Origin of the sequence: Rhodanobacter sp. B2A1Ga4, from assembly GCF_018101315.1 — a bacterium.
In the GTDB taxonomy this organism is placed as follows: domain Bacteria; phylum Pseudomonadota; class Gammaproteobacteria; order Xanthomonadales; family Rhodanobacteraceae; genus Rhodanobacter; species Rhodanobacter thiooxydans_A.
This window is the reverse complement of the sequence record NZ_JADBJR010000001.1, coordinates 341,270-397,663: the sequence shown is the minus strand read 5'-3', so window position 1 is coordinate 397,663 and position 56,394 is coordinate 341,270. Positions and strand designations below refer to the sequence as shown.

53 protein-coding genes, 2 tRNA genes and 1 other RNA gene (2 of these 56 only partly in view) are annotated in these 56,394 nt (G+C 66.8%); 7 read left to right on the top strand and 49 right to left on the bottom strand.

Features of this window, described 5'->3' with window-relative positions:
• From gyrA to IMW82_RS01650, 41 genes are all read right to left on the bottom strand, one after another.
• On the bottom strand, positions 1-1,744 hold the 5' portion of the coding sequence (gyrA, locus tag IMW82_RS01850; protein WP_211003728.1) for a DNA gyrase subunit A. 878 nt of this gene lie to the left of the window's left edge; only the first 1,744 of its 2,622 coding nucleotides appear in the window; it begins with the start codon at positions 1,742-1,744; its stop codon lies off the left edge, out of view.
• 265 nt (positions 1,745-2,009) lie between these two features.
• Positions 2,010-3,029 carry an S-methyl-5-thioribose-1-phosphate isomerase gene (gene mtnA, locus IMW82_RS01845; RefSeq protein WP_211003727.1) on the bottom strand — a complete coding sequence of 340 codons (1,020 nt, stop codon included), beginning with the start codon at positions 3,027-3,029 and terminating at the stop codon, positions 2,010-2,012.
• 52 nt (positions 3,030-3,081) lie between these two features.
• Entirely contained in the window at positions 3,082-4,149 is a 1,068-nt protein-coding gene (locus IMW82_RS01840; RefSeq protein ID WP_211003726.1) for a class III poly(R)-hydroxyalkanoic acid synthase subunit PhaC, read from the bottom strand.
• An 11-nt stretch (positions 4,150-4,160) separates the two neighbouring features.
• Positions 4,161-5,198 carry a poly(R)-hydroxyalkanoic acid synthase subunit PhaE gene (locus IMW82_RS01835; protein WP_211003725.1) on the bottom strand — a complete coding sequence of 346 codons (1,038 nt, stop codon included), beginning with the start codon at positions 5,196-5,198 and terminating at the stop codon, positions 4,161-4,163.
• A gap of 123 nt (positions 5,199-5,321) precedes the next feature.
• Positions 5,322-7,427: a polyribonucleotide nucleotidyltransferase gene (gene pnp / locus IMW82_RS01830; RefSeq protein WP_211003724.1), complete on the bottom strand. Its 2,106-nt coding sequence runs from the start codon at positions 7,425-7,427 to the stop codon at positions 5,322-5,324.
• Between the two features lie 26 nt (positions 7,428-7,453).
• Positions 7,454-7,723 (bottom strand): 30S ribosomal protein S15, encoded by a 270-nt coding sequence (gene rpsO / locus IMW82_RS01825; protein ID WP_007513234.1) that lies wholly within the window; start codon positions 7,721-7,723, stop codon positions 7,454-7,456.
• A 168-nt stretch (positions 7,724-7,891) separates the two neighbouring features.
• Positions 7,892-8,818: a tRNA pseudouridine(55) synthase TruB gene (gene truB, locus IMW82_RS01820; protein WP_211003723.1), complete on the bottom strand. Its 927-nt coding sequence runs from the start codon at positions 8,816-8,818 to the stop codon at positions 7,892-7,894.
• 27 nt (positions 8,819-8,845) lie between these two features.
• A complete protein-coding gene (gene rbfA / locus IMW82_RS01815; RefSeq protein WP_108471339.1) occupies positions 8,846-9,229 on the bottom strand; it encodes a 30S ribosome-binding factor RbfA in 384 nt (127 codons plus the stop codon).
• Positions 9,230-9,386: 157 nt separating this feature from the next.
• A complete protein-coding gene (infB, locus tag IMW82_RS01810) occupies positions 9,387-12,191 on the bottom strand; it encodes a translation initiation factor IF-2 (protein WP_211003722.1) in 2,805 nt (934 codons plus the stop codon).
• A gap of 133 nt (positions 12,192-12,324) precedes the next feature.
• Positions 12,325-13,830 carry a transcription termination factor NusA gene (nusA, locus tag IMW82_RS01805; RefSeq protein WP_108471341.1) on the bottom strand — a complete coding sequence of 502 codons (1,506 nt, stop codon included), beginning with the start codon at positions 13,828-13,830 and terminating at the stop codon, positions 12,325-12,327.
• 175 nt (positions 13,831-14,005) lie between these two features.
• Complete coding sequence (gene rimP / locus IMW82_RS01800; RefSeq protein WP_108471342.1) at positions 14,006-14,548, bottom strand: ribosome maturation factor RimP; 543 nt, start codon at positions 14,546-14,548, stop codon at positions 14,006-14,008.
• A gap of 202 nt (positions 14,549-14,750) precedes the next feature.
• Positions 14,751-14,827 (bottom strand) — tRNA-Met (locus IMW82_RS01795).
• A gap of 78 nt (positions 14,828-14,905) precedes the next feature.
• Complete coding sequence (gene nuoN, locus IMW82_RS01790) at positions 14,906-16,360, bottom strand: NADH-quinone oxidoreductase subunit NuoN (RefSeq protein ID WP_211003721.1); 1,455 nt, start codon at positions 16,358-16,360, stop codon at positions 14,906-14,908.
• Between the two features lie 12 nt (positions 16,361-16,372).
• A complete protein-coding gene (locus IMW82_RS01785; protein ID WP_108471344.1) occupies positions 16,373-17,881 on the bottom strand; it encodes an NADH-quinone oxidoreductase subunit M in 1,509 nt (502 codons plus the stop codon).
• Positions 17,882-17,895: 14 nt separating this feature from the next.
• A complete protein-coding gene (nuoL, locus tag IMW82_RS01780) occupies positions 17,896-19,932 on the bottom strand; it encodes an NADH-quinone oxidoreductase subunit L (protein WP_211003720.1) in 2,037 nt (678 codons plus the stop codon).
• Positions 19,933-19,936: 4 nt separating this feature from the next.
• A complete protein-coding gene (gene nuoK, locus IMW82_RS01775) occupies positions 19,937-20,242 on the bottom strand; it encodes an NADH-quinone oxidoreductase subunit NuoK (RefSeq protein WP_108471346.1) in 306 nt (101 codons plus the stop codon).
• Positions 20,239-20,883 (bottom strand): NADH-quinone oxidoreductase subunit J, encoded by a 645-nt coding sequence (locus tag IMW82_RS01770; protein ID WP_108471347.1) that lies wholly within the window; start codon positions 20,881-20,883, stop codon positions 20,239-20,241. Before IMW82_RS01770 ends, nuoK begins: the two co-directional genes overlap by 4 nt.
• An 8-nt stretch (positions 20,884-20,891) precedes the next feature.
• Positions 20,892-21,383, bottom strand: a complete 492-nt coding sequence (nuoI, locus tag IMW82_RS01765) for an NADH-quinone oxidoreductase subunit NuoI (RefSeq protein WP_108471348.1) — start codon at positions 21,381-21,383, stop codon at positions 20,892-20,894.
• A gap of 3 nt (positions 21,384-21,386) precedes the next feature.
• Positions 21,387-22,415 carry an NADH-quinone oxidoreductase subunit NuoH gene (nuoH, locus tag IMW82_RS01760; protein WP_108471349.1) on the bottom strand — a complete coding sequence of 343 codons (1,029 nt, stop codon included), beginning with the start codon at positions 22,413-22,415 and terminating at the stop codon, positions 21,387-21,389.
• Between the two features lie 5 nt (positions 22,416-22,420).
• Positions 22,421-24,748 (bottom strand): NADH-quinone oxidoreductase subunit NuoG, encoded by a 2,328-nt coding sequence (gene nuoG / locus IMW82_RS01755; protein ID WP_211003719.1) that lies wholly within the window; start codon positions 24,746-24,748, stop codon positions 22,421-22,423.
• Positions 24,745-26,055: an NADH-quinone oxidoreductase subunit NuoF gene (nuoF, locus tag IMW82_RS01750; RefSeq protein ID WP_211003718.1), complete on the bottom strand. Its 1,311-nt coding sequence runs from the start codon at positions 26,053-26,055 to the stop codon at positions 24,745-24,747. Before nuoF ends, nuoG begins: the two co-directional genes overlap by 4 nt.
• Positions 26,055-26,624 carry an NADH-quinone oxidoreductase subunit NuoE gene (nuoE, locus tag IMW82_RS01745; protein WP_211003717.1) on the bottom strand — a complete coding sequence of 190 codons (570 nt, stop codon included), beginning with the start codon at positions 26,622-26,624 and terminating at the stop codon, positions 26,055-26,057. Before nuoE ends, nuoF begins: the two co-directional genes overlap by 1 nt.
• A gap of 21 nt (positions 26,625-26,645) precedes the next feature.
• Positions 26,646-27,899, bottom strand: coding sequence for an NADH-quinone oxidoreductase subunit D (locus tag IMW82_RS01740; protein ID WP_108471353.1), 1,254 nt, complete (start codon positions 27,897-27,899; stop codon positions 26,646-26,648).
• Between the two features lie 2 nt (positions 27,900-27,901).
• Positions 27,902-28,636, bottom strand: coding sequence for an NADH-quinone oxidoreductase subunit C (locus IMW82_RS01735; RefSeq protein WP_211003716.1), 735 nt, complete (start codon positions 28,634-28,636; stop codon positions 27,902-27,904).
• Between the two features lie 24 nt (positions 28,637-28,660).
• Positions 28,661-29,218, bottom strand: a complete 558-nt coding sequence (locus IMW82_RS01730) for an NADH-quinone oxidoreductase subunit B (protein ID WP_108471354.1) — start codon at positions 29,216-29,218, stop codon at positions 28,661-28,663.
• Positions 29,209-29,565 (bottom strand): NADH-quinone oxidoreductase subunit A, encoded by a 357-nt coding sequence (locus tag IMW82_RS01725; RefSeq protein ID WP_108471355.1) that lies wholly within the window; start codon positions 29,563-29,565, stop codon positions 29,209-29,211. The genes IMW82_RS01730 and IMW82_RS01725 overlap by 10 nt, the downstream gene beginning before the upstream one ends.
• A 270-nt stretch (positions 29,566-29,835) precedes the next feature.
• A complete protein-coding gene (locus IMW82_RS01720; protein WP_108471356.1) occupies positions 29,836-30,189 on the bottom strand; it encodes a PilZ domain-containing protein in 354 nt (117 codons plus the stop codon).
• Between the two features lie 101 nt (positions 30,190-30,290).
• Positions 30,291-33,116, bottom strand: coding sequence for an EAL domain-containing protein (locus tag IMW82_RS01715; RefSeq protein ID WP_211003715.1), 2,826 nt, complete (start codon positions 33,114-33,116; stop codon positions 30,291-30,293).
• A gap of 171 nt (positions 33,117-33,287) precedes the next feature.
• Entirely contained in the window at positions 33,288-34,289 is a 1,002-nt protein-coding gene (locus tag IMW82_RS01710) for a PIG-L family deacetylase (protein ID WP_211003714.1), read from the bottom strand.
• On the bottom strand, positions 34,286-35,221 hold the full coding sequence (gene holB, locus IMW82_RS01705; protein ID WP_211003713.1) for a DNA polymerase III subunit delta': 936 nt from the start codon (positions 35,219-35,221) through the stop codon (positions 34,286-34,288). The genes IMW82_RS01710 and holB overlap by 4 nt, the downstream gene beginning before the upstream one ends.
• Positions 35,218-35,859 (bottom strand): dTMP kinase, encoded by a 642-nt coding sequence (tmk, locus tag IMW82_RS01700; protein WP_211003712.1) that lies wholly within the window; start codon positions 35,857-35,859, stop codon positions 35,218-35,220. Before tmk ends, holB begins: the two co-directional genes overlap by 4 nt.
• Positions 35,856-36,893, bottom strand: coding sequence for an endolytic transglycosylase MltG (gene mltG / locus IMW82_RS01695; protein ID WP_211003711.1), 1,038 nt, complete (start codon positions 36,891-36,893; stop codon positions 35,856-35,858). The genes tmk and mltG overlap by 4 nt, the downstream gene beginning before the upstream one ends.
• Positions 36,890-37,717 (bottom strand): aminodeoxychorismate lyase, encoded by an 828-nt coding sequence (gene pabC / locus IMW82_RS01690; RefSeq protein WP_211003710.1) that lies wholly within the window; start codon positions 37,715-37,717, stop codon positions 36,890-36,892. The genes mltG and pabC overlap by 4 nt, the downstream gene beginning before the upstream one ends.
• On the bottom strand, positions 37,717-39,042 hold the full coding sequence (locus IMW82_RS01685) for an aminodeoxychorismate synthase component I (RefSeq protein ID WP_211200119.1): 1,326 nt from the start codon (positions 39,040-39,042) through the stop codon (positions 37,717-37,719). Before IMW82_RS01685 ends, pabC begins: the two co-directional genes overlap by 1 nt.
• A 35-nt stretch (positions 39,043-39,077) precedes the next feature.
• Positions 39,078-40,316, bottom strand: a complete 1,239-nt coding sequence (gene fabF, locus IMW82_RS01680) for a beta-ketoacyl-ACP synthase II (RefSeq protein WP_108471364.1) — start codon at positions 40,314-40,316, stop codon at positions 39,078-39,080.
• A gap of 241 nt (positions 40,317-40,557) precedes the next feature.
• On the bottom strand, positions 40,558-40,797 hold the full coding sequence (acpP, locus tag IMW82_RS01675) for an acyl carrier protein (RefSeq protein ID WP_007513179.1): 240 nt from the start codon (positions 40,795-40,797) through the stop codon (positions 40,558-40,560).
• 197 nt (positions 40,798-40,994) lie between these two features.
• Complete coding sequence (gene fabG / locus IMW82_RS01670) at positions 40,995-41,738, bottom strand: 3-oxoacyl-ACP reductase FabG (protein ID WP_211003708.1); 744 nt, start codon at positions 41,736-41,738, stop codon at positions 40,995-40,997.
• Between the two features lie 43 nt (positions 41,739-41,781).
• The gene (gene fabD, locus IMW82_RS01665; protein ID WP_211003707.1) at positions 41,782-42,729 is read right to left on the bottom strand and encodes an ACP S-malonyltransferase; all 948 of its coding nucleotides are present in this window, start codon (positions 42,727-42,729) and stop codon (positions 41,782-41,784) included.
• 144 nt (positions 42,730-42,873) lie between these two features.
• Positions 42,874-43,848, bottom strand: a complete 975-nt coding sequence (locus IMW82_RS01660; RefSeq protein ID WP_108471366.1) for a beta-ketoacyl-ACP synthase III — start codon at positions 43,846-43,848, stop codon at positions 42,874-42,876.
• Between the two features lie 161 nt (positions 43,849-44,009).
• Positions 44,010-44,204: a 50S ribosomal protein L32 gene (gene rpmF, locus IMW82_RS01655; protein ID WP_007513171.1), complete on the bottom strand. Its 195-nt coding sequence runs from the start codon at positions 44,202-44,204 to the stop codon at positions 44,010-44,012.
• Between the two features lie 82 nt (positions 44,205-44,286).
• A complete protein-coding gene (locus tag IMW82_RS01650) occupies positions 44,287-44,760 on the bottom strand; it encodes a YceD family protein (RefSeq protein WP_211004290.1) in 474 nt (157 codons plus the stop codon).
• 173 nt (positions 44,761-44,933) lie between these two features.
• Here IMW82_RS01650 and IMW82_RS01645 point away from each other — a divergent pair, with 173 nt between their 5' ends.
• The 6 genes from IMW82_RS01645 to IMW82_RS01620 are packed head-to-tail and all read left to right on the top strand — an operon-like array spanning position 44,934 to position 50,540.
• Positions 44,934-45,389, top strand: a complete 456-nt coding sequence (locus IMW82_RS01645) for a hypothetical protein (RefSeq protein WP_211003706.1) — start codon at positions 44,934-44,936, stop codon at positions 45,387-45,389.
• The gene (locus IMW82_RS01640) at positions 45,386-45,982 is read left to right on the top strand and encodes a Maf family nucleotide pyrophosphatase (RefSeq protein WP_211003705.1); all 597 of its coding nucleotides are present in this window, start codon (positions 45,386-45,388) and stop codon (positions 45,980-45,982) included. Before IMW82_RS01645 ends, IMW82_RS01640 begins: the two co-directional genes overlap by 4 nt.
• Positions 45,983-46,033: 51 nt before the next feature.
• Positions 46,034-46,975 (top strand): AAA family ATPase, encoded by a 942-nt coding sequence (locus tag IMW82_RS01635; protein WP_108471370.1) that lies wholly within the window; start codon positions 46,034-46,036, stop codon positions 46,973-46,975.
• Positions 46,975-47,928 (top strand): DUF58 domain-containing protein, encoded by a 954-nt coding sequence (locus IMW82_RS01630; protein WP_211003704.1) that lies wholly within the window; start codon positions 46,975-46,977, stop codon positions 47,926-47,928. The genes IMW82_RS01635 and IMW82_RS01630 overlap by 1 nt, the downstream gene beginning before the upstream one ends.
• Positions 47,925-49,907: a DUF3488 and transglutaminase-like domain-containing protein gene (locus IMW82_RS01625; protein ID WP_211003703.1), complete on the top strand. Its 1,983-nt coding sequence runs from the start codon at positions 47,925-47,927 to the stop codon at positions 49,905-49,907. Before IMW82_RS01630 ends, IMW82_RS01625 begins: the two co-directional genes overlap by 4 nt.
• Before the next feature lie 48 nt (positions 49,908-49,955).
• Complete coding sequence (locus tag IMW82_RS01620; RefSeq protein WP_108471373.1) at positions 49,956-50,540, top strand: Slp family lipoprotein; 585 nt, start codon at positions 49,956-49,958, stop codon at positions 50,538-50,540.
• A gap of 63 nt (positions 50,541-50,603) precedes the next feature.
• On the opposite strand, the gene IMW82_RS01615 is transcribed toward IMW82_RS01620, so the two are convergent.
• From IMW82_RS01615 to IMW82_RS01580, 8 genes are all read right to left on the bottom strand, one after another.
• The gene (locus IMW82_RS01615; protein ID WP_108471374.1) at positions 50,604-50,948 is read right to left on the bottom strand and encodes a histidine triad nucleotide-binding protein; all 345 of its coding nucleotides are present in this window, start codon (positions 50,946-50,948) and stop codon (positions 50,604-50,606) included.
• A 19-nt stretch (positions 50,949-50,967) separates the two neighbouring features.
• Positions 50,968-51,567, bottom strand: a complete 600-nt coding sequence (recR, locus tag IMW82_RS01610; protein ID WP_211003702.1) for a recombination mediator RecR — start codon at positions 51,565-51,567, stop codon at positions 50,968-50,970.
• Positions 51,568-51,580: 13 nt separating this feature from the next.
• On the bottom strand, positions 51,581-51,904 hold the full coding sequence (locus IMW82_RS01605; protein WP_027485554.1) for a YbaB/EbfC family nucleoid-associated protein: 324 nt from the start codon (positions 51,902-51,904) through the stop codon (positions 51,581-51,583).
• Entirely contained in the window at positions 51,904-53,586 is a 1,683-nt protein-coding gene (gene dnaX, locus IMW82_RS01600) for a DNA polymerase III subunit gamma/tau (RefSeq protein ID WP_211003701.1), read from the bottom strand. The genes IMW82_RS01605 and dnaX overlap by 1 nt, the downstream gene beginning before the upstream one ends.
• A gap of 83 nt (positions 53,587-53,669) precedes the next feature.
• Positions 53,670-53,766, bottom strand: an RNA gene (gene ffs / locus IMW82_RS01595) — signal recognition particle sRNA small type.
• Between the two features lie 80 nt (positions 53,767-53,846).
• Positions 53,847-53,936 (bottom strand) — tRNA-Ser (locus tag IMW82_RS01590).
• A 93-nt stretch (positions 53,937-54,029) separates the two neighbouring features.
• Positions 54,030-54,788: an MBL fold metallo-hydrolase gene (locus tag IMW82_RS01585; protein ID WP_211003700.1), complete on the bottom strand. Its 759-nt coding sequence runs from the start codon at positions 54,786-54,788 to the stop codon at positions 54,030-54,032.
• Positions 54,785-55,516, bottom strand: coding sequence for a 3-deoxy-D-manno-octulosonic acid kinase (locus tag IMW82_RS01580; RefSeq protein ID WP_211003699.1), 732 nt, complete (start codon positions 55,514-55,516; stop codon positions 54,785-54,787). The genes IMW82_RS01585 and IMW82_RS01580 overlap by 4 nt, the downstream gene beginning before the upstream one ends.
• 49 nt (positions 55,517-55,565) lie before the next feature.
• Here IMW82_RS01580 and IMW82_RS01575 point away from each other — a divergent pair, with 49 nt between their 5' ends.
• On the top strand, positions 55,566-56,394 hold the 5' portion of the coding sequence (locus IMW82_RS01575; RefSeq protein WP_211004289.1) for a glycosyltransferase family 9 protein. 215 nt of this gene lie beyond the right edge of the window; only the first 829 of its 1,044 coding nucleotides appear in the window; the start codon lies at positions 55,566-55,568; its stop codon lies beyond the right edge, outside the window.

The window sequence follows — 56,394 nt, the reverse complement described above, 5'->3', positions numbered from 1 at the left end:
CCCACAGCTGCTCGACGACATCCTCGTCCTTCAGCGCCGACGCCGAACGCCCCTTGCCGCCGCGCTTCTGCGCGCGGTACGTGCTGGCCGGCTGGCGCTTGATGTAGCCCGTATGCGACAGCGTGACCACGACGTCTTCCGGCGCGATCAGGTCGAGTACGTTGAGGTCTTCCTGCGAATGCTGGATCTCGGTGCGGCGGGCATCGCCGAACTCGGCCTTGATCGCCTCCAGTTCCTCGCGGATCACCTGCAGCAGGCGTTCGGGATTCTCCAGGATCTCGATCAGGCCACGGATGGTCTCCAGGATCTGCCGGTATTCGTCGGAAAGCTTTTCCTGCTCCAGCCCGGTCAGGCGATGCAGGCGCATCGCCAGGATTTCCAGCGCCTGCGCCTCGGACAGCTGGTAGCCGTCGGCCTTCAGCCCGTCGCGCGGGTCCATGTCCTCCGGCCGCGATGCGTCGGCACCGGTGGCGGACAGCAAGGCCCGCACCAGGCCAGCCTCCCAGCGCCGCGAAACCATGCGCTCGCGCGCCTCGGCCGGCGATGCCGAGGTCTTGATCAGCTCGATCATCTCGTCGATGTTGGCCAGCGCGACAGTCAGGCCTTCGAGGATGTGCGCACGGGCGCGAGCCTTGCGCAGTTCGAAAATGGTGCGACGGGTGACCACCTCGCGGCGGTGGCGGATGAACGCCTCGAGGATGTCCTTGAGATTGAGCAGCTTCGGCTGGCCGTCCAGCAGGGCCACCATGTTGATGCCGAAGGTGACCTGCAGCTGGGTCTGCTGGAACAGGTTGTTCAGCACCACGTCGCCCATCGCGTCCTTGCGGATCTCGATGACGACGCGCATGCCGTCCTTGTCGGATTCGTCGCGCAGCTCGCTGATGCCCTCGAGCTTCTTTTCCTTGACCAGCTCGGCGATCTTCTCGATCAGCCGCGCCTTGTTCACCTGGTACGGCAGCTCGTGGACGATGATCGTCTCGCGGCCGTTCGGCTCGGTCTCGATCTCGGCCTTGGCGCGCACCAGGATGCGGCCGCGACCGGTGCGGTACGCCTCGATGATGCCGGACGAGCCGTTGATGATGCCGTAGGTCGGAAAATCCGGGCCCGGGATGTAGTGCATCAGCTCGTCGATCGACAGCGCGGGCTCGTCGATCAGCGCGATCGTCGCCGCGATCACCTCGTTGAGGTTGTGCGGCGGGATGTTGGTGGCCATGCCCACGGCGATGCCGGCCGAACCGTTCACCAGCAGGTTCGGCACGCGCGTGGGCAGCACCAGCGGCTCGTGCTCGCTCTCGTCGTAGTTCGGGCCGAAGTCGACGGTTTCCTTGTCGATGTCGGCCAGCAGCTCGTGGCTGAGCCGCGACATGCGCACCTCGGTGTAACGCATCGCGGCGGCGCTGTCGCCGTCGACCGAGCCGAAGTTGCCCTGGCCGTCGACCAGCATGTAGCGCAGCGAGAACGGCTGCGCCAGGCGCACGATCGCGTCATACACCGACTGGTCGCCGTGCGGATGGTACTTACCGATCACGTCACCGACCACGCGGGCCGACTTCTTGTATGGCTTGTTGTATACGTTGCCCAGTTCGTTCATCGCGAACAGCACTCGGCGATGCACGGGTTTCAGACCGTCGCGGACATCCGGAAGTGCGCGGCCCACGATCACGCTCATGGCGTAGTCGAGGTAGCTCTGGCGCATCTCGTCTTCGATGTTGACGCGAATCACTTCTTTGGCGAGCTCTGCCATCAATCGGCTTCCCTGATAACGAAAAAAGGACGCTGGCGCCGCGCCTCAAGCGCATGCGCAAGCGACCCGAAATCAACCCCGAAAGTGTATCACGAATGGCACCAAAAAGACAGGATTTAATCTTTATCAATCAATGACTTGCGGCGGCATATCAAAGCGCCCGGAAAGCTTCGCGTAGACTGTCGCGAAACTGACCGATATGGCGAGCGCCGATTGGCCGGGCGAGACGCCACCAGGCGCAAACCGCAGGCCCGATGCGATGGCTTCAGCGCCCGAACATAGCCTGCATCGCCAAGCTGTTCGGCCGCTCGATCACGCCATGCTCGGTGACGATCGCATCGATCAATTCCGCCGGCGCCACGTCGAACACCGGGTTCCACGCCTGCGCCCCTTCGACCACGGTGCGGTGGCCGGCGGTGCTGAGCAACTCGGCCGGATCGCGCAGCTCGATCTCGATTTCCTCGCCACTGCCGGTGGCCATGTCGACGGTGGAGGACGGCGCCACCACCATGAACTTCACGCCGTGGTACTTCGCCGCGATCGCCAGCTGATAGGTGCCGATCTTGTTCGCGGTGTCGCCGTTTGCGGCGATGCGGTCGGCGCCGACGATCACCCACTGCACGGCACCGGACTTCATCAGATGCGCGGCGGCGGAGTCGGCGATCAGCTGCGCCGGGATGCCGTCGCGCACCAGCTCCCACATGGTCAATCGGGCACCCTGCTGCCACGGTCGGGTCTCGCCGGCGTACACCCGTGCGATGCGCTTCGCCGCCACGCCGGCGCGGATCACGCCCAGCGCCGTGCCGTAACCGGCGGTGGCCAGCGAGCCGGTATTGCAGTGGGTCAGCACGCCCGAGCCGGGGGCGATCAACGCGGCGCCCAGTTCACCCATGCGGCGGTTCGCGGCCAGGTCCTCGTTCTGGATCGCCTGCGCTTCACGCAGCAGCGCGTCGGGGTCGGCGCCGGCCGCGATGTGTTTCTTCATCCGGTCCAGCGCCCACATCAGGTTCACCGCGGTCGGCCGCGCTGCACGCAACGTCGCCAGCACCGGTTCCAGCGATGCACCCTGCTGCGCGGCCATCGCCACGCCCCACGCGGCGGCAATGCCGATCGCCGGTGCGCCACGCACGGCCAGGTCACGGATCGCCTGGGTCACCTGGGCGGCGTCGCGACAGTCGATCCAGCATTCCTCGCCAGGCAGCAGGCGCTGGTCGAGCAGGCGCAGATGATCGCCCTGCCACTGCACGGCGCGAATGGAATCGTGGGTATCAGCGGATGCGCTCATCCGTCCATTATCGCCTGCCGCGCGCATATTTCACACGGCAGGCGAGGACAGCTCAGTCGCGCTGGTGCAACCACTGGTGGATCGCCGGCGGCACCTCGCGCTGCGCGCGACCGGACACATAGATGCCGATGTGGCCGCCCCTGAACGCGAGCTGGGTGTAGTCGGTGCTGCCAACGTGCTTGCCCAGCGCACGCGACGCATCGGGCGGCACCAGGTGGTCCTGCTCGGCGAAGATGTTCAGCACTGGCTGGGTGATCATGCCCAGGTCCACGCTTTGGCCGCCGATTTCCAGCGTGCCCTTGACCAGCTTGTTGCCCTGGTAGAAATCCTTGATGAACTGGCGGAATGCCTCGCCGGCCTGGTCGGGCGAATCGAAGATCCAGCGCTCCATGCGCAGGAAGTTCTCCAGCTCGGCGGGGTCGTCGAGGATGTCGACCATGCCGATGTACTTCTGCTGGTTCAGCCGCAGCGGCTTCAGCGTGAGGTAGACGTAGTTCATCAGCCCGGCGGGGATGTTGCCCATGGTGTCGACGAACAGGTCCACGTCCATGCTGCGGCACCAGTGCGACAGCATATTGTCCGGCGTGTGGAAATCCACCGGGGTGACCATGGTGATCAGGTTCTTTACCTTGTCCGGATGCAGCGCGGTGTAGCACAGCGAGAACGCACCGCCCTGGCAGATGCCGAGCAGGTTGATCGCGTCCAGCCCATGCCGCTCGCGCACCGCATCCACGCAGCGGTCGAGGTAGCCGTTGATGTAGTCGTCCAGGGTCAGCCAGCGGTCCGCGCCGTCGGGATAGCCCCAGTCGATCAGGTAGACATCCTCGCCCTGCTCCAGCAGGTTGCGCACCATCGAGCGATCGGCCTGCAGGTCGGTCATCCACACCGTGTTGACCAGCGCGTAGACGATCAGCAATGGCGTCTTCGCAGTGGCCTTGCCGTGGCCGGTGAAGTGCCACACTTTCAGCTTGTCCTCGCTGTAGACCAGTTCGCGCGGGGTGTTGGCGTATTCCGGCTCGCGCATGTTGCGCAGATTCGCCATGCCGGCAGCGAGCTTGCGCTGGAAGGTGGCGATGTCGGCCAGCGCCCTGGCCGGGTCGATGCGCAATGGCGTTTGCATGGCTGGTCTCCTTACTTGCGCTTGCGTGGGCTGGAGCTGGACTTGGATACGACGGGCTTGCGCACCGCTTTCGCCGCCGCCGTCTTCTTTGCGACAACCGAAGGCTTGGCCGGGACAGCCTTCTTCGCCACCACCTGGCCATTGGCCACTTGCCGTTTCAGCGCAGCCAGCTCGCGGCGCAGCGCCATGATCTCGTCGGCATGATCGGCGGATGCGCCGGCCCGGCTGGCGCGGAACTCACGGCGCAACGCCTGCAGCCGTTCGCCGAGGCTCGACACCTCGCTGCGCGTCGGCACGCCCAGCTGCTGGCAAAGCTGCTCGGTCTGCTGCTGCTGCAGCTGGCGCACGCGCATCTGCGTGTTGACCATCTCGCCGTAGACCTCGCGGAACTCGTCGGACAGCGCGATCTCGGCATAGGCTTCCTCCGAGGCGTCCACCCACAGGTCGTACAGCCCCTTCAGCGACTCGATCTGGCGGCCCGGCTCGGCATGCCGGGCCAGTTTGTCCTGCAGGCGCTGCATGCCTTGCGTGTTGGCGCGCTGGATCAGCTCCTGATAGCGCGCGGTCGCCTGCATCGACTCCAGCAACGCGGTGGCCAGCGCCTGCTGCTGCATCTGCTGCTCGCGGTTCAGGCCGAATGCCGGCGTCGGCCCGTGCGCGCCCGGCAGGTCGCCGAAACCGCCGGGCCGGGCTGCCTGCATCCACGATTGCCATTGTCGCGCGAAGCCTTCCGCACCGGCGCTGTCGATCCCGCCAAACGCCTGCGCAAACGGCTGGCTGGCGCCGCCGAACATCTGCTGCAGTTGCTGGCGCCAGTCCGTGGTCGGCTGCTGGGCTGTGCCACCGCTGGCAGCCGCCTGCATCCAGTCGAAATAGCCCTTCAATCCGGCCAGCGTGCGTTCCAGCGTGTCGTTGCCCGCAACCGACGCCGGCGGTGGCGCGAACGGATTCGCCACGGGTGGCTGTTGGAACTGACGCGTCCAGGCATCCCACGACTGCTGCGCCAGCGCCTGGTAATCCCTGATGAAATCATTTGCCGGATCGGCCATCGGTGCATCCTCGCGCAAGGTTCCCACGCATCCTAGCAAAAGCCTGTTGCACAAAATCATCGGCGCCAGAACGCACAAGGCCCGGCATGGGCCGGGCCTTGTGGAATCGCCTTGTCCGGGAACTCAGACGCCGGCGCGCTCTTCTTCAGTCACGGCCTTCATCGACAGGCGGATACGGCCCTGCTTGTCGACTTCGAGCACCTTGACCTTGACGATGTCGCCTTCCTTCAGCTTGTCGGAGACCTTCTCGACGCGCTCGTCGGAAATCTGCGACACGTGCACCAGGCCGTCCTTGCCCGGCATGATCGTCACGAACGCACCGAAATCCATCAGCTTGGCGACCTTGCCCTCGTAGATGCGGCCCGGCTCGACGTCGGAAGTGATCTGCTCGATGCGCTTCTTCGCCGCCTCACCCGCCTCGCGATTGACTGAGCCGATGATGATGGTGCCGTCATCGCTGATGTCAATCGTGGTGCCGGTTTCCTCGGTGATCGAGCGGATGGTGGCGCCGCCCTTGCCGATCACTTCGCGGATCTTGTCCGGGTGGATCTTGATGGTGATCAGGCGCGGAGCGAACTCGCTCATCTCGGTGCGGGCGGTGCTGAGCGCCTTGCCCATTTCGCCGAGGATGTGCAGGCGGCCACGCTTGGCCTGGGCCAGCGCCACCTTCATGATCTCCTCGGTGATGCCGTCGATCTTGATGTCCATCTGCAGCGCGGAGATGCCGTCGGCACTGCCGGCCACCTTGAAATCCATGTCGCCGAGGTGATCCTCGTCGCCCAGGATGTCGGACAGCACCACGAAGTCGCTGCCTTCCTTGACCAGGCCCATGGCGATACCGGCCACCGGCGCCTTCAGCGGCACGCCGGCATCCATCATCGCCAGCGAGGAGCCGCACACCGAGGCCATCGACGAGGAACCGTTGGACTCGGTGATTTCCGAGACCACGCGCACCACGTACGGGAATTCCTCGATGCTCGGCTTGACCGCCTGCACGCCACGCTTGGCAAGGCGGCCGTGGCCGATCTCGCGGCGCTTCGGCGCGCCGAAACGGCCGGCTTCACCCACCGAGAACGGGGGGAAGTTGTAGTGGAACAGGAACGGATCCTTCGATTCGCCACCCGGCGCGTCGATGATCTGCGCGTCACGCGTGGTGCCCAGCGTGATGACGACCAGCGCCTGCGTCTCGCCGCGAGTGAACAGCGCCGAACCATGCGTACGCGGCAGCACGCCGACACGGGCGGTGATCGCGCGCACGTCGTCCAGTTGGCGGCCGTCGATGCGCACCTTGGTCTTCAGCACGCTGTCGCGCATGGTGTGGTATTCGAGCTCCTCGAATTCCTTGGCCATCGCACCGGCGGCCCAGCCGTTCTCTTCGGCCTGCGCCTTGAGGCCAGCCAGCACGTCGGCCTTGATCGCGGAGATCGCGTCACGACGCTCCAGCTTGTCGCGTACCTGGAATGCTGCGGCCAGCTGATCGCCGACCGCGCCCTTGACGGCGGCGACCAGCGACTCGTTGCGCGCCGGTGCCTTCCAGTCCCACGACGGCTTGCCGGCTTCGGTGGCCAGCTCGGCGATGGCGCGGATCGCGGTCTGCATCTGCTGGTGGCCGAACATCACCGCGCCGAGCATCACGTCCTCGGACAGCAGCTGCGCTTCGGATTCCACCATCAGCACGGCACCGGCGGTACCGGCCACGACCAGGTCCAGCTGGGAGGTCTTCAGCTCGGTCTGCGACGGGTTCAGCAGGTACTTGCCGTTGGCATAACCGACGCGGGCGGCGCCGATCGGGCCCTTGAACGGGATGCCGGCCAGGCTCAGCGCGGCAGAGGCGCCGAGCAGGGCCACGATGTCGCCGTCCACTTCCGGGTTCAGCGAGACGACCTGGGCGATCACCTGCACTTCGTTCTTGAAGTCATCCGGGAACAGCGGGCGCACCGGGCGATCGATCAGGCGCGAGGTCAGCGTCTCCTTCTCGGTCGGGCGGCCTTCGCGCTTGAAGAAGCCGCCCGGGATGCGGCCGGCGGAGTAGAACTTCTCGACGTAATCGACGGTGAGCGGGAAGAAATCCTGGCCTTCCTTCTGCTTGGTCGCAGCGACCGCGGTGACCAGCACCACGGTGCCGCCCATGCTGGCCATGACCGCACCGGATGCCTGGCGGGCAATTTCGCCCGTCTCCAGTGTGACTTCGTGATTACCGTACTGGAATGACTTGGTTACTTTTGCCACGTTGATCTTCTCCTCAGTCCTGTGGATTAACGGCGCAGGCCGAGGCGTTCGATCAGGGTCTGATAGCGCGCAAGATCGCGATCCTTCAGATAGCTGAGCAGGCGCTTGCGCTGGTTGACCAGCTTCAGCAGGCCACGGCGGGAGTGGTGATCCTGCTTGTGTTCCTTGAAGTGGCCGGTCAGGTGGTCGATGCGGGCGGACAGCAGGGCCACCTGGACTTCGGTCGAACCGGTGTCGTTCGGCACGCGGCCGAAATCAGCAATGATCTTGCCGGTCTGTTCTGCGGTAAGAGACATGGGTATACGTTTCCTTGAGAAGGCGATGCGAAGCTTGCGCTTGCATCATCGCGATGACGCAAGCGCAAGCTTCGCCTAGTTGAATGAAAGCGTTGAAATAACTTGTCTATTCTACTGATGGGAGCGGTGTTACAACAAGTGTGCAGCGGGTTATTCCGTGTGAATTCGTCAATCGGGCGGCAGGTTGAAGCCGCGCACGATGCGCGCACGCCCTTCGGCATCGGGTTCCAGCAGCGCCAGCAGCGCGCCATCGCTGGCATATGCCACGCAGCGCCCGGCTTCCGGCAGGCCCGGCAGGGCGATCTGCTGGCCACGTGAAATGGCCATGCTCTGCGTCTCATCCAGACGCAATACCGGCAAGTCGGACAACCCCGCGGAGACCGGCAGCAACCATGCCAGCAAGGCCCCGTCGCCCTGCTCCGCCGCCTGCTCCAGCTGCGCCAGGGTCACCATCCGCGGCTCGCGGAACGGCTCGACCCAGATCCGGCGCAACGCGGTCAGGTGGGCACCGCATCCCAGCTCCTCGCCCAGGTCCAGCGCCAGCGAACGGACGTAGGTACCCGAGCCACATTCCACCAGCAATTGCAGCGTGTCGCCGGTGCGCCCCAGCAACTCGAGTCGATATACATCCACCTCGCGCGGTGGTACCTCGACGGTTTCGCCACGGCGCGCCTTGGCATACAGCCGTTCGCCGCCCTGCTTCAGCGCGGAATACACCGGCGGTACCTGCAGGATGTGGCCGCGCAATTTGGCCAGCGCCGCCTCGAACATGGCGTCATCGAGTTCCGGCACCGGGCGCTGCCGAACAACTGCACCTTCACTGTCGGCGGTATCCGTGGTGATGCCGAGCCGACATTCGGCCAGGTAGGCCTTGCGCGCACCCAGCAGGCTGCCGGCCAGCTTGGTCGCCTCGCCGAAACACAGCGGCAGCAGGCCGGTGGCCAGCGGATCGAGCGCCCCGGTATGGCCACCCTTGGATGCACGCAACAACCGGCGCACGGCCTGCAGCGCCTGGTTGGAACTCAGGCCCAGCGGCTTGTCGAGCAGCACGATACCGTGCAGATCACGAAACGGGATGCGCGGAAGTCGGCTCATCGGTTCAGCAACATCCAGGGCAACGGTTCAATCCTGCTTGTCGCCGTCCGGCGGCGCCAGGTCGCGTGCCTGCTGGCGCAGCAGCGATTCGATGCGCTCGCCCTTGTCGACCGAGTCGTCGTACTTGAACTTCAGCTCCGGCACCCGGCGCATGCGCATGCCGCTGTGCGCCAGCGCATGGCGGATCTCATGGCTCATCTCGTTGAGCGCCTTCACCGCCGGCAGTCCCTGCTCGGGCAGCATGGTGGTCACCCACACCGTGGCCCAGTCCAGGTCACGGGTGATTTCCACGTCACAGACACTGGTCGACGGCAAACCGTGATCGCGCACGGCCGCATGCACCAGCAAGCCCAGCTCGCGGCGCAGTTCGGCACCGATGCGGTCAGTACGTTTGAAATCACGGGAAGGCATAAAAACTCCGAAGGACCAACTCTCTTCTCCCCTCGGGAGAAGGTGCCCCGCAAGGGGCGGATGAGGGTTCACGACCTTGATGAAGCTTCACTCGGGCCGTGAACCCTCACCCCAACCCCTCTACCCGCAGGGTCGCCGCAGGGAGAGGGGTTCAGGATCAAAGCGTACGCGCCACTTCGGTGCGTTCGAAGCACTCGATCTGGTCGCCCGGCTTGACGTCGTTGTACTGCTTCACGGCGATGCCGCACTCCATGCCGTTGCGCACTTCGTCGACGAGGTCCTTGAAGCGGCGCAGCGATTCCAGCTCGCCTTCGAAGATCACCACGTGGTCGCGCAGCACGCGGATCGGCTTGCTGCGCTTGACCACACCCTCGGTGACCATGCAGCCAGCCACGGCACCGAACTTGGAACTGCGGAACACGTCGCGCACTTCGGCCGTGCCGATGATGTCCTCGCGTACTTCCATGCCGAGCAGGCCAGTGGCCGCCTGGGTCACCTGGTCGATCACGTCGTAGATGATCGAGAAATAGCGCACGTCCAGGCCATTGGTCTCGATCACCTTGCGCGCCGAGGCGTCGGCGCGCACGTTGAAGCCGATCACCAGTGCCTTCGAAGCCGCTGCCAGCGTGGCATCGGATTCGTTGATGCCGCCGACGCCGGACGAAACCACGTTGACGCGGACCCGCTCGTTGCCGATCTGGGTCAGCGACTCGCGCAGCGCCTCGACCGAACCCTGCACGTCACCCTTGACCAGGATGTTGAGCGTCTGCTGCTCCACGCCCTGGCCCATCTTGGCGATGATGTCCTCAAGCCGGTTGCTCTTGCTGACCATGCGCGTTTCACGACGCTTGAGCTCGCGCTCCTGCGCCACTTCGCGGGCCAGCCGCTCGTCCTCGACACAGACGAAGTCGTCGCCGGTTTCCGGCACGCCGGACAGACCCAGCACCTGCACCGGAATCGACGGGCCGGCTTCGGTCACCTGCTTGCCGGTTTCGTCGATCAGCGCGCGCATGCGGCCGTATTCGACGCCGCAGACCACGAAGTCACCCTTGCGCAGCGTGCCTTGCTGGACCAGCACGGTGGCCACCGGGCCACGGCCACGGTCCAGGCTGGACTCGATCACCACGCCGGAGGCGCGGCCATCGACGACCGCCTTCAATTCCATCACCTCGGCCTGCACCGAGATCGCGTCGAGCAGGTCCTCGACGCCGGCACCGGTCTTGGCCGACACCGGGATGAACTGGACGTCGCCGCCCCAGTCTTCCGGCACGACTTCATACTGCACCAGGCCCTGCTTGACGTTGTCCGGGTTGGCGCCGTCCTTGTCCATCTTGTTGACCGCGACGATCAGCGGCACCTTGGCGGCGCGCGCATGCTTCACCGCTTCCACGGTCTGCGGCATCACGCCGTCGTCGGCCGCCACCACCAGGATCACGATGTCGGTCGACTGCGCGCCACGGGCACGCATCGAGGTGAACGCGGCGTGGCCGGGAGTATCCAGGAACGTGATCACGCCCTTCGACGTTTCCACGTGGTACGCGCCGATGTGCTGGGTGATGCCGCCGGCTTCGCCGGAAGCGACCTTGGTGCGGCGGATGTAGTCGAGCAGTGATGTCTTGCCGTGGTCGACGTGACCCATGATCGTCACCACCGGCGGGCGTGTGACCTTCTCACCCTCCAGCTCGATGTTCTGGGTGTGCGCCGCCAGCGTCTCCTCGGCGTTGTTCTGGCTATCCGCCACCGGCGTGTGGCCGAGCTCCTCGACCACCAGCACCGCGGTGTCGTGGTCGACGGTCTGGTTGATGGTCGCCATCACGCCCATCTTGAACAGCGCCTTGACCACCTCGGAACCCTTGACCGCCATCTTCTGGGCCAGCTCGGCGACGACGTTGGTATCGCCCACGACCACTTCGCGCACCACCGGCGCGGTGGGTCGCGAGAAGCCGTGCGGGCCGGTCGGTGCGTTGTTGCTGCTGCGCAACAGCTCGCGGCCGCTGCTGCGTCCCGGCTTGCCGCGCTTGCTGCTGGAAGAGCGGCGGGCGCGATCGGCCTCGCTCAGGTGCATCTGCCCACCGGCGAAGCGCTTGCCAGCACTGTCGCGATCACCCTTGCCCTCGACGCTGTCATTGCGTTCGCGCGAATGCTTGGGCTTGCCACGAGCAGCATCGCCGGCGGCAGCTGGCGCAGCTGCACTGCCGGGCGTCGCGGCACGAGCCACCGGAGCGGCCGGCGAGGCGGGGGCCGCGACCGGCTTGACCAGCTTTTCGCGTTTGCGCGGCTCGTGGATGCGCGGCAGGATCATGCCCAGGTCACGCTGGTCGATGCGCTGGACGGTTCCCGCCGCGTCATCGCCGGCCACCACGGGCGCCGCTTCGGCCGCCGGTTCCGGCTCGACCTCGACGTGCTCGGCCACGGGCGCTTCGGCAGGACTGGCCACCTCGACCTCGCGCTGCTCCTTTTCGGCCTTCCGCTGCTGTTCGTCCAGGCTGTGTTGTGCCTCCGCATGACGGCGCTGTTCAGCCTCGATCCGCTCGCGTTCTTCCTGCTCGCGCTGCTGCTGCGACTCCTGCAGCTTGCGCACAGCCTCCTCGCGCTCGGGCTCGGCGCTGGCCTCCTCGGCAATCACGCTGCGCTTGACGTAGGTGCGCTTGGCGCGCACTTCGACATTGACTGTCTTGGCCGTGCCTGTGGCACCCCGCCCCCCCGGCGCTGCCACCTTCAGCTCGCCGACCGTACGGCGCTTCAGGGTGATCTGGCGCGGCGCGCTGTCGTCGACCTCGGCAGCGACTTCGCCCTTGCCATGCGTGCGGCGCAGGAAGCCAAGCAGCTTCACCTTCTCGGTGCTGCTGATGACCTGCTCCTGGTCGGAGAATTTCATGCCTGCCTCGCCGAGCTGCGTCAGCAGCTTGTCGACCGGCATACCCAGTACCTGGGCGAGTTGTTTGATCGTAACGTCCGACATCGTGTTCTTTGCTCCGCCGTTCCCGCGCCTATCGTCTGTGCGGCATCATCTGCGCCGCCGCCTCCATCCGTGCTGAAAGCCTTCCTGAGGAAGCCTTTCCCGGCACACCCCTCCGGGGTGCCGCTGCCCGCGGTTAGCCGCCCTTCTCCAGTCGCGCGATCATCGGCGCACGTGCGGCCATGATCAGTGCGGCGGCACGCTCTTCATCCATGCCCTCGATATCGATCAGGTCGTCCACCGCCAGGTCAGCCAGGTCGTCGACCGTGGTCACCGCGCGCGCAGCCAGCGCAAAGGCAGTTTCCTCGTCCATGCCGTCCAGTGCCAGCAGCTCTTCGGAAGGCTGATGTTCATCGACCCCCTCCTCCACCGCCAGTGCCTCGGTCAGCAGCGCATCGCGGGCGCGGGCGCGCAGCTCCTCGACGATGTCCTCATCGAAGCCCTCCACCGCGAGCAGCTCGGCGCTGGGCACATAGGCGATTTCCTCGATGCTGGAAAAGCCTTCCTGCACGAGGATCACGGCGATCTCCTGGTCCACTTCGAGCTTGTCCATGAACAGCTGGCGCGCGGCCTCCTGCTCGGACTCGCTCTTGGCGGTGACCTGGTCCTGGGTCATCACGTTCAACTGCCAGCCGGTCAGCTTGCTGGCCAGGCGCACGTTCTGGCCACCGCGACCGATCGCCTGGGACAGCTTGTCCTCGGCCACCGCGATGTCCATCGAGTGCTTTTCTTCGTCCATGATGATGGACTGCACTTCCGCCGGCGCCATCGCGTTGATGACGTACTGCGCCTGGTTCTCGTGCCACAGGATGATGTCGACGCGCTCGCCGTTGAGGTCGTTGGAGACCGCCTGCACGCGCGATCCGCGCATGCCGATGCAGGCGCCGATCGGATCAGTGCGGCTGTCGTGGGCCAGCACGGCGATCTTGGCGCGATCGCCCGGATCGCGCGCGCAGCCCTTGATCTCGACCAGGCCCTGGCCGACTTCCGGCACTTCCAGCTTGAACAGCTCGATCATGAACTCCGGCGCCGCGCGCGACACAAACAGCTGCGGGCCGCGGGCCTCGGAACGCACTTCGTACAGATAACCGCGCACGCGGTCGCCGACGCGGGCCGATTCGCGCGGAATGGTCTTGTCGCGCGGGATGAACGCCTCGGCATTGCTGCCCAGGTCGAGGTAGATGTTACCGCGTTCGACGCGCTTGACGATACCGGTGACCAGCTCGCCCACGCGATCGGCGAAGGCGTCGACCACCTGCTGGCGTTCGGCCTCGCGCACGCGCTGCACGATCACCTGCTTGGCAGCCTGCGCGGCGATGCGGCCGAATTCGGCGTTCTCGATCTGCTGCTCGATGTATTCGCCCACGGCAGCGTCGGCGCGCTCGTCCAGCGCGTCCATCAGGCGCAACTGATAGGACGGCGATTCCATCTCGCCGTCATCGGCGATGATTTCCCAGCGGCGGAACGTCTCGTACTCGCCGGTGTCGTGGTCGATCGATACGCGGATATCGGGCTCTTCGTCCGGGTAGCGCTTCTTCGCGGCCGAGGCCAGCGCGGCCTCCATCGCCTCGAAAATCACTTCCAGCGGCACGCCCTTTTCATTGGCGACCGCGTCGACGACCAGCAAAAGTTCTTTGCTCATTGCAGCAACTCCGTAGGCACCCTTCGGCGTCCGAATCGTTAGCTTTTGCATTCATCCCTGAACGCGAGGATCAAGAAGCGACCATCCGTGGCCGCACTATTCAATACTTGTGCGTTCGTCCTTGAACGCGAAGATCACGAGGCAGCCCTCCATGGCTGCACTCTTCAACAAAGCCTCAATCAGCCTGCTTCTTGCCGGGCGTCTTGCCGCCGGGCTTGGGCTGCGGCGCATAACCGAGCGCCACCCAGTCCGGCACCACGCGCGCGCTTTCCACCAGCGCATGGTCAAATTCGAACGTCTTGCCTTCGGCTTCCAGCACGATGTGCCCGGCCTCTGCCGAAACCAGCTTGCCACGCAGGCGACGGCGGCCTTCCAGCGGCGCCCTCAGCAGCACCTTCACTTCCTGCCCGCTGGCCCGCGCAAACTGTGCGGCGGTGAACAGCGGCCGATCCAGGCCCGGCGAGGAAACTTCCAGCACGTAATGGCCGGGAACCGGATCCTCCACATCCAGCAGGGCGGACAATTCGCGGCTGGCGGTTTCGCAATCCTCGATGCCGACCTCGCGACGCTCGCCGTCGCCCGTTTCCTTGTCCAGCAGGTCCAGGTAGACGCGCAGCGTACTCTGCCCGTGCGACGGGGTGAACTCCACGCCGAGGCATTCCAGGCCAAGATCGACCAGTACCTCGCTGAAACGTTGTGCCAGTGCCTGCGTATCCATGGGTAGCCTTCCCGGATCACTCTTTCAGAACAGCAGAAACAAAAAATGGGCTCCAACGGCCCATTTCCCTATCTCGCCGATGTTCCTCCTCCTCAAGCAGCTCTTTCCGGCGCACGTGACCGCCAGCGGCGATCCGGCACGACGCATCCTTGCGCCCAACAAAAAAGCCTCACGAGGAGGCTTTCTTGCATCAAGAAAGATCTGGTAGCGGGGGCAGGATTCGAACCTGCGACCTTCGGGTTATGAGCCCGACGAGCTGCCAGACTGCTCCACCCCGCATCAGAGTCCGAAGAGTTTACCGGGGTGGCCGGTTTCTTGCAAGCCTCGAATCCACTGCTTTCGGTACAAAGCCGGAATTCACAACCCAAACGCGCGCCGGCACCAACCCAGCAGCGGCCCCCAGTACAGGCCAAGCACCAGCAGCGACAGCGCGTTCAGCGACAGCACCACGCGCAGCGGCCGGTCCGGCTGTGCCTGCAATGCACCGCCCTCCTCCGGCTTGTCGAAATACATCACCTTGACCGCATACAGGTAGTAGTACAGGCCGATGATGGCGAACACGATGCCGACGATGGCCAGCCACAACATGTTCGCGTGGATCGCCGCCTCCAGCACCAGCACCTTGGCCCAGAAGCCGAACAGCGGCGGCACACCGGCCAGCGAGAACATCGCCAGCAGCATCAGGAACGCCATCCACGGCGACTTCTGGTTCAGTCCCTTCAGGTCGGTGATTTCCTCGCACTCGAAGCCAGCACGGGTCAGCGCCAGCATCACGCCGAACGCGGCCACGCCCATCAGCGCGTAGCAGATCGCGTAGAACATCGCCGCGGCATAGCCTTCCGGGCCAGCGGCGGAAAGGCCGAGCAGCAGGTAGCCCATGTGCGAGATGGTCGAGTACGCCAGCATGCGCTTCAGGTTGGTCTGCACGATCGCGACCAGGTTGCCGATCGCCAGCGAAACCACGGCCAGCACCGCCAGCATCAGCTGCCAGTGCTGCGACAGATCACCCATGCCAGTGTCGAGCAGGCGGTAGGCCATGCCGAACGCGGCCAGCTTGGAGCCGGAGGCGATGAAGGTAGTGACCGGGGTCGGTGCGCCCTGGTAGACGTCGGGGATCCACATGTGGAACGGTGCGGCACCCAGCTTGAAACCGATGCCCACGATCATGAAGACCAGGCCGAACAGCAGCAGGGTCGGTGCCGTGGTGTAGCTCATCACGTTGTGCAGCTGCGCCAGGTCCAGGGTCGGCGTGCCACCCATGCCGGAAGCGCCGTAGACCATCGACATGCCATACAGCAACATGCCCGAGGCCAGTGCGCCCAGCACGAAGTACTTGATCGCCGCCTCCGGCGGCAGCTTCGCGTCGCGGTTCAGCGCCACCAGCGCGTATGACGACAGCGAGAGCAGCTCCAGCCCCAGGTAGACGGTGACCAGGCTGCCGGCCGAGACCAGCAGCATGATGCCGATCACCGCGAAGATCATCAGCGTGTAGAACTCGCCGCCGAGCAGCTTGCGGTCGATCAGGTACGGGCGAGCGTAAACGAACACCATCGCGGTGGTGCCCAGCGCGAACACCTTGAGGATCTCGGCCACGTCGTCGCGCACGAACATGTCGCCGAACGCGGTGACCGTCTGCGGCGGCTGGCCGGCGACCACCAGATAGATGGCCACCAGCAGCACCGCGATGGAGATCCAGTGCAGCAGCGGGCGCTGCGCGGGCTTCATGAAGGCGTCCAGCAGCAACAGCAGGCACGCCGCCGCCACCAGGTAGAACTCCGGTAGCAGGATCAGGATGTCATTCAGAGTCGGCATGTCGGGTCCCGATCAAATCTTGTGAATGGCGAGCTGCTGCACCAGCTGCGCCACCGAGTTGTCCATCAGGTGGACCAGCGGCTGCGGCCAGATGCCCAGCGCCAGCACGGCGGCGGCAAAGGCGCCCAGCACGAACGTCTCGCGGCCGTTGATCTCCTTCATCTCGGCCACGTGCGGGTTGCCGATCTCGCCCCACAGCACGCGCTTGACCAGCCACAACGTGTAGCCCGCGCCGATGATCAGGGTGAAGGCGGCGAACAGCGCGATCCACGGGCTGGCGCTGAAGCTGGCCAGGATCACCATGAACTCGCCCACGAAACCGCTGGTGCCCGGCAGGCCGCAGTTGGCCATCGCGAACAGCACGTAGAAGAAGCCGAACCACGGCATCACGTTGATGACGCCGCCGTAGTCCTTGATCAGGCGCGTATGCGTGCGGTCGTACATCACGCCGATGCAGGTGAACATCGCGCCGGAGACGAAGCCGTGCGAGATCATCTGCACCATCGCGCCCTGCATACCCAGCAGCGCCATGTCGGTATGGCCCTGCTCGCGTACCAGCATGAAGGCTATGAAGATGCCGAGCGTGACGAAGCCCATGTGCGCCACGGACGAGTACGCCACCAGCTTCTTCATGTCCTCCTGCACCAGCGCGACATAGCCGATGTAGACGATCGCGATCAGGCTCAGCACGATGACGATCCATGCGAAATGCGCACCGGCGTCAGGCACGATCGGCAGGATGAAGCGCAGCATGCCGTAGGTGCCGACCTTCAGCATCACCGCCGCCAGCACCACCGAGCCGCCGGTCGGCGCCTCGACGTGGGCGTCCGGCAGCCAGGTGTGCACCGGCACCATCGGCACCTTGATCGCGAAGGCGATCAGGAACGCGAAGAAGATCCAGGCCTGCTCGGTGAACGTCAGCGGCAGCGCGGCCAGCGTTGCCAGGTCGAACGTGTGCGCTTTCTGGTACAGGTACAGCAGCGCGATCAGCATGAAGACCGAGCCGAAGAACGTGTAGATGAAGAACTTCAGCGTGGCGTAAACGCGGCGCGGACCACCCCAGATACCGATCAGGATGAACATCGGGATCAGGATCGCCTCGAACAGCGCATAGAACAGCAGCGCGTCGGTGGCGCAGAACACGCCGATCAGCAGGCCTTCGAGGATCAGCATCGCGGCCATGTACTGGTGCGGCTTGTCCTGGATGACCTCCCACGCACCGGCGACCACCAGGATGCCGACGAAGGTGGTCATCACGATCAGCGCCACCGAGATGCCATCCACCGCCAGGCCGTAATGCACGCCCCACGAGGCGATCCACAGGTGGCTTTCGACCAGCTGCATCGCGGCGCCGGCGGGGTTGTACTGCACCAACAGGAACAGACTGGCCACGAAGGCGAGCACCGCCACCAGCAGCGACAGCCAGCGGGCGAGGTTGGGCCGGGCCGAACCGGCAAGCAACACCGGGATGGCGCCGACGACGGGTAGCCAGATCAGCAGGCTGAGCAAGTGATTGAACATGGATCCCGTTTCCCTTAGTGCCCGGCCAGCCCGGCCCCGACCAGCCAGTACCCGCCAAGCAGCAGGATCAGGCCGAGGATCATCGCGAAGGCGTAGTGATAGAGGTAGCCCGACTGCAGGCGGCGCATCGTGGCGGCGACACGGTGCACCAGGCTGACCGAACCGTTGACCATCGCGTCGTCGATCACCGCCGTGTCGCCCGCTTTCCAGAACAGGCGACCCAGCTTGACGCCACCACGGGCGAACAGCGCGTAGTACACGTCGTCGACCCAGTACTTGCGGTCCAGCACCGTCCACAGCGGCTTCAGCGCGGACTTGATGCGATCGGCCAGTGCCGGGTTGAACAGATAGATGTAGGTGGTGGTCGCGAACGCGACGAGCACCAGCACGAACGGCAACTGGGTGAAGCCGTGCAGCGCCATCGCCGCCGCGCCGTGGAACTCGTGGCCGAGCTCGGCCAGCACATTGTTGGCTTCCTCAACATGGATCGCGCCGCCGAACCAGTTGCCGAACAGCGTGGGACCGACGGTGAAGAAGCCGACCAGCAGCGACGGGATCGCCAGCAGCACCAGCGGCAGCGTCACCACCCACGGCGATTCCTTCGGCGCATGTGCCAGCACGCCCGGCTCGTGATGGCCATGGTCGTCGTGATGGTCATGCCCGTGCGAGGCAACCACCTTGAAGCGCTCCTTGCCGTGGAAGGTCAGATACATCTGGCGGAACGTGTACAGCCCCGTCACCAGCGCACCGGCCATCACGCAGAAGTAGGCGTAGTGCGCGCCCCAGCGGTGCGACAGGCCGACCGCCTCGATGATCGCGTCCTTCGAATAGAAGCCCGAGGTGAACGGCACCGCCACCAGCGCCAGCGAGCCGATCCACATGGTGATCCAGGTGATCGGCATGTACTTGCGCAGGCCGCCCATGTAGCGCATGTCCTGCTCGTGGTGCATCGCGATGATCACCGAGCCGGCGCCGAGGAACAGCAGCGCCTTGAAGAACGCGTGGGTCATCAGGTGGAACACGGCGCCGCTGTACATCGACACGCCCAGCGCCACCGTCATGTAGCCCAGCTGCGACAGCGTGGAGTACGCAATCACCCGCTTGATGTCGTTCTGCACGATGCCAATCAGGCCGGTGAACAACGCGGTGGTGGCGCCGATCACCAGCACGAAGCTCAGTGCGGTCGACGACATCTCGAACAGCGGTGACATGCGCGCCACCATGAAGATGCCGGCGGTGACCATCGTGGCCGCATGGATCAGCGCGGAGATCGGGGTCGGACCTTCCATCGAGTCGGGCAGCCACACGTGCAGCGGCACCTGCGCCGACTTGCCCATGGCGCCGACGAACAGCAGGATGCAGATCACTGTGGCCGCTTCCCACTGCGTGTTCGCGGTGATCTGCAGGGTCTTGCCGGCCAGGCCGGGGGCCGCGGCGAACGCGGTGGCGTAGTCCAGCGTGCCGAGGAAATACAGCACCGCCGCGATGCCGAGCAGGAAGCCGAAGTCGCCCACGCGGTTGACCAGGAACGCCTTCAGGTTGGCGAAGATCGCGGTCGGCCGCTTGTACCAGAAGCCGATCAGCAGGTACGACACCAGGCCCACCGCTTCCCAGCCGAAGAACAGCTGCATGAAGTTGTTGCTCATGACCAGCATGAACATCGAGAAGGTGAACAGCGAGATGTAGCTGAAGAAGCGCGTGTAGCCGTCGTCGTCGGCCATGTAGCCGATGGTGTAGACATGCACCAGCAGCGACACGAAGCTCACCACCACCAGCATCAGCGCGGTCAGCCGGTCGACCATGAAGCCGACGCTGGCGTTGAACGGACCGATCTGGAACCAGGTGTAGATGTTCTGGTTGTATTCGGCCGCGCCACCCAGGGTGAGCTGGTACAGCACGTAGAACGACAGCGCACACGACACCGCCACGCCGAGGATGGTGACGGTATGCGAACCGGCGCGGCCCAGGAACTTGCCCAGGAAGCCGGCCAGCACGCAGCCGACCAGCGGCGCCAGTGCGATCGTCAGCAGGATGGAAGTCGAAAGCTGCATCGGGTCAACCCTTCATGCTGTCGATGTCGGCGATATTGATCGTGCTGCGCGTACGGAACAGCAGCACCAGGATCGCCAGGCCGATGGCGGCTTCCGCCGCGGCCACGGTGAGGATGAAGAACACGAATACCTGCCCGGAAACGTCGCCGAGGAAGCGAGAGAACGCCACGAAGTTCATGTTCACGGCGAGCAGCATCAGCTCGATCGACATCAACAGCACGATCACGTTCTTGCGATTGATGAACATGCCGGCGACGGCGATGCAGAACAGCACCGCGCCGAGCACGATGTAGTGCGCGAGCGAGATCATGGCTGCGGCTCCTGGGGTGCGGTCGGTTCATCGGGACGGACGGCGGCCATCTTCACGATACGCACGCGGTCGCGCGGATCGACCTTGACCTGCTGGCTGGCCGACTCGTAGCGCGCGTCGCGGCGCTCGCGCAGGGTCAGTGCCACCGCCGCCACGATGCCCACGGTAAGGATCAGCGCAGCGATCTCGAACGGCAACAGGAACTTCGTGTACAGCGCACGCCCGAGCCACTCGGTGTTGGACATGCCCGCAGCGATGGCGGGGTCGGCGCCCATGATGTGCGCCTGCATCGCGCGCACGCCGATCAGGCCGAGCATTTCCGCCAGCATCACCACGGCCACGATCAGGCCGACCGGCAGGAATTTGACGAAGCCTTCGCGCATCTTTTCCTGGTCGATGTCGAGCATCATCACCACAAACAGGAACAGCACCATCACCGCGCCGACATAAACGACGATCAGCGCGAGTGCCAGGAATTCCGCCTCAAGCAGCAGCCACAGGCAGGCAGCACTGAAGAAGGTGAGCACCAGCGCCAGCACTGCGTGCACGGAGTTCTTCAGCGTGATCACCGACAGCGCCGCAGCCACGGTGACGAAGCCGAAGGCGTAGAAACAGATGAGTTGAAACAGTTGGGGATTCATCGTTGGCCTCAGCGGTACGCCGCATCCTGCGCGCGGTCAGCGGCGATCTGCTGTTCGAAGCGATCGCCGATGGCAAGCAGCTGCTGCTTGTCCACCACGTTCTCGCCGCGGTGTTCGAAGTGGTACTCGTGGATCGATGTCTCGACGATCGAGTCGACCGGGCAGCTCTCTTCGCAGAAGCCGCAGAAGATGCACTTGAACAGGTCGATCTCGTAGCGGGTGGTGCGGCGCTGACCGTCGCTCTCGCGCGGCGCGGAGTCGATGGTGATCGCCAGCGCCGGGCACACCGCCTCGCACAGCTTGCAGGCGATGCAGCGCTCCTCGCCGTTCGCGTAGCGACGCAACGCGTGCAGGCCGCGGAAGCGGTTCGACTTGGGGATGTGCTCCATCGGGTAGCGCATCGTGTACTTCGGCTTGAACAGGTAGCGCAGGGTCAGCCCCATGCCCTGGAACAGCTCGACCAGCAGCAGACTCTTGAAATAACCGGTAACGCGATTCATGGCTTATGCCCCCGTGCCGATGCTGACCAGACCCCAGTATTTCAGGCAGCCAGCCACGAAAACCCATGCGATGGCGATGGGGATGAACACCTTCCAGCCCAGCCGCATGATCTGGTCATAGCGATAGCGCGGGAACGTGGCGCGGAACCACAGGAACATGAACGAGAACAGGAATGCCTTGAGCAGCAGCCAGGGGAAACCGCCATGGCCGATGAAGCCCCACGAGGCCGGGAACGGCGACAGCCAGCCGCCCATGAACAGCACTGCGGCCAGGAAGCTGACCAGGATCATGTTGGCGTATTCGGCCAGGAAGAACAGCGCGAACGCCGAACCGGAATATTCCACGTGGAAACCGGCCACGATTTCCGACTCGCCCTCGGCCACGTCGAACGGCGCACGGTTGGTCTCGGCCACGCCGGAGATGAAATAGACCACGAACACCGGCAGCAGCGGCAGCCAGAACCAGTCGAAGATGCCCTTGCTGCCGGCCTGCGCATTGACGATCGCGCTGAGGTTCAGCGAACCGGCCAGCACCAGCACGCAGACCAGGCACAGGCCCATCGCCAGTTCGTAGGAGATCACCTGCGCTGCCGAACGCATCGCACCGAGCAGCGCATAGCGCGAGTTGGACGCCCAGCCGGCGATGATGATGCCGTACACACCCATCGAGGTCATCGCCAGCAGGTACAGCACGCCGGCGTTGGCGTTCGACAGCACCATCGTGCTGCTGAACGGAACCACGGCCCATACCGCCAGCGCGGGGACCAGCGCGATCATCGGCGCCATGTAGTACAGGAAGCGGTTCGCCTTGGTCGGCAGGATCACTTCCTTGATCAGCAGCTTGACCACGTCGGCGAAAGCCTGCAGCAGGCCGAACGGACCGATCTTGTTCGGCCCCATGCGCACGTGCATCCAGCCGAGGACCTTGCGCTCCCAGTACACGAACATCGCCACCGCCAGCACCAGTGGCAGCACGATCGCCAGGATGTACAGGATCGGCACGACGAGCTGATGGATGAGTTGATCAAGCATCTGCTTTAAGCCTTGCTCAGGGTGATGGACGCGCCGTACGGCGGCAGCGTGGCGGTGAGATCCTGCGCTGCCTCGATCCACGCCGTGCTGTCGGGCACGGCCGCATCGATCACCAGCGGCAGTGATACGTCCGCCATGCGCACCTGGCCACCGGCGGCAAGGCCGAGTCGCCGTGCCTCGTCCGCATTCAGGCGCACTGCCGGGGCACGATTGAGCGGATGCGCGTTCAGTGCCGTGGCACGACGCAGCACCGCATCGGCACGGTAGATCGGCCAGGTGGCCAGGCGGGTCAGGCCGCTGACGGCCGAGCGCGCAGCCAGGTCGCTGCGTGGCGGCACCGCACGCGCGGCGATCCCGTCGCGCAGGCCGGCAAGATCGTCAAACTCGAAACCGGCCAGTTGCAGGCCGCCACCCAGTGCGCGCAATACCTTCCAGCCCGGCCGCGCCTGACCGGGTGCCTTCGCTCCCGCCGCCACGCCCTGGGCCAGCCCGTCGACATTGACCAGGGTCGCGTCAATCTCCGGCAGTAGCGCGATCGGCAGAATCACATCGGCCACGTCGCGCAGCACAGCACCGGCATAGGCGCTGAACGCCACCACCTGGTCCGCGCCATGCAGCGCCCGCAAGGCCGCGCCACCATCGGCGAAATCGTGCGGCGGCTCGACACCGTACAGCAGGTAGCTCTTGCGCGGCTGCGCCAGCATCGCCTGCGCATCCAGCCCGCCGTTGCCCGGCACCACGCCGAGCTGCGCCAGGCCCACGGCATTCGCGCCGACCGGCAGTTCGTCATAGCCGGCACCGGTGGCGTCGGCGATGAAACGGGCGATCGCGCGCAGCCAGGATGCCTGCGGATGGGTCACTGCAGCCTCGCCGAAGATCACCACGGCCTTGCCCGACTTCAGTGCGGCGATCGCGTCGCTGTCACCCTGGTCGCTCTGCGCCGAGGCGATCGCCTCGGCCAGTGCCGCCGGCGCATTCGCACCGGCAGCCACGGCAGCCCCGGCCAGCGCCAGCAGCGCATCGACCATGGCCTGCGGCGCCACCACTGCCTCGCCGGCCAGCGTGTAGTTGAAATCGAAGTGCGCCGGATTGACCGCGTAGACCTTTGCGCCCTTCTTGGTCGCCTGATGCAGGCGATGGTTCAGCAGTGGCATCTCGTAACGCAGGTCGGAGCCGACCAGCAAGGCCGCCCGGACCTGCTCGATTTCCGTCACCGGCAGCGTAAACGGCTGCGCCACGGCGTTGTCGGCAAAATCGAGCTGGCGCAGGCGATGGTCGACGTGGGCGCTGCCCAGGCCGCGCGCCAGCCGCATCAGCAGGTCGCCTTCCTCGTTCGAGGTGGCCGGGTGCAACAGGATGCCCAGCTCGCTGCCCGGCGCCTTCTTCAGAGCTTCACCGGCGAACTGCAGCGCGTCTTCCCAGGTGGTCGCCTGCCACTGGCCGTTGCGCTTCACTTCCGGAGCGCTGACACGGTCGGCGGCGTACATGCCCTGGTGGCTGTAGCGGTCGCGGTCGGACAGCCAGCATTCGTTGACCGCCTCGTTGTCGCGCGGCACCGTGCGCAGCACTTCGCCGCGGCGGGTGTGCAGCCACAGGTTGGAACCCAGCGCATCGTGCCAGGCGATCGACGGCTTGGCGATCAGCTCCCACGCGCGCGCCTTGAACTGGAACGGCTTGTTGGTCAGCGCCCCCACCGGGCAGACGTCGATGATGTTGCCCGACAGCTCGCTCTCGACGTTCTTGCCGATATAGGTGCCGATCACGTGGCGGTCGCCGCGGTCCATGCTGCCGAACTCGTAAGTGCCGGCGATCTCGCTGATGAAACGGACGCAGCGCGTGCAGTGGATGCAGCGCGTCATCTCGGTGGCCACCAGCGGGCCGATGTCCTCGTCGGCGATGGTGCGCTTGCGCTCGGTGAAGCGCGACACGCTGCGACCGTAGCCCAGCGCCATGTCCTGCAGCTCGCACTCGCCGCCCTGGTCGCAGATCGGGCAGTCCATCGGGTGGTTGATGAGCAGGAACTCCATCACGTTGCGCTGCGCGTGCAGTGCCTTGTCCGAGCGCGTGAGCACCTTCATGCCCTCGGCCACCGGCGTGGCGCAGGCCGGCTGCGGCTTGGGCATCGGGCGCCCGCCCATCTCCACTTCTACCAGACACTGGCGGCAGCTCGCCGCGATCGGCAGCTTGCGGTGGTAGCAGAAACGCGGGATCGGAATGCCGGCCTTGTCGGTGGCCTCGATGATCATCGAACCCTTCGGTACCTGGATCGGCTTGCCGTCGACCTCGATGTTGACGAGGTTCGGCGCGGTGTTCTGGGTCGGCTGCGCACTCATGCGGCGGCTCCAAGCTTGTCATCTACCATCGAGCGCCCGTGTTCGACGTAGTACTCGAATTCGTGCCAGTAGTGGCGCAGGAAGCCCTGCACCGGCCACGCCGCCGCCTCGCCGAACGCGCAGATGGTATGGCCTTCGATCTGGCCGGCGACCGCCTTCAGGCGATGCAGGTCGTCGGGCACGCCCTTGCCGGCGACGATGCGGGTGAGCACGCGGTGCATCCAGCCGGTGCCCTCGCGGCATGGCGTGCACTGGCCGCAGGATTCCATGTGGTAGAACTGGCTGATGCGCTCGCAGGCGCGCACCATGCAGGTGGTTTCGTCCATCACGATCACCGCGCCCGAACCCAGGCCCGAACCGGCCTTCTGGATCGAGTCGTAGTCCATCGTGCAGGCCATCATCGCCTCGGCCGGCAGTATCGGCATCGAGGAGCCGCCCGGGATCACCGCCTTGAGCTTGTGCCCGTTGCGCACGCCGCCAGCCATCTCCAGCAGCTCCGCGAACGAGGTGCCTAGGCGGATCTCGTAGTTGCCGGGGCGGTTGACGTGACCGGAGACCGAGAAGATCTTCGGGCCGCCGTTGTTCGGCTTGCCGAGGTTGAGGAACCAGTCCGCGCCATTGCGTAGGATCGCCGGCACCGAGGCGTAGGTCTCGGTGTTGTTGATCGTGGTGGGCTTGCCGTACAGGCCGAAGTTGGCCGGGAACGGCGGTTTGAAGCGCGGCCAGCCCTTTTTCCCTTCCAGCGACTCCATCAGCGCGGTTTCCTCACCGCAGATGTAGGCGCCGGCACCCAGCGCGTTGTGAATGTCCACGTCGATGCCGCTGCCGCCGATGTTCTTGCCCAGCAGGCCGGCCGCGTACGCTTCCGCCAGCGCCTCTTCGAGGTGCTCGAACGGTTCGTGGTGGAACTCGCCGCGCAGGTAGTTGTAGGCCACGGTGGAGCCGGTGCAGTAGCAGGCGATGGCCAGGCCCTCGATCACCGCGTGCGGGTTGTAGCGCAGGATGTCGCGATCCTTGCAGGTACCCGGCTCGGACTCGTCCGAGTTGCACAGGATGTACTTCTGCATCTCGCCCTTCGGCATGAAGGACCACTTCAGGCCAGTCGGAAACCCTGCGCCGCCGCGGCCGCGCAGGCTGCTCTTCTTGATTTCGTCGACCAGCGAGGCGGGATCGGGCTTCTCGGCGAGGATCTTCCGCCATGCCTTGTAGCCGTCGACCTTCTCGTAGCTGTCCATCGACCACGGCTTGTCGAAGTGCAGCGTGGTGTAGACGACCTGGTGTTCCTTGGGGGCGGGTCCGACGGCCATCAGTGCTTCCCCTCGGCGGCGTGGACATGGTCCGGGCCATCCATGCTCAGGCCGTCGAGGATCTGGTCGAGCTTCTCGATGGTCAGGCGTTCGTGGTAATGGCCGTTCACGGTCATCGCCGGCGCGTAGACGCAGGCCGCGATGCACTCCTCTTCCTTCTTCAGGTAGACGCGGCCATCCGGCGTGCTCTCGCCCAGCTTGATGCCCAGCTTCTTCTCGCAATGCTGTACCAGGCCATCGGCGCCGTTGAGCCAGCAGGAGATGTTGGTGCAGATCGCCACGTTATTGCGGGCCACCGGCCTGGTTTCCAACATCGAGTAGAAGCTGGCCACCTCATAGGCCCAGATCGCCGGCAGCTCGAGGTACTTCGCCACCGCAGCGATCAGCTCGTCGGTGAGGAAGCCCTTGTTCTGCTCCTGTGCGCCGAACAGCGCCTGGATCAGCGCCGAGCGCTTGCGGTCGGGCGGAAACTTGGCCACCCAGTGGTCGATGTGCTGGCGGGTGTGCTCGGTGAGTACGACGAGGGGGTCGACGTTCGTGACCTGCTCGTAATGTCCGGTGGCTTTCATGCGTTTCTCCGTCGTGCCGGCTCAGCGGTCCACTTCGCCGAACACGAGGTCGTAGGTACCGATCATGGCCACCACGTCGGCGAGCATGTGGCCGCGCACGATGGTGTCCATGGATGACAGGTGGGCAAAGCCCGGGGCGCGCAGGTGCACGCGGAACGGCTTGTTGGCGCCGTCGGAAACCAGGTAGCAGCCGAACTCGCCCTTGGGCGCCTCGACCGCGCAATAGGTTTCTCCAGCCGGCACGCAGTAACCTTCGGTGAAGAGCTTGAAGTGGTGGATGAGCGCTTCCATGTCCTGCTTCATCTCGACCCGCGACGGCGGCGCCACCTTGAAGTTCTTCACCATCACCGGGCCCGGGTTGGCGCGCAGCCACTCCACGCACTGCCGGATGATGCGGTTGGACTGGCGCATCTCTTCCACGCGCACCAGGTAGCGGTCGTAGCAGTCGCCGTTGACGCCCACCGGGATATCGAAATCCATCTCGGCGTACTTCGCGTAGGGCTGCTTCTTGCGCAGGTCCCACTCGACGCCCGAACCACGCAGCATCGCGCCAGTCATGCCCCACTGCTGGGCCAGCTCCGGGCTGACCACGCCGATGCCGACGGTGCGCTGCTTCCAGATGCGGTTGGTGGTGAGCAGTTCCTCGTACTCATCCACCTTCGACGGGAAATCGGCGGTGAAGGCGTCGAGGAAGTCGAGCATCGAGCCTTCGCGCCAGCTGTTGATGCGTTTCAGGTCGGCGCCCTTGTGCCACGGCGACTCGCGGTACTTCGACATCTGCTCGGGCAGGTCGCGGTAGACGCCGCCCGGGCGGTAGTACGTGGCGTGCATGCGCGCGCCCGACACCGCCTCGTAGACGTCCATCAGCTCCTCGCGCTCGCGGAACGCGTACAGGATCACCGCCATCGCGCCCAGGTCGAGCGCGTTCGAGCCGATCCACATCAGGTGGTTCAGGATGCGGGTGATCTCGTCGAACATGGTGCGGATGTACTGCGCCCGCTCCGGCGCCTCGATTCCCAGCAGGGTCTCGATCGCGCGCACGTAGGCGTGCTCGTTGCACATCATCGACACGTAGTCGAGCCGGTCCATGTAGCCAATCGACTGGTTGAACGGCTTGGACTCGGCCAACTTCTCGGTACCGCGATGGAGCAGGCCCACGTGCGGGTCGGCGCGGACGATGGTCTCGCCGTCCATCTCCATGATCAGGCGCAGCACGCCGTGCGCGGCCGGATGCTGCGGGCCGAAGTTCATCGTGTAATTGCGGATTTCCTGCATGCTCAATTCTCCCGCCAGTGGTCGGCGGTTTCGGCCCTGGCCTGCATCAGGTCGGCGTCGTCGCGGATGGTGCGCGGCACCAGCACGCGCGGCTCGATCGACACCGGCTCGTACACCACCCGCTTCTGCTCGGGGTCGTAGCGCACCTCGACGTTGCCGATCAGCGGGAAGTCCTTGCGGAACGGATGGCCGACGAAGCCGTAGTCGGTGAGGATGCGGCGCAGGTCGGGGTGGCCGTCGAAGATGATGCCGTACAGGTCGAACGCCTCGCGCTCGAACCAGTTCACGCCCGGCCACACCGCGGTCAGCGACGGCACCAGCGGCAGGCTGTCGTCCGCGCAGAACACGCGCAGGCGCAGCCGGCAGTTGTGTTCGATCGAGAGCAGCTGGATCACCGCGGCGAAGCGGCGCGGCTGGTTCTCGCCGTTGCCGCGTGGACGCCCGGCCCAGTCGAAACGACCTTGTGCCTCGCCTTCCACGCCGCGCGAGAAACCGGAGCTGGAGACGGTCTCGGTGTCCCACTCGATCTGGCCGTAACCGAGGTAGTCGATGCCGCACAGGTCGATCAGCTCGCTGAAGCGGAACGCGGGCTCGTCGCGCAGCGCGGTGGCCACCGCGAGCAGGTCGGCGGCGGCCAGTTCGGCGACGGTCTCGTTGCGCACGGTGGTGATGGCCAGCGTATCGCCGAAGCGCGCGGCGAGCTGCGCGGCCAGCGAGGTCTTTTGCGTGTCAGTCATGGCTGCGCCTTCAGAGTGTGCCGCTCAAGAGCGCGCGATGGTGCTGGTGCGGCGGATTTTCTTCTGCAACTGCAGGATGCCGTGGATCAGCGCTTCGGCCGTGGGCGGGCAGCCCGGCACATAGATGTCCACCGGCACGATGCGGTCGCAGCCGCGCACCACGGAATAGGAATAGTGGTAATAGCCGCCGCCGTTGGCGCAGCTGCCCATCGAGATCACCCACTTCGGCTCGGGCATCTGGTCGTAGACCTTGCGCAGCGCCGGGGCCATCTTGTTGACCAGGGTGCCGGCCACGATCATCACGTCGGACTGGCGCGGACTGGGGCGGAAGATCACGCCATAGCGGTCCAGGTCCAGCCGCGACATGCCGGCGTGCATCATCTCCACCGCGCAGCAGGCCAGGCCGAAGGTCATCGGCCACATCGAGCCGGTGCGCGCCCAGTTCATCAGCGCATCGATGCTGGTGGTGGCGAAGCCGCGCTGCACGACGGGGTTGTCGCCGGCCGGCCGCAGGATGTCGTCGACCAGGTTCAGCGGCTCCGGGTTGTGCATCACCCGGCTGACGGAATCGATCACTCCCATTCGAGTGCTCCCTTCTTCCACACGTAGGCAAAACCGATGACCAGCAGCAGCAGGAACAGCGCCATCTCGATCAGTGCGATCAGGCCGATCTGCTGGAACACCACCGCCCACGGAAACAGAAAGGCGATTTCCAGGTCAAAGATGATGAACAGGATGGCGAGCAGGTAGTAGCGCACATCGAAGCGCATGCGGGCGTCCTCGAAGGCCTCGAAGCCGCACTCGTAAGGCGCAAGTTTTTCCGCCTCGGGGCGGCGTGGGCCGGCCAGCAGGCCGATGGCCAGCAGTACCAGGCCAAGCCCGACAGCGACGCCGATGAACAACAGGACAGGCCAGTATTCGGCAAGCACGATGCAACTTACCTCCGCGCCATGGGCGCATCAGTGACCGTGAGCATCTGGATTCGGCAACTCACGGTCCGGCGACTTCGATTCGGCAGGCCGGCATGGCCATGGGCTGCTAACCCCGCTTGCAAGCCTTGCAGCTGCGCGCGTCCGACGTTTCGCGAGGTGAGTTCGCGAATCTCCCCATTGTATCAGTGCGCGGAGGTACAACAAGCCTTGACGACCGATCTCGTGCGGATTAACACCATGGGTTCGTGATGCCTGCGTGACACCGCATCACATGGTATGGGTGGGACGCTCGGAGTTCAGCGTGCCGGCCAGGATGTTCTCGATCCGGCTGCGGGCAGCCTCGGCATCACCCGACTCGTTGAAGTGGACGCCGATGCCGGTTATGCGGTTGCCCTGCGCGCCGACCGGACTGATCCACACCACCTTGCCGACCACCGACAGGCGCTCGGTCTCCTCGGCCAGGGTCACCAGCAGCACGACCTCGTCGCCCAGCGAATAGGATTGCGCCGTGGCCGCGAACAGCCCGCCGTGCTTGAGGAACGGCATGTACGCGTTGTACAGCGAGGCCGCGTCCTTGATTTTCAGCGAGATGATGCCCTGTCGGGCCGCCATCGGTTTCATGCTGGGCTCCTGCCGGACGTCCGAACCGCCCGATCGATGATCCGGATCTTAGAGGCTGCGGTCCATCGGCACCACTGTTTCAGCCGCGGCGACGGGCTTCCTCACACACTGCCGGCCAGCAACGACTGGCGCTCGTCGACGAGGCTGCCCCACGACGCCGGCGGTACCCAGCCGGCCACCCACCCCGGCACGGCTGCGGCCGGCATCGGCCGGGAGATCCAGAAACCTTGCAGCTGGTGGCAGCCCAGCGAAGCGAGCAAGTCGCCCTGCTCTGCCGTCTCGACGCCTTCGGCGATCACCGTCTTGGCCAGCATCCGCGCGGTGGTGATCACCCCCGCTGCAATCGCCAGGTTGCGTTCGTCGCTGGGAATGTCGCGCACGAAGCTCTGGTCAAGTTTGATGTGCTCGATGTCGAGTTTCTGGATATGGCTCAGCGAGGCGCTGCCGGTACCGAAATCATCCAGGCCGACACGGATGCCGCGCCGGCGGCACTCCTCGATGACCACCTTGGCGCGGGCATGATCCATCGACGGGCCGGTTTCCGTCACCTCGATGCCGAAACCGACATCCATCACGCCCGGGTAATTCTCCAGCACCGCGTCGATGTCGATGAAGAACGCCGGGTGCAGCAGGTGGCGGGTACTGATGTTGATCGAGACCGGAATCGAGATGCCCGAGCGTATCCACGACTGGCAGCAGCGCAGCGCCTCGTCCAGCACGTAGCGGCCGATCGGCCGGGCCAGTTGCGGGTCATCCAGCACGTGCATGAACTTCGCCGGCTCGATCAGCTCATCGGTGTCGTCCAGGCGCAGCAGCGCCTCCATCCCGGCCACGCCGTGCAAGCCCGGCAAGCCGTCGATGTAGACGATCGGCTGGAACAGCAGTTGCATGCGCGACTGCTGCAGCGCCTGCGCGATCCGCTCACGCATCGCCTGCAGCCGCAACTGCTCCAGCTCCATCGCCGGCTCGTAAAGCGAGCTGCGGTCCCTGCCTTCCTCCTTGGCCACGTACATCGCCAGGTCGGCATGCCGTACCAGGCCTTCCACATCCGGCTCGTCCAGCGGAAACAGGGTCCAGCCCACGCTGGCGGACAGGTACAGCTGCTCGCCCATCAGGCTGAACGGCGCCCGCAGCGCCTGCAGGATGCAGCGGCTGATCGCATCGAGCTGCTCGCGACTGTCCAGGCCGGCGATCACCAGCGCGAATTTGTCGCCGCCCAGACGGGCCAGCACGTCGGCCTCGCGCAGCATGCCCAGGATCCGCGCCGAGGCTTCCGCCAGCACGCAGTCGCCGCCGGCGTGGCCGATCGCGTCGTTGACGCTCCTGAAGCGGTCCAGGTCGAGCACGCCGACCGCCAGCAGCGCGCCCTGCCGCATGGCCCGCGTGCGCGCCTGCTCCAGCAGATCGAACAGCAGTCGCCGGTTCGGCAGGCCGGTGACCACATCGTAGAAGGCCAGCCGTTCGACCCGCGCCTCATGGAGCTTCTGGCCGGTGATGTCGCTCTGGTGCCACAACCGCCCCTGCAGCAGGCCATCGATCCGGATCGGGGTGAAATCGCGCAGGAAGGTGCGCCCACCCTTCATCGCCACCTCGTCGCCCCTGACGGGCTCGTCCCGGGCCAGGATCTCCTGGATCCTGCGCGCCTCGCGCCCGGGATCCTCGTAGCTCTGCTGCAAACGCGCGTAGAACGCTTCCGCCGGCTGGCCTTCCAGTTCCGCCGGCGTTTCGGACAGGCCGAACAGCGCACACAACGCCTCGTTGGCAAAGCTCACCCGGCGATCTTCGGACATCACCACGATGCCGGCGTGCTGCTGCGACAGGATGGCGCGGAAATACTGCAGGCTGAAGCGCAGATCCCGCTCTGCCGCCAGGCGAGCCGCCTGCGCGCGCTGCATCTGGATGCCCAGGCCCAGCTCGACCGCCATTTCCTCGAAAACCCGGAGTTCGATCGCGCCGAATGCATCGACCTCGTCCGCGTCGATGGCGAAGCAGCCCGCGACCGCTCCGCCCACCTGCAACGGCAGCGCCAGCAGCACGCGCGCGCCGGGCATCCAGTCCGGCCGATCCGCGCCTGCCGGATGGCTGAGCTGCACCAGGCCCGTGGACAGCGCACGCGCCACGACATCACCGGCATGCGCGTTGTGGTCAAGCATGAAGCGGGAACCGATCGCGCCGTCGGCCAGACCCTCCTGCGCGTGTACCCGCAAGGCCAGCGGATCGCCTTCGTCGGACAGGCCGACCCACGCCGCGCGGTAACCGCCGATGCATCGCGCCACGCGACAGGCCCCGGCCAGCAATGCCGGTTCGTCCACGCTGTGGGTGACCAGCTTGATCATCTCGCTGAGCAACCGCAGCGCACGGCGCTGGCGCGCTTCATCCTGCACCGACTGCAACAGCCGCATGCGTTGCTCGTGTGCCTCCAGCCCCAGACCGATGCTGGCCGCCGCCTGCTGCAGCAGCTCGATCATCCGTGCCGAGAAAAAGTCGGCCTGCGCAGCTCGTATCACCAGCGCCGCGCACACCTCGCCGAACTTCAGCACCGGCACGGCAACCACGGCGCGCACGCCATGCCGCACGTAGGCGGGGCGGAGCATTTCCAGGCCATCGAGGTGGCGAACGTCAGCCTCCAGTTGTGGCTCGCCCCGCCAGAACGCCGGCTGCGCCAGCGAGAACGGGAGGCTATCGGGGTAGACGTCGACCATGCCGGGCGCTACCTGCGCGGGCGCGATGCGTCGCAGCTGTTCGCTGCTGCGGTCCAGATCCCCTACCATCACCAGCCGCGCACCCAGCCGCCGCTCGAGCACCTCGATCACCGCCTCGTACAGCACCGGCGGCTCCAGCGAACGCACCAGGAGCTGACCGATCTCGGACAGCGCGGCATAGAAACTCTCACCGGACGTCGCCGCCGATCCAGTATCGGTCTGCATCGAGTTCTGATCCGGTATGTGCATTCCCGTAGCCAGCCAGATGGACGGATTCGGTCGTTGCCACGCTGCTCCGGAGAGGTCCCGGATCAGCAGGTACCGGCCGGAAGACGGCCAGGCGAAACGCGATGACAGGCCGGGTCGCGGCCATTTCCCCCAGGAGCCTGAGCGAAACTAGCCGGGTCGATCGGCCGGTGCAAGACCCGATCCGGCCTCGCCGGCGTGGCCGGACAGCTCGCACCAGCCCCAGTGGTCGAAAATCCACGGTGAGCGCACGGCCAGTGCCAGACGCGCGAAACACGGAGTCCCCACCGGCATCGACAGCTGGAACCGGCCAGCCCGGTCGCGCTGCAGCGGTGCATCACGCCAACGCCAACTGAGCACGCCCGCCGAACCTACCACGCTGAGCCGCAGCCAGGGATGCAGCCAGCGCGGTGGTCGCCACGGCAACGCGGCCAACGGTGACGGCAGTCCGGCATGGCATTCGGGCCGGGCTGCCAGGCGCAGCATGCGCTTGCCGCTCAGCGCCATCTGGCTGCGATGTGCGACCAACGCCGCGCGCTTGTACGCCGACTGCACCGCAGTGCCGTGGATCTCGAAGGAATCGCCGTCTCCGGCGCGGCCATGCACCAGGTAGTTCAGCAGCGGTGGTGGATCGGCCAGTGCCGCCAGCGCCAGACGCACCAGCACGTGCGCCGCGGCGTGATCAGGATGACGATCGGCCAGTGCCGGCGCCACCACCAGGCTGGGGCCGAACCGGCCGATCGCCGCGGACAACGCCGCTACCGAAGCATGGCCCGCGCGCAGCAGCTCGTCGGTGATGCCAAGGTCCGGCCAGCCCAGCGATTGCAGCGCCGGCGCCGACAGGCCGAGGCATTCCAGCGCCTGCAGCATCTCTGCGTGGCGACGGAGCCCCCAGCGCTGGCGATCGGCGGCGTGGATGCGCACGCGTCGCTCCAGCCAGCGCTGCGGCCATGGGTTGTTGTCGCCTTCGGTCAGCAACAGGATCCGCACCTCGCCGCCAGCCGCCCGCACCTGCTGGATCAACAGGCCGGTCGCGATGGTCTCGTCATCCGGGTGCGGTGCCACCACCAGCAGGCGGGTCTGTGTGGAAAATGCCGGCAATCCGCTCGCCGCAGCCGTCGCCGGCGATGGGCAGGCAGCGGCTGTGCTCATCGCCACTGCGCCAGCAGTTCCAGCAGCAGCAGGTCGGCGCGCAGCGGGCCGCGCAGGCCCTCGCGGGTGCGATTGGCTGCGTCGTACCAGTGACCCAGCGCCTCGACATCCATGGCGCTGGCCAGCGGCCCGCGAGCAGCCGCCGAGCGTGCCCTGATCTCGTCGGCGCTGGCCTGGGCGGCAAACCACAGCCGCTGCGCCGGTTCGTTGTCCAGCCAGCGCTTGACCACCTCGGTCGGCTGGCCGCGGCCGGCGGCCAGTGCGGCCAGGTCCTTGCGCACTTCCTGCCGCCGCTCCAGCGCACCCTCCCCGGCCCAGGCCCTGGCCAGGCCGGGATTGCCGCCGGCAGCGGCAAGTGCAGCCGGCGCATCGCGCACGCCTTCAGCCTGCAGCCAGGCCAGCGCGTCCGCCGTGGCGGGCAATTGGAACTCGATCCGCTGGCAGCGGCTGCGGATGGTCTGCGGCAGGCGCCACGGCGCATCGGCCAGCAGGATCAGCATAGTCTGCGCGGCCGGTTCCTCCAGTGTCTTCAGCAAGGCGTTGGCGGCGGCGGAATTCATCGCGTCGGCCGGGTCGATGAGCGCCACCTGCCAGCCACCGAACTGGCTGGCCATGGCCAGTCGCGCCGACAGCTCGCGGATCTGGTCGACCACGATCTCGCTGCGCTGCACGCCGTCCTTGCGCAGGCCGAAGCTCAGCGTGACCACGTCCGGATGCGAGCCGGCGGCAAGCAGCAGGCAACTGCGGCAATGCCCGCAGGCGTCGCCGTCCCGTGGCTCGGAGCACAGCAAGCCCTGCACGAAGCGCTGTGCGAACGCGCGCTTGCCCAGGCCCACGGCACCACACAGCAGCAAGGCATGTGGCAGCGCATCACGCTGGCGACGTGCCTGCAGCCGCGCCCAGTGTTCGGCGTGCCAGGGCAGCCCGTTCATGCCCGTGTCTCCTCAACCATCACAGCCAGTATCCGGATCGCAGCTTGCAGCACGGCAGCGGGTGGCTGGCTGGCGTCGATCACGCGGAAACGTTGCGGCTCGGCGGCGGCGCGTTCGCGGTAGCTCGCGCGCACCCGCTCGAAGAACGCATCCGCCTCGATCTCGATGCGGTCGGCGTCGCCGCGGCCGGCGGCACGGGCGCGGCCGGTCGCCACCGGCAGGTCGAGCAGCAGGGTCAGGTCGGGTTTCACGCCGGCACAGGCCCAGCGTTCCAGTTCCGCGATGCGTTCCACCGGCTGGCCACGGCCACCACCCTGGTAGGCGTAACTGGCGTCGGCAAATCGGTCACACAGCACCCATTGCCCAGCCGCCAGCGCCGGTTCGATCACCTCGCGCACCAGCTGCGCGCGCGAGGCGAACATCAGCAGCAGTTCGGTCTCGGCGGCCAGCCCATGCTGGGCCGGATCGAGCACGATCGCGCGCACCGCCTCGCCCACGCCTGTGCCACCGGGTTCACGCGTCTGCACCAGCGCGATGCCGTGCCGTTCGATGTACTCGCGCAGGCCAGCCAGCAAGGTGCTCTTGCCGGCGCCCTCGCCGCCTTCCAGGCTGATGAATTTTCCGCGCGCGGTGGTCATTGGCAACGTTTCCGCTGATAGCAGTCGACGTTGTGATTGTGTTCCTCCAGCGTGCGCGAGAACACGTGGCCGCCATCGCCGCGCGCCACGAAATACAACGTGTCGCCATCGGCCGGATGCAGCGCCGCCACCAGCGCCGGCTTGCCCGGCAGCGCGATCGGCGTCGGCGGCAGGCCGGCGCGGGTATAGGTGTTGTACGGCGTGTCGGTGGTGAGGTCGCTCTTGTGGATGTTGCCGGCGTAGCTGGCGCCCATGCCGTAGATCACGCTGGGGTCGGTCTGCAGCAGCATGTGGTTGCGCAGGCGCCGCACGAACACGCCGGCAATCTGTGCGCGCTCGTCCGGGCGGCCGGTTTCCTTCTCCACGATCGAGGCCAGGATCAACGCCTCGTACGGCGTGGCCAATGGCAGGTCCGGCGCACGCCCCGGCCACAGCCCGTCGAGTGTCGTCACCATCGCGGCGTGCGCGCGGCGGAGGATGTCCAGGTCGCTGTCACCCTTCACGTAGGCATAGGTCTCGGGCAGGAAACGGCCTTCCGGCGCTTCACCGCCGGCACCGATCTTCTGCATGATCGCGGCATCGTCGAGCGCGGCGCCGTCGTGCTTCAATTTCTCGACCCTGGCCAGCGCCTGGCGCAACTCGGCGAAGGTCCAGCCGTCGACGATGGTGAAATTGCGCTGCAGCACCCGGCCGGCCGCCATGTTCGCGAGCAGCTGGCGCGGGGTGATGCCGGGTTCCAGGGCATATTCGCCGGCGTGCAACTTCCCGGCCACGTGCATCTGCTCGGCCAGCAGGCGCCAGTACAGCGGGTGGGCCGTGCTGAATCCGCGCTGGCGCAACTCGCCGACGATGCCCTTGAAGCTGCTGCCGCGGCTGATGTCGATGCTGTCGCCCTGCGTTGCCACGTTCAGCGGTGCGGTGCCGAAGCGGGCGTAGTCGTTCCAGCCGTAGACCAGCGCGCCGAGCAACCCCAGCAGCACGATCGGCAACAACAGCCGTGGCCATGCGCGCCCGCGCATCCGTTTGTCGCTCATCCGCCCTGCTCCATCGAAAATCCCAGGTCCCGCCAATGTTGCTGCAACTGGCGGGTCATGGTGCCCGGCGCATAGCTGCGTTCATCCAGCGAACGCACCGGCAGGATGCCGCGCACGCTCGAACTCAGGAAAACCTCGCTGGCACCGCGCAAGGCAACCAGCGTCAACTCGCCGATCCGTGCCTGCGGACACGCCGCCAGCACCTCGGCACGGGCTACTCCGGCCACGCCGCAACGGTCCAGCGACGGCGTCAGCCATTCGTCGTCGACCAGCGCAAACAGATTGGCCATGGTCGCCGAAATCACCCGCCCATGGCTATCCAGCAGCACACCTTCGGCGATCGCCGGATCATTCCACTCGGCACGCGCCAGCACCTGCTCCAGCCGGTTGAGGTGCTTGATGCCAGCCAGCAGCGGCTGTTCCGCCAGCTGGATGTTGCACACGCGCAGGCGCACGCCTTGTGCGTAAGCCTCGGCGGCGACCGGTGGCGGCGCGAAGGCGGCCACTACCCGCGTCGGTTGCGGCGAGGCCGGCAGGGCGTAGCCGCGTTCACCCGGGCCGCGGGTGACGGTGATGCGCAGTACCGAGGCCGGCATGCCGCGGCTGACTTGCAGCGCTTCGTGCCACAGTTGTGCCGGATCGGGCGCCGGGATGCGCAGGCGCACACAGCCTTCGGCCAGCCGCTGCATGTGCCGCGACCACAGCGGCGCCACCGTGCCGACCAGGCGGATGCTCTCGAACAGGCCGTCGCCATAGGCCAGGCCACGATCCAGCACCGACACCTGCGCCGCCGCCACGCCATCGACCAGCATGCACGCCGTCATCAGTCCGGCACTCCCAGCGCACGCAGCAGGCCGCGCGCCTTGGCGCGGGTCTCCTCCAGTTCGCTGGCCGCCACCGAGTCGGCCACGATGCCGGCGCCCGCGCGCAGGCTCACTTCGTCGCCAATCAGGGTCAGGGTGCGGATCAGGATGTTCAAGTCGAGCTCACCGTTGCGATCGAGATAGCCCAGCGCGCCGGTATACGCGCCACGTGGTGCGTCTTCCAGCGCGGCGATGATTTCCATGCAGCGCACCTTGGGACAGCCGGTGATGGTGCCGCCCGGGAAGGTGGCGGCGATCACCTCGCCGGGCGTCACCTCGGCGCGCAGGCGCCCGCGTACATTGGAGACGATGTGGTGAACGTGGGCATAACTCTCCACCACCATCAGTTCGTCGACCTCGACCGTGCCCGGCACGCAGACGCGGCCGAGGTCGTTGCGCTCCAGGTCGATCAGCATCACGTGCTCGGCGCGTTCCTTCGGGTGCGTACTCAGCTCGCGGATGCGTGCCAGCTCATCGTCACCCGGCAATCGGGGCCGCGTGCCGGCGATCGGCCGAGTCTGTGCCACGCCGCCGCGCACTTCGACCAGCCGTTCCGGCGAGGAACTTGCCACCGCCCAGCCCGGCTGCTGCAGCAGACCGGCAAACGGCGCCGGATTGGCCCGGCGCAACACGGCATACAGCGAGGCCGGTACGGGCGGCTGCGCAAAACGCGCGCACCAGGCGCGCGACAGGTTCACCTGGAAGATGTCGCCCGCGTAAAGGTGCTCGTGGATACGCGCCACGCCGTCGAGGAACCGCTGCGGCGCGTCTTCGTCCCAACCGGCCGGGGCGGCCAGCGACGGAATCGGTGGCATGGCCGCAAGATCGGCTTCCAGCGCGTCGAGCAGGTCTTCGTGGCCCGCCTCGGCGACCAGGATCGTGCAATCGCGCAGATGGTCGACGATCACTGCGGCCGGACAGCGCACGGCCAGTGCCAGCGGCAGCGTCGGCGGCGGTTGCAGTTTCAGCGACGGCTCGATCTCGCCAGCCAGTTCGTACGCCAGCAGCAGCACCCAGCCGCCGTGGAACGGCAACCCGTCGTTTTCCAGCGGCAGGCGCTCGGCCTGCCAGGCGGCATCCAGTGCATCGAGGAAGCGACCCTCACGCACGCTGTCCGCCTCATCGCGCAGGCAACCGTCGGCGTGCAGGGTCAGCCGTTCGCGCGGGAATGCGAACAGGATGTCGTAGCGCGACTGCGCGGTGCCATGCACCACGCTTTCCAGCAGGCAGGGATAGCGAGCAGGAAACGAAGCGGCCGGCGCAAGCAGGTCGCGCCGGCCGTCCAGGGAGCGGCGATGGCAGGTCACGCCCGATCGGTCAGTCAGACGCGACGGAAGGCCAGCGTGCCGTTGGTGCCACCAAAGCCGAACGAGTTGGAGATCGCCACCTCGACCTTCGCCTCGCGCGCGGTGTGCGGCACGAAATCGAGGTCGCAGCCTTCACCCGGCTCGTCCAGGTTGATCGTCGGCGGCAGCACCTGGTCGCGCAGCGCCAGGATGCTGAAGATCGCCTCGACGCCACCGGCCGCGCCAAGCAGGTGGCCGGTGGTCGACTTGGTCGAGCTCATCGCCAGCTTGTACGCGTGATCGCCGAACACCTTCTTCGCCGCCATCACCTCGCCCAAGTCGCCGAGCGGCGTGGAGGTGCCATGCGCATTGACGTACTGCACGTCGGCAGGATTGAGACCGGCATCGTTCAGCGCGGTCTGGATGCAGCGGGCTGCACCTTCGCCGCCTTCGCTCGGCGCGGTCATGTGGAACGCGTCGCCACTCATGCCGAAACCGACCAGCTCGGCGTAGATGCGCGCGCCACGGGCCTTGGCGAATTCGTATTCCTCCAGCATCAGCACGCCGGCGCCATCGGACAGCACGAAGCCGTCGCGGTCCTTGTCCCACGGGCGGCTCGCCCTGGTCGGCTCATCGTTGCGGGTGGACATCGCCTTGGCCGAGCAGAAGCCGGCCATCGCGGTGCCGGTAGTGGCGAACTCGGCGCCGCCGGCGATCATCGCGTCGGCATCGCCGTACTGGATCATCCGCGCGGCCAGCCCGATGTTGTGCGCGCCGGTGGTGCAGGCGGTGACGCAGGCGATGTTCGGACCCTTCAGGCCGAACATGATCGACAGCTGCCCCGAAACCATGTTGATGATCGAGCTGGGCACGTAGAACGGCGAGACCCGGCGCGGGCCCTTCGCTTCCAGTTCCAGCGTGGTCGCCTCGATCGTGTACAGGCCGCCGATGCCGGCGCCCACCGCCACGCCGATGCGCGGCGCGTTCGCCTCGGTCACTTCCAGCCCGGAATCACGCAGTGCCTGGGTGCCCGCCGCCACGCCGTAGTGGATGAACGGGTCCATCTTCTTGACGTCTTTCAGCGGCATCCATTCAGCCGGGTCGAAACCGCTGACCTGTCCGGCGATGCGCGTCGAATAAGCGGAGGTGTCGAAATGGGTAACCGGACCGATGCCGCTGACGCCCTTGAGCACACGCTCCCAGGCGCTGGCGATGTCGTTGCCGACCGGCGAGATGATGCCCATGCCGGTCACTACCACACGTCGCTTGCTCATGCTGATGTTCCTTGGATGATTGCGTGGATCTGCCGCTGCCGGCAGCCGTCCCGCATCAGTCGCGAGGACGTCGCCCGGTCGTGCCTGGCGGGCATCCTGCCCACCATACGGGGTCGGACGTTACAAATTGCAGAAACGAAAACTGCGCCAAGATGGCGCAGCGTTCGATATCGCCACATGGAACCGGGCTGGCCAGCGGGCGCGTGCCGGTCCTGGTGCGTGGCGATCAATCCCGGATCAATCAATCCTTGGAGTGGGCCTTGATGTAATCAACGGCCTGCTGCACGGTGGTGATCTTCTCGGCGTCCTCGTCGGGAATCTCGGTCTCGAACTCTTCCTCGAGTGCCATCACCAGTTCCACCGTGTCCAGCGAATCTGCGCCCAGGTCGTCCACGAACGAAGCGTTCGCCGTGACTTCATCTTCCTTCACGCCCAACTGCTCGACGACGATTTTCTTGACGCGCTCTTCGATGGTGCTCATGTTGCCCATACCTCTCAAGGAAATAATTGATTTGTCTGTGCCGGCGCGAGGCCCGCGAAAGGCCGGCGCATTGTAGTGGCTAAACCGCGTGGCCGCCACGATTGGCCGGTGATGGAGAGGCGTGCCCCCCATGACCGGCGCCAAAACGCGATTGTCGCCTAAAACCGGGCCGCTGGCGACAACTGCGTCCATAACTCCTACGGCATGTACATGCCGCCATTGACGTGCAGGGTTTCCCCGGTGATGTAGGCCGCCGCCGGCGAGGCCAGGAAGCCCACCGCCCTGGCGATGTCCGATGCCTCGCCCAGCCGCCCCAGTGCGATCTGGCCGAGCAGTGCCTGTTTCGATTCTTCCGGCAGCGCGCGGGTCATGTCGGTATCGATGAAGCCTGGCGCCACCACGTTGACGGTGATGCCGCGGCTGCCGATTTCGCGCGCCAGCGACTTGGAGAACGCGATGATGCCGGCCTTGGCTGCTGCGTAATTGGACTGGCCCGGATTGCCGGTGAGCCCGATCACCGAGGCGATCGAGATGATGCGGCCCTTGCGCGCCTTCATCATGCCGCGCATCACCGCCTTGGAGGTGCGGTAAACCGAGGTGAGGTTGGTGTCGATGATCGCCTGCCAGTCCGCTTCGGGCATGCGCATCAACAGCTGGTCGCGGGTGATGCCGGCATTGTTGACCAGGATCGAGACCGCACCGAACTCCTTCGCGATGCCGTCGATCAGCCCCTCAACCGCCGCGCCGTCGGTGACATTCAGCACGCGGCCGTGGCCGCCATGCGCGGCCAGCCGCTCGCCGATGGCGGCGGCGCCGCTCTCGCTGGTGGCGGTGCCGATCACGGTGGCCCCCATCGCCGCCAGCTCGTCGGCAATCGCCGCGCCGATGCCGCGACTGGCGCCGGTGACCAGCGCGATTTCACCCTGCAGTGGTTTGCTCATTGGAATCGTCCCTTCGGAAATCGGAAATCGGAAAAGCCGGCGCTCACGCCCACTCGGCACGCGCGGCATCGAGTTCGGCCGGGGTGCCGATGGCACGCGCCTCGATGCCCTTGTCGATGCGCTTGATCAGGCCGGTCAGCACCTTGCCCGGACCGCATTCGGCAATGCGCGTGGCGCCGCCGGCGGCCAGCGCCTGCACGCATTCCGTCCAGCGCACCGGCAGGTACAACTGGCGCTGCAGCGCGCCGCGAATGTCGTCGACCGTGGCGTAGCTCTTAGCCTCGGCATTCTGGATCACCGGGATCGACGGCAGCCGCCAGTCGATCGTGGCCATCCGCTCGCCCAGCCGGTCAGCCGCCCCGCGCATCAGCGCGCAATGCGATGGCACCGACACGGCCAGCTTGATCGCCTTCTTCACACCCTGCTCGGCGAGCCTGGCCAGCGCGCGGTCGACCGCCTCAGCGTTGCCGGCGATCACCAGCTGGCCCGGCGAATTGAAATTGGCCGGCGCCACCACCTGGCCCTGCGCAACCTCCTCACATACGGTCGCGATCTGCGCATCGTCGCCGCCGAGGATCGCCGCCATCGCGCCCACGCCGGCCGGCACCGCCGCCTGCATCAACCGGCCACGCTCGGCGACCAGCGCCGCTGCGTCATGCAGCGACAGCGCGCCGGCACAGACCAGCGCGCTGTACTCGCCCAGGCTATGGCCGGACAACTGCGCCGGCTGCACACCGCCCAGCTTCCGCCACACCCGCCACACCGCCACGCTGGCAGCCAGCAGCGCCGGCTGGGTGTTCTCGGTGCGGTTGAGCTGGTCTTCCGGGCCGTGCACGCTCAGCTTCCACAGGTCGACGCCGGCGCCTTGCGAGGCTTCCTCGAACGTGGCCTGCACCTCGGCATGTGCCACGGCCAGTTCGGCCAGCATGTCGACCGACTGCGAGCCCTGGCCGGGGAAAACGAAAGCAAGCGGAGCGGAAATCGAACTCATGGAGGCGTGGATCCTGCCGACGAAAACCGCCATGGTGCCAGCATCGCCGCCCATACGCAGCTGTATTCAATATTTCCCGGGGCACAAAACACGATGCCGCCCGAGTGGGCGGCATCGTGGAAAAGCCTTCGAGCGGCAAGCGGCTCAGTAACGCAGCAGCGCCGAGGCCCAGGTGAAGCCGCCGCCGAACGCCTCCAGCAGCAGGTTCTGGCCGCGCTGCACCTTGCCCGAGCGCACCGCGTAGTCCAGTGCCAGCGGCACCGAGCCGGACGAGGTATTGGCGTGCTTGTCGACGGTCACGATGACGCGCTCCATCGACATGTTCAGCCGCTTCGCGGTCGCCTCGATGATGCGCAGGTTGGCCTGGTGCGGGATCAGCCAGTCCACCTGCGATTCGTCCATGCCGGCGGCCTGCAGGGTCTCGCCGACCAGCGAGTCGAGCGTCTTCACCGCGACCTTGAACACCTCACGGCCGGCCATGCGGATGCGCACGCCGTGATTCGGCTCGTCCTTGAAGCCGGCCGACACGCCGACCGGGTTGTACAGCAGTTCCTTGTGACCGCCGTCGGCATGCAGGCAGGTAGCGTAGATGCCCGGCTCGCTGGAAGCCTCCAGCACCACCGCGCCGGCGCCGTCGCCGAACAGCACGCAGGTCTCGCGCTCGCTCCAGTCGACCATCCGGGTCAGCGTCTCGGCACCGATCACCAGCACCTTCTTCGACTGCCCGCTCTTGATGAACTTGTCGGCCACGCCCAGCGCGTAAACGAAACCCGAGCAGGCCGCATTGACGTCGAACGCGGCGCAGCCGTTCGCGCCGAGGCGATGCTGCACCAGGCAGGCGGTGGACGGAAAGATGATGTCCGGCGTGGTCGTGCCCAGCACGATCAGGTCGAGTTCGGAAGCCTTGACGCCAGCGCTCTCCAGCGCCTGCTGCGCAGCGCGGAAGGCCAGGTCGCCGGTGGTCTCGCCGTCGGCGGCGATGTGCCGCTGGCGGATGCCGGTGCGGGTGCGGATCCATTCGTCACTGGTGTCGACGATCTTTTCCAGATCGGCGTTGGTTACCACACGCTCCGGCAGGGCGCTGCCGGTGGCGATGATGCGGGAATAGATCTGGGCCATTCAGCTGTCCATCAACGTAAACGAAGGATTGAACGCCTTGAACGGCGCCAGCGCAACCGTCCCCTGCGGCATTCGTGGTATCCGTCAACGCAAAACGGCGCGTTGCCGCGCCGTCTCGCCTGACCGAAATCCGGGAACCCCGCAGGGCTCCGCGAAACCGGTCAATCCTCGACCGACACCGCGCCCTTGGTCTCGATCACTTTCTTGCCGCGGTAGTAGCCGTCCTTGGTGACGTGGTGGCGCTGATGCACCTCGCCGCTGGTCGGATCGGTGGACAGCTGCACGGTCTTCAGCGCGTCGTGCGCACGACGCATGCCGCGGGTGGACGGGGTACGGCGGCTCTTGGCAACGGCCATGGTGGTTCTCCAGCTGAAACTTGATGATTGAACAGGTTGATCTGTTGCGTCATGGCCCGGGTCGGACGATCCGGGCCGGCGGTTACTTCTTCAGTTCGCGCAACACCGCGAACGGACTTTCGGAACGCCCCTCGCCGGCAGAGTCCGGGTCATGGCCTGTCACTTCGTCGGGCAGGCTGCTGTCCGGGTTGACCGGAATCAGCGGCAGCGCCAACAGCAATTCGTCTTCTATCACCACCGCCGGATTCAACCGGCCATCCTCGGCCACCAGCAGCGGTTCGCAATCCGGCGGCAGCCCGGCCTCGTCGCGCTCCTGCCTGATCAGGCCCAGCCGGGTGTCCACCACGACCGGCAGCACGAATGGCTCCAGCGTGCGTTGACAGATCAGCGCCAGCGGTGCCCGTGCACGAACGTCGACGTAGCTGATGCCCAGTTCGTCGCGCCCGAAATCCAGCTCGAACTGCAGCAGCCCATCGGTACTCGCCAACACCTCGCACAGGCGGGACATGGTCGCGATGGGTAGCGTTCCTTCGAACGAACGCCGCGCCGAGACCATGCGCCAAGCGTCCACGGACTCTGGCAGTGTCACGGACATAATCGCGGAATGTTAGGTTCGGAACCGCCCGAAGTCAACCGGGACGGCATCGCCCCGCCGTGCCAGCCGCCTATTTTGCCTGATCCGGCCCCGATGGGGCAGACTGAATCTCCCTGTCGCCCGAGCCATCGCCCTTGAACTCCTATCTGACGCTCGGCACCGCCGTGTTGCTGGCCTTGCTGATTGCCCTGGTGGCCGTCGTCCTGCTGCTGCGCCGGCGCCAGGCACTGCGTGGCAGCAGCCTGCGAACCCTGCTCGACCTGGCCGACCGGCTGGAAATCGACCTGAAGACCTGCCGCAACGGCCTGCAGCAGGCGCACGCGGTGATGTCGCTCAATCCCGACCTGCCGGCCGCCAGCGAACAGGACGCGCAGCATGCGATCGACGCCGGCCTGCGCGCGCTGCTGCAGCAGCGCCTGTGGATCCGCGACCGCTCGCCGCGCGCCAGCCAGCATGAACTGGACGAGGCCGCCGCCTCGATGCGCGGCACCCGCAACCGCCTGCAGCCGCTGCTGAAGGCCCTCGACCAGGCCCAGACCGACCTGAACAGCGCGATGCGCGAACACATCCGGCGCGAATCGGACACATGAGCCTGCCCCGCCAAGCGCCCCGCATCGTACTGGGTTCGACTTCGCGCTATCGCGCCGAGCTGCTGCGCCGGCTGCTCCCCGACTTCGAGCAGGCCGCCCCCGGAACCGACGAAACCCCGTGGCCCGACGAAGCACCCGTCGCACGCGCCCTGCGCCTGGCGGTCGCCAAGGCCGCGGCGGTCGCCCGCGACCACCAGGATGCGCTGGTGATCGGCTCCGACCAGGTCGCCGAACTCGACGGCCTGATCCTCGACAAGCCGGGCAGCGCCGAGCGCGCCCGTGCCCAGCTCGCCGCCAGTTCCGGCCGCGAGGTGCATTTCCATACGGCGCTATGCCTGCTCGATACCCGCGATGGTCGCCAGCACACCCACGTCGACCATACCCGCGTGCGCTTTCGCGAACTGGACGCAGCGACGATTGCCCGCTACGTCGAACGCGAACAACCACTGGATTGCGCCGGCAGCTTCAAGTGTGAGGGCCTTGGCATCAGCCTGTTCGAGGCGATCGACAACCGCGACCCGAGTGCACTGATCGGCCTGCCGCTGATCGCGTTGGCCCGGCTGCTGCGCGAGGCAGGCATCGAGCTGCCCTGAGCCACGGCTACACTGCGTTTCACCCATCGCCACCCGAACGCCCGGATCCCCATGTCAGCGTTGACCCAGCCCCACGACGAACCCCTGCAGCAACGCCTGGATGCCGCGATGGCCCAGGTCAACCGTGTGCTGCTGGGCAAGCCGCGCCAGGTGAAGCTCGCCTTCACCTGCCTGATCGCCGGCGGCCACCTGCTGCTGGAAGATGTGCCCGGCGTGGGCAAGACCACCCTGGCGCACGCGCTGGCGGCCACCTTCGCGCTGGAATTCCAGCGCGTGCAGTTCACCAGCGACCTGCTGCCGTCGGACATCATCGGAGTCAGCGTGTACGAGCGCGAGACCGGCCAGTTCCGCTTCCACCCCGGCCCGATCTTCACCGGCCTGATGCTGGCCGACGAGATCAACCGCGCCAGCCCGAAGACGCAGAGCGCGCTGCTGGAGGCGATGGCCGAGGGCCAGGTCACCGTGGACGGCCAGACGCATGCGCTGGCGCAGCCGTTCTTCGTGGTCGCCACGCAGAACCCGCTGGATCTCAACGGCACCTTCCCGCTGCCTGACTCGCAACTTGACCGCTTCATGCTACGGCTTTCGCTGGACTACCCGGACGCCACCGCCGAGCGCGCCCTTCTCACCGGCAGCGACCGCCGCGACCTGCTGGCCCAGCTGACGCCGCAGCTCGACGGCACGGCGCTGCTCGCGCTGCACCGCCAGGCGCAGGCGATCACCGCCAGCGCCGCCCTGCTCGACTACCTGCAGGCCCTGCTCGCCGCCAGCCGGCGACATGCCGACATCCGCGTAGGCCTGTCGCCGCGCGCTGGCCTGGCGCTGCTCGCCGCGGCGCGCGCGTGGGCGTTGCTCAGCGGCCGCGGCCACGTGTTGCCGGAAGACATCCAGGCGCTGTTCGTGCCGTTGGCCGCGCATCGCCTGCTGCCGGCGCGCGGCGCCAACGGCGACACGCTGGCGCGGCAGCTGCTGGCCGAGGTGGCGGTGGATTGATGCCTGACCTGCTGCAGCGATTACAGCGATGGGCCGAACGCCGGCTGCCCGCACTCACCCGCTACCGCCGCCCCGAGAGCCTGCCGATCGAGTTGCACCGCCGGCGCATCTACATCGTGCCGACCGGCTTCGGCCTCGGCTTTTCCGTGCTGCTGCTGGTGATGCTGGTAGGTGCGCTGAACTACGCCAACAACGCCGCCCTGCTGCTCACCTGCCTGCTCGGTGCGGCCAGCGCGGCCAGCATGCTGGTGGCCTTCCGCAGTCTCGACGGCCTGCGCCTTGGCCACATCCGCGCCGGCCACGCAGTCGCCGGCCAGTCGCTCGAGCTCACCCTGGCATTCGACTCCCGGCGTCCGCGCAACGCGATCCGCGTCGACCTGGGCGACAGTACGACGGCCTTCGCGCTCGACGGCCATGCCAGCGCCCTGGTGAAACTGGCCCTGCCCACCGCACGACGCGGCTGGCAGCCGCTGCCACGCCTGCGGGTGTGGAGCAGCTGGCCACTGGGTCTGTTCCGTGCCTGGAGCTGGCTGCATCCCGAGCAGTCCGTACTGGTCTGGCCGCGTGCGGAATCGGCCGGGCCGCCGCCGCATGCCCGCGCCGACGACGCCCGTCACATGCGCCTGCATCGCGGCGACGAACTGGCCGCACTGCGCGACTACCGCGCCGGCGACCCGCAACGACATGTCGCCTGGAAGGCCAGCGCCCGCCACGAGAGCCTGCTGGTGAAGGATTTCGAGCAGCCGCAAAGCCATCCACAATGGCAACTCGACTGGCGCCAGTTGGGCGGACTCGACAACGAGGCGCGCATCGCCCGGCTGGCGCGCTGGCTGAATGAGGCCCAGGCGCAGCGCCGCCACTACAGCCTGTGGCTGCCCGGCAACGAGATCCCCGGCGGCAGCGGGCCGCTGCACTACGCACGTTGCATGAACGCGCTGGCGCAGCTGCCATGACGCCGCGCTGGCCCCGGCCGCCGAGCGCGCGACCGATCGACACCCGCGCGTTCGACCTGCTCAGCCTGACCATGGCGCTGGTGCTGGGCCTGCACGCGCCGCACCTGCCGTGGTGGCTCGCCATCACGCTGGCGCTGATCCTCGGCTGGCGCTGGTGGCCGCGACGGCACCGCGCTGGCCGCGTACCGGGCTGGCTGAAGCTGCCGCTGCTGGCCCTGCTGACGCTGGCGGTGATCGTGCAGTACGGCAACATCTTCGGCCGCGAGCCGGGCACGGCGCTGGCGGTCGGCCTGCTGATCCTGAAACTGCTGGAAACCGAGACGGCGCGCGACGTGCGCGTGGGCATCAGCTTCGCCTGTTTCGCGCTGATGGCCGCGCTGCTGTTCGACCAGGGCCTGGTCGCCACCGTGGTGGTCGCGCTGGGCCTGCTGCCGGCGCTGGCCACCCTGCGCGCGCTGGAACCCGGGCAACTGCCGACACCCAGCCTGCCGCGAGCCTTGCTGCCGGCGCTGGCGCTGACCGCGGCGGCGCTGCCGCTGGCCCTGCTGGCCTTCCTGCTGGTACCGCGACTGAGTTCGCCGCTGTGGGGCGCGCCTTCGCCGAACCAGGCGCGCACCGGCCTCGGCGACAGCATGACGCCAGGCAATTTCACCGAGCTGCTCACCGACGACCATCCCGCGATGCGGGTGAGTTTCGACGGTGCGCCGCCACCACCGGATCAACGCTACTTCCGCGCTTATGTGATGTGGAATTTCGACGGCCGCAGCTGGCGCCAGCTCGACCCGCGATACGCTCCACCACGGCAACCGGCGCCGCTGGAGGTGGCCAGTTCAATCAGCTACCGGATCAGCCTGCAACCCACCCGGCGACGCGTGCTGCCGATGCTGGACGTGCCGTTGCAGGCGCCGGCGCAGGCCAGCCTGCAGGCCGACCACGAGGTGATGGCCGACAAGCCGGTCAACGACCCGCTCGACTACGCCGCGCGCTCGGCATTGCGCTACCGGCTGCAGCCTGATCTGGACGAACGCTCGCGCCGCCTCGGCCTGCGCCTGCCGGCGGATTTCAACCCGCGCACGCACGCGCTGGCCGCGCAATGGCGGCAGCGCTACGGCGGCGACGACGCCGCGATCGTGCAGGCCGCGCTGAGCCTGTTCCACGACGGCGGTTTCCGCTACACGCTGGCCCCGGCGCCGCTGGGACGCGATTCGGTGGACGACTTCCTGTTCGACACCCACGAGGGTTTCTGCGAGCACTATTCGTCGGCGTTCACCGTGCTGATGCGCGCCGCCGGCATCCCGGCGCGGGTGGTCACCGGCTACCAGGGCGGCTACTGGAACAAGCTCGGTGACTACCTGCTGGTGCGCTATTCCGACGCGCATGCGTGGAGCGAGGTGTGGCTGGCCGGGCGCGGCTGGGTGCGCGTCGATCCCACCGGCGCGGTGCGCCCAGAGCGCGTTTCGCTAGGTGCGGCCGCGGCCGCCGGCGACCAGTTGTCGTGGTATCGCAACGACTGGCTGCAGGGCCTGCGCAATCGCTGGGACATCGTCAACCGCTGGTGGGACCAGGGCGTTATCGGTTTTGATGCGCTACGCCAGCGCGGCCTGCTGACCCCGTTCGGCATCCGCGACGCCGACACGGCGACGCTCGGCGTGCTGCTGGCGATCAGCAGCGTGCTGTTCATCGCGATCGGGCTGGCGTGGGCCTTGCTGCGGCGGCAGCCACGCGACCCGTTGCGCGGCGCGCTGCGCGAGCTGGAGCGTAAGCTGGCGCGCAAGGGCATTGCACGCCGCCCCGCCGAAGGCCCGCAGCATTACCTGAGCCGCGCCGCCCGGGCGCTGCCCGGTCAACGCGATGAACTGGCAAGCTTGATGAGGAGTTACCTGGAACTGCGTTATGCCCATGACGAACCGCCGACTGAACCATTGCGTGCGTTCCAGCACGCCGTGCGGGATTTCCGTATCGTCAACGTGGTCAAATAAGAGCCGACACGACGGCGCAGGCCGTCGCCCAAGTATGGAGAGATCCCCATGTCCCTGTACCGCCCGTTGACCCTCGCCGCCGCGCTCGCCCTGCTGGCCGGGTGCGCGACGATTCCGAAACCGCTGGAAGGCACCTATACCGACGTCTCCACTGCCAGCGCCCAGCAAGGTGGTGCGGGTGGCACGCGCGTGCGCTGGGGCGGCGAGATCATCAAGACCGAACCGGGCCCGCAGCAGACCTGCTTCTACCTGCTGTCGCGTCCGCTGGACAGCCAGGCTCGCCCGAAAGGCGGCAACAACGGCGAGAACCAGGGCCGTTTCGTCGCCTGCCGCGATGGCTTCTACGATCCGGAAGTATTCGTCCGCGGCCGCGAGCTGACCGTCACCGGCACGCTGCACGGCACGGTGTCGCAGAAAGTGGGCGACTTCGATTACGCCTACCCGCGCGTCGAGGCCGACGTGGTCTACCTGTGGCCGAAGCGCCCGGTTGTCGTCAACTATCCGCCCGGTTTCTACGACCCGTTCTGGGGACCCGGCTTCGGCCCGTACTGGGGCGGTTATCCCTACGGCTACTATCAACCCCGCGTGATCGTGGTGCGGCCGCCCCCGCCGCCCCCGCCGCCGAAGAAGTAAGCGCACATGAAAACGCCGGCTCGAAGCCGGCGTTTTCATGTGCGGGATGTGGCGCCGCCACGCTCAGCCCGGCGGCCAGTGCATGCGTCGCCCCGCCAGCAGGTGCACGTGCAGGTGGTACACGGTCTGCCCGCCATCCTCGTTGGCGTTGATCACCGTGCGGTAGCCCTGCTCGGCAAAACCTTCCTGCTTCGCGTACGCCGCCGTGGCCAGCAGCAACTTGCCGAGCAACTCGGCGTCGCCCGCCGTCGCATCGTTGAGGGTGGCCATCGGCTGCTTCGGGATGAACAGCACGTGCACCGGCGCCTGCGGATTCAGGTCGCGGAACGCCAGCACCTCGTCGTCCTCGTAGACGATGTCGGCCGGAATCTCGCGGCGGACAATCTTGCTGAAAATCGTGTCGGTCATGATCGTTCCCCTGCGGTAATCAATCGAGCAGTTGCCGGCCGCCGAACGCGTGCGCCAGCGTGCTGCGATCGACGTATTCCAGTTCGCCGCCCAGCGGTACGCCGTGCGCCAGCCGGGTCGGCCGCACGCCGCCGGCACGGGCCAGCTGAGCCAGGTAATGCGCGGTGGCCTCGCCTTCCACGGTCGGATTGGTGGCGATGATCAGCTCCTCGATCTCACCCTCGCCCAGTCGCTGAATCAGTTGCGCCAGTCCCAGTTCTTCCGGGCCCAGCCCGTCCAGCGGCGACAGCCGCCCCATCAGCACAAAATACTGGCCGCGGTAGCCGGTGGCCTGCTCGATCGCCGCCAGGTCGGTCGGCGACTCCACCACGCACAGCACCTGGCGGTCGCGGCTGACGCTGGCGCACAGCGCGCACAGCGGTTCCTCGCTGAAGTTGCGGCAGCGCTCGCAATGGCCGATGCGCCGCATCGCCTGCTCCATCACCGCGGCCAGCTTCAGGCCGCGTTCGCGCTCACGCTCCAGCAGATGGAAGGCCATCCGCTGCGCACTCTTGCCGCCCACGCCGGGCAGGCAGCGCAGTGCTTCGATCAGGTCGGCGAGGAGGGGGGAGCCGCTCATTCGATTCCGTGCATCAGAACGGCATCTTGAAGCCGGCCGGCAGGTTCATCCCGGCAGTGACGCCGCCGAGCTTGTTCTTGCTGACTTCGGCCACCTTGTTCACCGCGTCGTTGATCGCGGCGGCGACCAGGTCCTCGGCCATCTCGGGGTCGTCCGCGAACGTCTGCCGGTCGATCTGCACACGGCGCACCTCGTGCGCGCCGGTCATCACCACGCTGACCAGGCCGCCGCCGGCGCTGCCGGTGACTTCAAGTTTCGCGATTTCCTCCTGCGCGCGCTTCATGTCTTCCTGCATGCGCTGGGCCTGCTGCATCAGCTGGCCGATCTGTCCTCTCATCACACTGCTCCGGATTCGCTGTCAAAGGGTTTGATGGATTGCGGCACCACGCGCGCGCCGAACTCGCGCTTCAGCGACTGCACCAGCGGATCGCCCTCGATCGCCTGCTCGGCCGCGGCCTGGGCCGCATCGCGCGCCTGCGCGGCACGTGCCGCCGGGGTCTGCGTGGCGGCAGTCTGGCTGCTGTTGACGAAGCGCAGGCGGATGCGCTCGCCCAGCGCCTGGCCGATGCGCTCCTCCATCTGGCTCACCATCGGCTCCACCGCCAGGCTCATGTGCGCCGGCTGCAGCGCCAGCACCAGGGTCTGCCCGTCGCGCTCACGCAATACCGCATTCTGCGCCAACAGGCCGAACGGCCCGCGCAGGCCGGCGCGCTCGATCAGCGTCTCCCAGTCTGGCAAACCGTTCTCGTCCCGCGTGATCGGTGCAGCGGCGGCGGCCGGCGTCGATGCCGGCGCGGCGCGCGATGGCGGCGGGGCTTCGTGCTGACGTGCCGGCGCGGCGGCGGGTCGTGCCGGTGCCAGGGTAGGTGCCGGAGCCGCGGGACGCGACGGCGCCGACGCGGGTCGTTCCGTGCGCGTGGCGGGCGCGCCGTCGCCGGGACGGAACGCCAGCATGCGCAGCAGCGCCATCTCGAAACCGGTGCGCGCATCCGGCGCCAGCGCCAGGTCGCGCCGGCCCGAGGTGGCGATCTGGTAATACAACTGCACGTCTTCCGGCGTCATCTGTCCGGCCAAGGCGAGCAGCGCGCCGTCATCGTCGCTGTCTTCCTCCGGTCGATAACCGGGGATCAACTGGATCAGCTGCAGCCGATGCAGCACGCTGGCGATGTCGTCCAGCACGCCGCCGAAGTCCGGCGAGTACGAGGCGATCTGCGTGCATTCGGCCAGCAGCCGCTCACCGTCGCCGGCAGCCAGCGCGTCGAGCACGCCGAGCACCTGCCCGCGCGCCACGCTGCCCAGCATGTTGCGCACGTCGTCGGCGTGCAGCGCGCCGCCGCCGTAGGCGATCGCCTGGTCCAGCAGCGACAGGCCGTCGCGCAGCGAACCGTCCGCGGCGCGCGCCAACTCACCGATCGCACCGTCTTCGTAGGCGATGTTCTCGGCGCCAAGGATGTGCCGCATCTGGCCGGAGATCTGCTCCGGCAGCAGGCGTTTCAGATTGAATTTCAGGCAGCGCGACAGCACCGTCACCGGCAGCTTCTGCGGGTCGGTGGTGGCGAGCAGGAACTTCACGTGCGGCGGCGGTTCTTCCAGCGTCTTCAGCAACGCGTTGAACGCGTTCTTCGACAGCATGTGCACCTCGTCGACCAGGTACACCTTGAAGCGGCCGCGCGACGGCGCGTACTGCGCGTTCTCGATCACCTCACGCACGTCGTCCACGCCGGTGTTGCTGGCCGCGTCGATCTCCAGCAGATCGACGAAACGCCCCTCGTCCACCGCCGTGCACACCGAGCATTCGCCGCAGGGATCGGCCGATTGCCCGCGCTCGCAGTTCAGCGACTTGGCGAAGATACGCGCAATGGTGGTCTTGCCGACGCCGCGGGTGCCGGTGAACAGGTAGGCGTGGTGCATGCGCCCGGTGTCGAGCGCATTAGTGAGCGCGCGCACCACGTGTTCCTGCCCGACGAGTTCGGCGAACTTGCGCGGACGCCACTTGCGGGCGAGTACCTGATAAGACATGCCTGACTACCTTGGGGCGAAGACTGATTGTGCCAAGTCAGCGGGGGTAAGTCAGTAAAAGCGCCGTCCGGAAATGGCGGCGGCCCCGCCAGCCACACCCCGGCACCCGAATCATTCGCTACCGTTGCTTCCTTCCGGACCTGGCGGAGTTTGCGAACTATCGTCGCGGGGGGACCGACGGGGCCACCATGGACGTCAAGCGATATCGCTTGTTGTTTTGCTGTTGCGCCAGCTTCAGGCTGTCGCACCAATTCAGAAACTGGCGGAGAGAGCGGGATTCGAACCCGCGATAGGTTTTACCCTATACACACTTTCCAGGCGTGCTCCTTCAACCACTCGGACACCTCTCCGCATACTTGACCCTCTTTGCGGGAATCCAACCCTGCAAAGAGTCGGCAAGAATACCGGCAGCAGGGCCATGCAGGCAAGCGAGCGGCACGGATTCAGCCAGCGTCAGCCCTGGGTTCCACCGGGGCGGGCAAGGCAACCCGTTCGCCGGGGCTGGCGACGCGATAGCCGAGTGCAGCCAGCGCAGTGCCATCGGCTTCGCTGCCGTAGTGGTAAAGCAGCAGCCGGGCGCGCAATGTTTTCGGATACTCGCGCTCGACGTCGTCGATGCCGGTGTGCGAGGGGTTGCCGACCAGGCCGCAGTCGTGGGCGACGATTTCGCCGGCGTCGGCACGGCTGGCCAGCACTTCGGGGATCGGCCGGGTGTCGCCGGTGTAGACGAAGCTGCCGTCCAGCGCCAGGCCGTACGAGGTGCCCGGCACATGGTGGCGGGTAGCGAACACGTCGAACCACAGGTCATCCAGCCAGAAACCACGGGTGCACGGCACCAGGCGGAACGCCTCCCAGAAATTGGCGCCGCCCTCGGCCAGCGCACCGGGGTAGTCGGCGACGCGCGTCTGCAGCCACGGCATCAGCGCGGCGTGGACAAACACCCGGGTGGTGCCGCGCAGGTGCGGGTCGAACCACAGGCGGATGAACAGTTGCTCCAGCCCGGCCACGTGATCCATGTGGGTATGCGTGATGAACACGGCCGGCGGCAACGCGTCGTAAGCCGCCAGGTAGCGGTCGAGCGTGTCAGGGCCGCAGTCAATCAGCAGCAGCGGTACGCCGGCACGTTCCAGCACCACGGCCGACGAGCCCAGCTCCACCGCGTGCGCGGCGCCCACGCCAACAAAATGCAAATGCCAGTTCATGGGTTCAGCGTACGCCCATAGCGGTAGAGCAGCGGCTGCCAGATACCCTTCTCGAACGCCGCCTCGCCGTCGGCGGCCGCGCCGAGCTTGAGCAGCGACCGGCGCAGACGCTGCAGGTTCGCCTGTTGCCAGGCCACGGAAGGGATGCGCATGCGGCCGCGGTCGAAATCGATCAGGTACAGCCCATCCGGTGCCACCAGCACGTTGTGTGCGTTCAGGTCGGCATGCCAGACGCCGGCGCGATGGAAACGCGCCACCAGCGCGCCGACTTCCTCCGCCAGTTCGCCATCCAGCCGCCCCGCCGCCAGGCATTCGGCCAGCGTCCCTGCGTCGGCGATGCGGCGGGTGATCAGGTCGGCGGTGTAGTACGGGCCATGCCGGCGATACCGCGCGGCCACCACCGCCGGACCGGGCAGTTCCAGCCGGGCGATCTCGGCGAGCAGGCGGAATTCCGCGAACGGGCGTGTGCGATCGGCCCCGGTCCACAGATACCGATCGCCCATCAGCGCGGCGACCAGGCCGCCACGACGATAATGCCGCAGCACGCATTCGCCCACCGGCGTGGCCACGATCGCGACGCCGCCGCGACCGCCGGCCTGCATGCGCAGCGCACCACGCTCGCGCCAGTAATCCGGCGCGAACCAGTCATGCCCGACTTGTGGCGATGCCTCGGCGTCGAACAGAATCGTGCCTTCGGCATCCTTGTGGGTTCGTTCCTGCATCATCATGCCCGGTGACTGCCCCGGATTCTAACCCAGCCCCATGACCCCGAACCCGATCACTGCCCCCGCCTCGATCTGCCTGCTGCGCACCTCCGCCATCGGCGACGTCACCCACGTGGTGCCGCTTCTGCGCACCTTGCAGCAGGCGTGGCCGCAAACTTCGCTGACCTGGATCGTCGGCAAGCTGGAACGCAAGCTGGTCGGCGACCTGCCCGGCGTGGAATTCGTCACCTTCGACAAGGCCGCCGGCTGGACCGGCATGCGCGCCGTGCATGCGGCGTTGCGCGGCCGGCGTTTCGACGCGCTGCTGCAGATGCAGGTGGCGCTGCGCTCGAACCTGCTGAGCCTGGGCATCAAAGCCGACCGGCGCATCGGCTACGACCGCGCGCGCGCGAAGGACCTGCACGGCCTAGTCGTCAACGAGCGCATCCCCGCACGCAGCGGCGAGCACGTGCTGGACGCGATCGGCAGCTTCTGCGAACCGTTGGGACTGAAGCAGACCCAGGTGCGCTGGGACATCCCGATTCCCAACGAAGCGCACGCCTGGGCCGCCGAACAACTTCCCGGCGACACGCCGACCCTGCTGGTCAGTCCCACCTCCAGCCATGCGCTGCGGAACTGGCGGCCGGAGCGTTATGCCGCAGTGATGGACCATGCCGCCGCGCGCGGCTGGCGCGTGGCGATGGTCGGCGGCCCCTCCACCTTCGAGCGCGAGATGGCCGACGCCGTGCTGGCGGCATGCCAGTCGGCGCCGCTCGATCTCACCGGCAAGGACACGCTGAAGAAACTGCTGGCTTTGCTGGGGCGCGCCCAGCTGCTGCTGACTCCGGACTCCGGCCCGATGCACATGGCCAACGCGGTCGGCACCCGCGTGCTCGGCCTGC

What these genes read in the sequence shown, in the direction of transcription:
- IMW82_RS01605 (WP_027485554.1), bottom strand. Translation starts at nt 51,904, where the DNA reads ATGAGAGGACAGATCGGCCAGCTGATGCAGCAGGCCCAGCGCATGCAG.
- IMW82_RS01580 (WP_211003699.1), bottom strand. Translation starts at nt 55,516, where the DNA reads ATGATGATGCAGGAACGAACCCACAAGGATGCCGAAGGCACGATTCTG.
- rpmF (WP_007513171.1), bottom strand. Translation starts at nt 44,204, where the DNA reads ATGGCCGTTGCCAAGAGCCGCCGTACCCCGTCCACCCGCGGCATGCGT.
- IMW82_RS01835 (WP_211003725.1), bottom strand. Translation starts at nt 5,198, where the DNA reads ATGGCCGATCCGGCAAATGATTTCATCAGGGATTACCAGGCGCTGGCG.
- nuoG (WP_211003719.1), bottom strand. Translation starts at nt 24,748, where the DNA reads ATGAGTGCGCAGCCGACCCAGAACACCGCGCCGAACCTCGTCAACATC.
- IMW82_RS01660 (WP_108471366.1), bottom strand. Translation starts at nt 43,848, where the DNA reads ATGGCCCAGATCTATTCCCGCATCATCGCCACCGGCAGCGCCCTGCCG.
- IMW82_RS01640 (WP_211003705.1), top strand. Translation starts at nt 45,386, where the DNA reads ATGAGCCTGCCCCGCCAAGCGCCCCGCATCGTACTGGGTTCGACTTCG.
- rpsO (WP_007513234.1), bottom strand. Translation starts at nt 7,723, where the DNA reads ATGTCTCTTACCGCAGAACAGACCGGCAAGATCATTGCTGATTTCGGC.
- truB (WP_211003723.1), bottom strand. Translation starts at nt 8,818, where the DNA reads ATGAGCCGACTTCCGCGCATCCCGTTTCGTGATCTGCACGGTATCGTG.
- IMW82_RS01735 (WP_211003716.1), bottom strand. Translation starts at nt 28,636, where the DNA reads ATGACTGACACGCAAAAGACCTCGCTGGCCGCGCAGCTCGCCGCGCGC.
- IMW82_RS01720 (WP_108471356.1), bottom strand. Translation starts at nt 30,189, where the DNA reads ATGAAACCGATGGCGGCCCGACAGGGCATCATCTCGCTGAAAATCAAG.
- nuoH (WP_108471349.1), bottom strand. Translation starts at nt 22,415, where the DNA reads ATGCTTGATCAACTCATCCATCAGCTCGTCGTGCCGATCCTGTACATC.
- rbfA (WP_108471339.1), bottom strand. Translation starts at nt 9,229, where the DNA reads ATGCCTTCCCGTGATTTCAAACGTACTGACCGCATCGGTGCCGAACTG.
- recR (WP_211003702.1), bottom strand. Translation starts at nt 51,567, where the DNA reads ATGAGCGGCTCCCCCCTCCTCGCCGACCTGATCGAAGCACTGCGCTGC.
- IMW82_RS01620 (WP_108471373.1), top strand. Translation starts at nt 49,956, where the DNA reads ATGTCCCTGTACCGCCCGTTGACCCTCGCCGCCGCGCTCGCCCTGCTG.
- nuoF (WP_211003718.1), bottom strand. Translation starts at nt 26,055, where the DNA reads ATGGCCGTCGGACCCGCCCCCAAGGAACACCAGGTCGTCTACACCACG.
- IMW82_RS01585 (WP_211003700.1), bottom strand. Translation starts at nt 54,788, where the DNA reads ATGAACTGGCATTTGCATTTTGTTGGCGTGGGCGCCGCGCACGCGGTG.
- mltG (WP_211003711.1), bottom strand. Translation starts at nt 36,893, where the DNA reads ATGAGCGACAAACGGATGCGCGGGCGCGCATGGCCACGGCTGTTGTTG.
- dnaX (WP_211003701.1), bottom strand. Translation starts at nt 53,586, where the DNA reads ATGTCTTATCAGGTACTCGCCCGCAAGTGGCGTCCGCGCAAGTTCGCC.
- fabG (WP_211003708.1), bottom strand. Translation starts at nt 41,738, where the DNA reads ATGAGCAAACCACTGCAGGGTGAAATCGCGCTGGTCACCGGCGCCAGT.
- nusA (WP_108471341.1), bottom strand. Translation starts at nt 13,830, where the DNA reads ATGAGCAAAGAACTTTTGCTGGTCGTCGACGCGGTCGCCAATGAAAAG.
- IMW82_RS01840 (WP_211003726.1), bottom strand. Translation starts at nt 4,149, where the DNA reads ATGCAAACGCCATTGCGCATCGACCCGGCCAGGGCGCTGGCCGACATC.
- IMW82_RS01635 (WP_108471370.1), top strand. Translation starts at nt 46,034, where the DNA reads ATGTCAGCGTTGACCCAGCCCCACGACGAACCCCTGCAGCAACGCCTG.
- fabD (WP_211003707.1), bottom strand. Translation starts at nt 42,729, where the DNA reads ATGAGTTCGATTTCCGCTCCGCTTGCTTTCGTTTTCCCCGGCCAGGGC.
- IMW82_RS01730 (WP_108471354.1), bottom strand. Translation starts at nt 29,218, where the DNA reads ATGGGAGTGATCGATTCCGTCAGCCGGGTGATGCACAACCCGGAGCCG.
- IMW82_RS01785 (WP_108471344.1), bottom strand. Translation starts at nt 17,881, where the DNA reads ATGTTCAATCACTTGCTCAGCCTGCTGATCTGGCTACCCGTCGTCGGC.
- nuoK (WP_108471346.1), bottom strand. Translation starts at nt 20,242, where the DNA reads ATGATCTCGCTCGCGCACTACATCGTGCTCGGCGCGGTGCTGTTCTGC.
- IMW82_RS01625 (WP_211003703.1), top strand. Translation starts at nt 47,925, where the DNA reads ATGACGCCGCGCTGGCCCCGGCCGCCGAGCGCGCGACCGATCGACACC.
- IMW82_RS01740 (WP_108471353.1), bottom strand. Translation starts at nt 27,899, where the DNA reads ATGCAGGAAATCCGCAATTACACGATGAACTTCGGCCCGCAGCATCCG.
- acpP (WP_007513179.1), bottom strand. Translation starts at nt 40,797, where the DNA reads ATGAGCACCATCGAAGAGCGCGTCAAGAAAATCGTCGTCGAGCAGTTG.
- pabC (WP_211003710.1), bottom strand. Translation starts at nt 37,717, where the DNA reads ATGACGGCGTGCATGCTGGTCGATGGCGTGGCGGCGGCGCAGGTGTCG.
- IMW82_RS01615 (WP_108471374.1), bottom strand. Translation starts at nt 50,948, where the DNA reads ATGACCGACACGATTTTCAGCAAGATTGTCCGCCGCGAGATTCCGGCC.
- nuoE (WP_211003717.1), bottom strand. Translation starts at nt 26,624, where the DNA reads ATGAAAGCCACCGGACATTACGAGCAGGTCACGAACGTCGACCCCCTC.
- mtnA (WP_211003727.1), bottom strand. Translation starts at nt 3,029, where the DNA reads ATGAGCGCATCCGCTGATACCCACGATTCCATTCGCGCCGTGCAGTGG.
- rimP (WP_108471342.1), bottom strand. Translation starts at nt 14,548, where the DNA reads ATGGATACGCAGGCACTGGCACAACGTTTCAGCGAGGTACTGGTCGAT.
- IMW82_RS01650 (WP_211004290.1), bottom strand. Translation starts at nt 44,760, where the DNA reads ATGGTCTCGGCGCGGCGTTCGTTCGAAGGAACGCTACCCATCGCGACC.
- nuoL (WP_211003720.1), bottom strand. Translation starts at nt 19,932, where the DNA reads ATGCAGCTTTCGACTTCCATCCTGCTGACGATCGCACTGGCGCCGCTG.
- fabF (WP_108471364.1), bottom strand. Translation starts at nt 40,316, where the DNA reads ATGAGCAAGCGACGTGTGGTAGTGACCGGCATGGGCATCATCTCGCCG.
- holB (WP_211003713.1), bottom strand. Translation starts at nt 35,221, where the DNA reads ATGAACGGGCTGCCCTGGCACGCCGAACACTGGGCGCGGCTGCAGGCA.
- nuoI (WP_108471348.1), bottom strand. Translation starts at nt 21,383, where the DNA reads ATGAATCGCGTTACCGGTTATTTCAAGAGTCTGCTGCTGGTCGAGCTG.
- IMW82_RS01710 (WP_211003714.1), bottom strand. Translation starts at nt 34,289, where the DNA reads ATGAGCACAGCCGCTGCCTGCCCATCGCCGGCGACGGCTGCGGCGAGC.
- infB (WP_211003722.1), bottom strand. Translation starts at nt 12,191, where the DNA reads ATGTCGGACGTTACGATCAAACAACTCGCCCAGGTACTGGGTATGCCG.
- tmk (WP_211003712.1), bottom strand. Translation starts at nt 35,859, where the DNA reads ATGACCACCGCGCGCGGAAAATTCATCAGCCTGGAAGGCGGCGAGGGC.
- IMW82_RS01715 (WP_211003715.1), bottom strand. Translation starts at nt 33,116, where the DNA reads ATGCAGACCGATACTGGATCGGCGGCGACGTCCGGTGAGAGTTTCTAT.
- IMW82_RS01630 (WP_211003704.1), top strand. Translation starts at nt 46,975, where the DNA reads ATGCCTGACCTGCTGCAGCGATTACAGCGATGGGCCGAACGCCGGCTG.
- nuoN (WP_211003721.1), bottom strand. Translation starts at nt 16,360, where the DNA reads ATGCCGACTCTGAATGACATCCTGATCCTGCTACCGGAGTTCTACCTG.
- IMW82_RS01770 (WP_108471347.1), bottom strand. Translation starts at nt 20,883, where the DNA reads ATGAATCCCCAACTGTTTCAACTCATCTGTTTCTACGCCTTCGGCTTC.